This window comes from Spongiibacter pelagi, assembly GCF_014705705.1.
Lineage (GTDB): Bacteria > Pseudomonadota > Gammaproteobacteria > Pseudomonadales > Spongiibacteraceae > Spongiibacter > Spongiibacter pelagi.
In genome coordinates this window covers 1-57,671 of record NZ_JACXLD010000007.1, presented here as the reverse complement: position 1 = coordinate 57,671, position 57,671 = coordinate 1, and the positions used below count along the sequence as shown (strand labels likewise).

Here is a 57,671-nt window from a genome sequence, read left to right as displayed (position 1 = left end):
ATCAGGATTTTGTGAGCTGGGCGAATGAAGAGCATCATATTCCCGGCAGCGGTGAATATGAGGATTTACTAAGCGGCGATTTGGAATATGCCGAAATGCTAAGAGATAGAGACTAGAGCTTAAGCCAAGTCTAACGCTCAGCTAAAGCCGTAATTTTTTCAATAATGGCGATATTGGCTTCAGGAAACGCGAAATCATTTAACTGAGCCGCCTCCACCCAATTCAGCGGCTGACCTTCTCGCCCTTCCGGCTCACCGCAAAAATCACGTACCCACCATACATCTAACATCACCTGCTTATCGCCGTAATCGTGGGTAATTTCCATAAGTGGATTGCAGGCTTCTCGCACCGCAGTAATGCCCAGCTCTTCCTCAAGTTCACGTACCAAGGCATCGACAACCGATTCCTCAGCCTCAACTTTACCGCCGGGAAACTCCCAAAGACCGCCCTGATGTAGATGATCAGCCCGTTTGGCAATAAGAATTTCGCCCTCGGAGTTACAGATCACCCCGACGGCGACGTGGATACGATTCACAACTAACTCCGGTACTCGGCGTTGATTTTCACGTAGTCATAGGAGAAGTCGGTAGTCCAAACCGTTTCGGTAACATCACCACGGTTCAGATTGATGCTGATGGTAATTTCTTCTTGCTTCATGACCGCCGCACCGGCCGCCTCGGTATAGCTGGCCGCACGACCGCCTTTTTCAGCGATAAGCACATCATCCAAATGTACCGCTATCGCATCTACATTAAGCTGATCGACACCGGCACGGCCAATCGCCGCCAAAATACGTCCCCAGTTAGGATCACTGGCAAACAGTGCTGTTTTCACCAGCGGTGATTCGGCAACCGTGTAGGCCACTTTTAAGGCCTCTTCTACGCTATTTGCACCGGCAACCTTTACCGCCACAAACTTGGTCGCACCCTCGCCATCACGCACAATAGCATGAGCTAACTCAAGGAAGACGGCGTTAATTTCAGCTTGTAACAAGGCCCGCAATTCACTATCCGCTGTAACAATCACACCCGAAGTGCCACTGGCAATCAAGACGCAGGCATCATTGGTCGAGGTATCACCATCTACGGTAATGCGGTTGAATGACGCTTCAGCAGCTTCCGAGACAATTTCTTGCAGCAGGCTGGTATCAATTTGCGCATCACAGGCGACATAACCCAGCATGGTCGCCATATTGGGCTTAATCATGCCCGCGCCTTTGGAGATACCAGTAATGGTAATGCTCTGCCCCTGCCAGTCAATTTGGCGCGAAGTGGCTTTGGGGCGGGTATCGGTGGTCATAATACCGGTAGCCGCAGCTTCCCAGTTACCTTCCGAAAAATCAGCAAGAGCCTGCGGCAAAGCCGCTACAATTTTTTCTACTGGCAGCTTTTCGCCAATAACACCGGTTGAGAAGGGCAGTACTTGCTCGGCGGAGAAACCCGTCAACTCAGCCAATGCCACACAGCAGCTATTGGCATCAGCCATGCCGATCTCGCCAGTGCCCGCATTGGCATTGCCGGTATTAATCAGTAAATAACGGGGGGAGGTTTTGGCGAGGTGCTGTTTTGCCACGGTGACGGGCGCCGCACAGAACGCATTTTTAGTAAACACACCGGCAACCGTTGCGCTTTCCGCCAGTTCAAAAACCACCACATCTTTGCGGCCCGGCTTTTTAATTCCGGCGCTGGCGATACCAATACGAACGCCTTTAACTGGATGTAGCACAGCAGCTAGGGTACTTGGACCAACAGCCATATTTTCCTCAACAATAATCAGGAGACCCAATCAAAAAGGCTTGCGATGTTTCCAACGCAAGCCCCGAAATTTTATGCCAGTTTACCGTGGCATTGCTTATATTTTTTCCCGGAGCCGCAGGGGCAAGGTTCATTGCGCCCCACCTTACGCTCATCTCGAACAAAGGGCTCCGCAGGGGCTTCTTCTTGTGCCTCTCCGCCTTCGTCATCACTGAGCGCAGAGCTTTCAGCGTGCTGAAACTCCATCTTGCTGCGCGCAGCTTCTTCGCGGCGTTGCTGAGCCAGTGCTTCGGCATTTTCGTCTTGCTGCAATTGCAGGTGCGAAAGGAAACGTACCACTTCCAGCTTCAAGTTTTCCAACATGCTTTGGAACAACTCAAACGCCTCACGCTTATATTCTTGCTTGGGATTTTTCTGGGCAAAGGCGCGCAGATGAATACCGTGGCGCAGGTGATCCATAGTTGCCAGATGTTCTTTCCACAGGGTATCTAGCACCTGCAGCATAATATGGCGCTCAACCCGACGAATTTCGGGGCCAATTTGCTCACACTTGGCAGCATAGGCCTGCTCGACTTGCTCGGCGATTTTCTCGCGCAGCACATCTTCGTAGAGCTTCTTGTCTTCGGCCAACCACTGTTGCAACGGCAGTTTTACCGCAAAATCCGCATCCAAACGGCGCTCTAAACCTTCAATATCCCACAGCTCTTCCACACTTTGCGGTGGAATATATTCGCTGATAACGTCTTGCACCACATCGTTGCGAATGGTCTGCAACATACCGCTGATATCTTCAGATTCCATCAACTCATTGCGCTGTTGATACACAATCTGACGCTGGTCATTAGCAACATCATCGTATTCAAGCAACTGCTTACGAATATCGAAGTTGCGGCCTTCCACTTTGCGCTGCGCTTTTTCAATCGCATTCGACACCATGCGGTGCTCGATGGCTTCACCCTTCTCCAGACCCAGCGCCTGCATAATGCTGCGCACGCGGTCTGAGGCGAAGATCCGCATCAGGTTATCTTCCAGTGACAGATAAAAACGCGAAACACCGGGATCACCCTGGCGACCGGAACGACCGCGAAGCTGGTTATCGATACGGCGAGACTCGTGGCGCTCGGTACCAATAATATGCAGACCACCGGCGTCTAAAACTTGAGCATGACGCACTTTCCACGCTTCGCGCAGCTCATCGATTTGCGCCTGAGTTGGATTTTCCAACTCATTAATTTCCGCATCGACATTACCACCAAGCACAATATCCGTACCGCGACCGGCCATATTGGTTGCGATGGTGACGGTGCCGGGGCGGCCAGCCTGCGCAATGATTTCCGCTTCTTTTTCGTGGTATTTAGCGTTGAGCACATTGTGGGGAATTTTCGCTTTCTTAAAGCGACTGGCCATTTCCTCAGAGGTTTCGATAGAAGCCGTACCCACCAACACCGGCGCACCGCTGGCCATAACTTCTTTCACATCTGCCACGATGGCATCGTATTTTTCGTCTTTGCTCAGATACACCAAATCGTTTAAATCTTGGCGAGCATTGGGTTTATTGGTGGGAATAACCACCACATCCAAACCGTAGATATGTTTGAATTCAAAGGCTTCGGTGTCCGCTGTACCGGTCATACCGGCCAGTTTATTGAACAGACGGAAGTAATTCTGGAACGTGGTCGAAGCCAGCGTTTGGCTTTCCGCCTGAATAGCCACGCCTTCTTTAGCTTCAATCGCTTGGTGCAGGCCTTCAGAAAGGCGACGACCCGGCATGGTACGGCCGGTGTGTTCATCAATCAGTACCACCTGACCATTCTGCACGATGTACTCCACATTATTGTGGAACAACACATGGGCGCGCAGCGCCGAATTCACATGATGAAGCAGAGTCAAATTACCCGCCGCATACAGGCTGTCGCCCTCTTGCAACAAGCCGTTGTCGATAAACAAATCTTCAACAAGCTGGTGGCCTTCTTCGGTCAGCTCCACCGAGCGCATTTTTTCATCGACGATGTAATGACCGTCTTCCGGCTCTACACCCGCCTTGCGCTCTTCGCCGGTATCGGGCACCGCTTCCAGTTTTGGAATCAGGTTATTAATCAGCTTATATAGCGCCGAGCTGTCTTGAGCTGGGCCTGAGATAATCAATGGCGTACGTGCTTCATCGATAAGAATGGAGTCCACTTCATCGACAATGGCGAAGTTCAGTTGGCGCTGCAGGCGATCTTCCACCGCAAAGGCCATATTGTCGCGCAGATAGTCAAAACCAAATTCGTTATTGGTGCCGTAGGTGATATCGCAGGCATAGGCATCACGCTTATCTTCGCCGCTTTGACCTGAGTAGATGGTGCCGACTCGAAGGCGCAAAAATTCATACAGCGGCCGCATCCAGTTGGCGTCACGCTGTGCGAGGTAATCGTTCACGGTAACGACATACACGCCGTTGGCGCTGAGGGCGTTAAGGTAAACCGGCAGGGTTGCCATCAGGGTTTTACCTTCACCGGTCCGCATCTCGGCAATATTGCCTTCATGGATGGTAATACCACCAATGAGCTGCACGTCAAAGTGACGCATGCCCATCACCCGGCGGCTGGCCTCACGGGCGACAGCAAAGGCTTCAGCAAGAATTTGCTCAAGGGTCTCGCCCGCGGCAAGGCGCTGACGAAATTCATCGGTTTTAGCGGAAAGTTGCTCGTCGCTAAGTCCGCTTAACTGCTCCTCAAACCCGTTAATTTGCGCCACCATTTTGCGCATGCGTTTGAGTTCACGATCATTTTTACTGCCAAAAACTTTCTTGAAAGCTGCTGTAATCATAATTTTGTCGTTGCTATTACTGACTTATTGCCTCGGCCGGCAAATGTGAAAACACAAAAACCTCGCCAAATTACTACAGGCAAATGAATATCTGATGAATACTCGGTACTTAATATTCGGCACTAAATTCTATTCGGTACTAAACTCGGCACTACACTCGTCACCTAAACGCAGCAAAAAACGCGCAAAAGTGAGTAAGGGTGTGATGCGGGCCTTACCGCGCCCTGTTTGACGGGAAATCACAGGCATCACCTCGGCGATACCGGGGAGCAATATCGCATAGATGAGGCGCAAATGCCATGCTGAAAACCTTCCAACATGGCGACGGGAATCACAGAGGGGATAGAGAAATCAGGCGCTGGCCGCCGCATTGGTGTAGGTAATCGGCGCCGTGCTGGCATCTTCGAAGGTCACCCACTCCCATGCATCGGTCTGTTTAATCAGCTGACGCAGAGAGGCGTTATTGAGTCCGTGACCGGATTTATGTGCGCGGAATTCACCAATCAGGCTAGTACCAAGCAAATACAAATCGCCGATGGCATCTAGCACTTTGTGTTTGACGAACTCATCCTCGTAACGCAGGCCTTCTTCGTTGAGGATGCGGTATTCGTCCACCACAATCGCATTGTCGACACTGCCGCCACGAGCCAAACCCTTGGAGCGCAGGTATTCAATTTCATGCATAAAGCCAAAGGTACGAGCGCGGCTTACTTCTTTAACAAAAGAGGTACTGGAGAAGTCGAGTTCGGCATGACCGGTGCGGTCTTTGAAAACCGGATGATCAAAGTCGATAGTAAAAGAGACTTTAAAGCCGTCAAAGGGGAGAAAGCTTGCGACTTTATCGCCATCTTCTACTGTCACCGGGCGCTTGATACGGATGAATTTCTTCGGCGCGTCCTGTTCCTCAATGCCCGCAGACTGAATAAGGAATACAAAAGGGCCCGCACTGCCATCCATAATTGGCACCTCGGATGAGCTGAGTTCAACAATTGCATTGTCGATACCCAAACCTGCCATGGCAGAAAGCAGGTGCTCGACGGTTGAAACTCGAACATCTCCATTTACCAAGGTCGTGGAAAGCGTTGTATCTCCCACGTTCTCGGCATGGGCATGAATTTCCACTACGGGATTGAGATCCGTGCGACGAAAAATGACACCGGTGTCTACCGGAGCAGGCTTTAGGGTGAGAAAGACTTTCTCACCGCTGTGAAGCCCGATCCCGGTTGCCCGGATGGTATTGCGCAAGGTTCTCTGTTTAATCATGCCTGTTCACTCTTTTCATTTGCCAATTCTGGCCTGTTACTCGCTGTTTAGCTGCTGTCTTTGCCTCATTCCATGAGCTATTCCGCCACTGCCTATCCCCGATTTTTCAGGGGAGAGCCAGCCACTCGGCATAAGAATGACTTATACCGTATTGCTTGCCGACCTTGGCGCGACCGCTACGCTGGGCGTTTGCGGCTCACCACAGACAACAGTTGTAGCGAATCAGTCCGCTTGGCGACGCAGGAAAGCTGGAATGTCCAGATATTCCATATCGCGGCTGTCCACCGGTCCTGGCAGTTCTTCTTTGGCAACTGCAGACTGGCTATTGCTGCGCATCACTGTTGGGCGATCCAGACCGCGGTAGTTATTACCCGCCGCTTTGCTAACCTGCTCTGCCTTTTTGTTTTCAACTACGGTGAGAGGAACTTCAACCGCACCGCCGTCTAAACCAGTGGCAACAACCGTTACGCGAAGTTCGCCAGCCATTTCTGGGTCGATAACCGTACCAACAACCACGGTGGCGTCATCGGAAGCAATTTCACGGATAGTATCGCCAACATCGCTGAATTCGCCAAGGGATAGGTCCAAACCTGCGGTAATATTGACCAAAATCCCCCGTGCACCTTCCAGGTTCACATCTTCCAGCAAGGGGCTGCGAATTGCGGCTTCAGCAGCTTCAATCGCCCGGTTTTCACCGGTTGCGACACCACTACCCATCATCGCCATACCCATTTCAGACATCACTGTGCGCACGTCGGCAAAGTCGACGTTAATCATGCCCGGACGGATAATCAGATCTGCAATACCTTGAACCGCACCCAGCAGAACATCATTGGCTGCTTTGAACGCCTCCAGCAGGCTGGTGTTTTTACCCAGCACTGGCAGCAGCTTCTCGTTTGGAATGGTGATCAGTGAGTCAACGTGTTGACGCAGCTCACGCATACCCTGCTCGGCAACGGCCATGCGCTTTTTACCCTCGAAAGGGAAAGGCTTGGTCACTACGGCCACGGTCAAGATACCCATTTCCTTAGCCACTTCAGCCACAACCGGCGCACCACCCGTACCGGTACCACCACCCATACCTGCGGTGATGAACACCATATCGGCACCTTCCAGTGACTCGGCAATGCGGTCGCGATCTTCCATTGCGGCTTCACGGCCCACCATTGGGTTGGCACCTGCACCCAGCCCTTTGGTGATATTGGTACCCAACTGCAGAACGGTCTTCGACATCACGTCGGTCAGCGCTTGGGCATCGGTGTTGGCGCAAATAAAATCAACGCCGTCGACATCGTTGGCAATCATGTGTTTGACCGCGTTACCGCCGCCACCACCGACACCAACCACCTTGATTACTGCGTTTTGTGGAACATTGTCTACAAGTTCAAACATGGCTTTTCTCCCTTTTTGCGAATCCGCCGTGCTGCCAACACAGCGGGGTTTTACTACTTTGTTAATGCCTCTTCTGAGGCGAAATCATTGACGGACGTTTTAAAAACTGAATCGACCACCCTTAAAAATTGTTTTGCACCCACTGCTTCAGTCGGCTTAAGAAGCCGTCTTGGCTGACCCGACGACTGCCACCGCCAGTTTCTTTCTGGTGCTCTAATCCGTACTGCAACAGGCCAACACTGGTGGCATAAATCGGGTTGCGCACAATATCGGTCAAGCCAGACACATCTTGCGGCGAACCCAAACGCACCGGCATGTGGAAAATCTCTTCGGCCAGTTCAACCACGCCTTCCATCTTCGAGGTACCGCCGGTCAGCACGATGCCCGCCGCACACAATTCTTCGTAACCACTGCGGCGCAGCTCGGCCTGAATCAAGGTGAAGAGCTCGTCGTAGCGCGGCTCCACTACCTCGGCCAAGGCCTGACGCGACAGCTCACGTGGCGGACGCTCGCCCACACTGGGCACCTTGATGGTTTCCCCCTCACCGGCAAGCTGAGTTAGCGCGCAGGCGTATTTAATTTTGATCTCTTCGGCATATTGGGTTGGCGTACGCAGCGCCATAGCAATGTCGTTTGTTACCTGATCACCCGCAATCGGAATTACGCCGGTATGACGAATCGCTCCGTTAGTGAAAATCGCAATATCGGTAGTACCGCCACCGATATCGACCATGCACACGCCCAACTCTTTTTCATCTTCAGTCAGCACCGAATAACTGGATGCCAACTGCTCCAGAATCACGTCATCCACGTCTAGGCCACAGCGGCGAATACATTTTTCAATGTTCTGCACGGCATTTACTGCGCAGGTCACCAAATGCACCTTGGCTTCAAGCCGCACGCCAGACATACCCAGCGGCTCTTTAATGCCTTCTTGCTCGTCAATTACAAATTCCTGCGGCAGGATATGCAGAACTTTTTGATCGGCCGGAATCGCCACCGCCTGCGCAGCATCGATCACTCGATCTAAATCCAGTTGATACACTTCGCGATCGCGGATCGCGACAATACCGTGGGAATTCAGGCTGCGGATGTGGTTACCAGCAATGCCGACATAGACGCTGTGAATTTCACAGCCGGCCATCAATTCAGCCTCTTCCACTGCCCGCTGAATGGAGTGCACGGTGGACTCAATATTGACCACCACGCCCTTCTTCAACCCCCGTGAGGGATGTGAGCCAATACCGACAATGTCGATCTTGCCGTCTTCATTGCAGACACCGACAATCGCCACCACTTTCGAGGTGCCAATATCGAGGCCGACAATCATTTTTCCCTCATTTGCATTTGCCATGTTTTCACCCCCGGCGCGGCGGTGTACCCCGCTTGCCGTTGCTCTCCGTTAATCTATCCGCGCTGACTCAAAGCCAGCGATTGCGTTAATTTTTTCTTGCGCGGTTCATCCAACCAAGCCACCGCAAGTCCATTGATATAGCGACTATCAATACGCGCAATGCGATCAAACTCCGGCGCCAATTCCCGGCGATATACCAAGGCAAAACGGCGCAGCTTTTCCAATAATTGATCGCGACCGAGTACCAGTTCGACGCCCTCGTTTAAGCTCAATATCCAGCTGCCCTGCGAAGTCATCTTTAAGCGCTCAAGGCGCAAATTTTCCTGCCCCAGCAACTGGCTCATTAATCTGAACTGACGCATCACCTCGATAGCGCTGCCTTCTGGGCCCTGCAAATGCGGCAAGTCACCGCCATCAAACACGCCCGGCGGGGTAAATACCTCTGCCCGATGATTCAGCAACTGCGATTCGCCCCATATGGCGATTGGCCGCTGCTCAACAATGGTTACCTTCAGCTCCCAAGGCCATTGGCGTTGCAGATCGGCCCGAAAAACCCAAGGCTCCTCTTGTAACTCTGCGCGGATCGCATCCAAATCCAGATTCAAATAACCGACCGACAAAAAAGGCGTCACTTTCTTAACTAAGACATCACGGTTCACGTGCTGTAAATCACCGGCAAACACCACGCGCTCAACGGCGATAGCATTAATACGGTCATTCAGCGCCAGCGCGCCATAGGCCAAAGCCAACACACCGCTGAGCAGTACCATGCGCAGCGCCAAACCCCGCCAAGCCACCCGCGATTCACCACGCGCAGATTTCCGCCGTTCAGGCTTGCTGCCCTCCGACTTTAGAAATCGATTTTGGCGCGGCTTAGCCATACTCAGTTTCCGCTCCGTTCCAAACTTGACGACAACACCCGCAACACCAACTGATCGAAATCCAGCCCAGCTTGTTTTGCTGCCATTGGCACTAAGCTGTGATCGGTCATACCGGGAATCGTGTTCACTTCCAGCAAATAAAAGTGGCCACTTTCTGACTGCATCACATCAACACGCCCCCAATCGCGACAGCCAACGGCTTCAAACGCGGCTAAGGCGAGTTGTTGGATTTCGCGCTCTTTCGCTTCACTCAAACCCGACGGACAGTGATAGCGGGTGTCATTGGAAATATATTTGGCATTGAAATCGTAGAACGAGGCATCGGTTTCCAAACGAATCGCTGGCAGCGCTTCACCATTGAGAATCGCCACCGTAAATTCCGCACCAGTGACCCACTGCTCTGCAAAAACTCGCCCGTAGTCTTTAGCAAGCTGCCAAGCTGTGCGTAATTCTTCCGCGTTATCTGCCCGCGACATACCGATGCTTGAACCTTCACAGGCCGGCTTCACAATGGCTTGGCCCAAAATATCACTGGTAGCCTGCCAATCACTGTCGGCGTGCAGCTCCATAAAATGCGGCGTGCTCAGCCCTTCACCCAACCACAAACGCTTGCAGCGCAGTTTGTCCATTGCCAGCGCCGAGGCCATAACCCCAGAACCGGTGTAATTAACGCCCAAGCACTCCAGCGCGCCCTGTATTGTTCCGTCTTCACCGCCCGGCCCATGCAGCGCAATAAAGGCATTTTGATGGTCAGCTAATTTTTCCATCCAATTCGCATCAGCCGGATCAATAACGGTTACCGGAATTTCTTGTCTCTGCAGCGCCTCCAAAATGGCATTGCCACTCTTCAAGGAAATCTGCCGCTCAGAAGATTTACCGCCAAACAACAGCGCCAAAGGCCCGTTAAGTTTTTGACGAATAGTTTCAGCATTCCAACTCATTACGAATGCCACTCCTTCTTGGCAAGTTCCTGCGCTAGGGCACCAATATTTCCCGCGCCTTGCGTGAGCACGATATCGCCGTCCTTAACTACTGATTTCAAACTGGTAAATGCCTCGTTCGCCGCACCGACAAATACTGGCTCCAGTGCGCCCTGCAAACGAATACTGCGACAAATATTGCGGCTGTCCGCTCCCGGAATGGGCTCTTCACCGGCGGAGTACACGTCTAATAACAGCAGGCTATCCACCGTCGCCAGCACTTTTACAAAGTCCTCATAAAGGTCTTTGGTGCGGGTATAGCGGTGAGGCTGATAAAGCATCACTAAACGCCGATCTGGCCAGGCCTGACGCACCGCGGCAATGGTCGCTGCCACCTCGGTTGGATGATGCCCGTAGTCATCCACCAACATAAAACTGCCTTGCTCCAAGGCAATTTCGCCGTAGCGCTGAAAACGGCGGCCGACACCTTGAAAACCTTCAATGCCGCGACAAATGGCGTCATCGGCCAAGCCCTCATCGCTGGCAACAGCAATGGCTGCAGTGGCATTCAATACATTGTGCACACCGGGTTGATTGATGCGTAACTCAAGTACTGAACCATCCGGGCGACGCACACTAAACTCGCTTTGCAGACCTTTCTTTTCAACCGACAAAATGCGGAAGTCGGCATCTTCGGCAAAGCCATAACTCAGAATCTGGCGACCAACTTCAGGCAATAACTCACGCACAACCGGATCATCAATACACATCACTGCCACGCCATAAAAAGGCAGGTTGTGCAAAAATTCGATAAACGTTTGTTTCAGCCGGCTAAAATCACCGCCATACGTGCTCATATGGTCGGCTTCGATATTCGTTACCACCGACACCATCGGCTGCAGATGCAAAAATGACGCGTCACTCTCATCGGCCTCGGCCACTAGGTAACGGCTCTCGCCAAGAGCAGCATTGGTTCCCGCGCTATTAACCAAACCACCAATAACAAAGGTCGGGTCGAGTCCCGCCTCGGCAAATATAGAGGTAATCAAGCTGGTAGTCGTGGTTTTACCGTGGGTTCCTGCCACTGCAATACCGTGGCGATAACGCATCAACTCAGCCAGCATTTCAGCACGACGCACAACGGGAATACGCTGCTCACGGGCCGCTAATAACTCGGGATTGGCAGGATTGATTGCGGTTGAAACTACAACCACATCTGCACCTTCTACCAACACGCCATCGTGACCAAAGCTGACCTTGGCGCCCAATTTCTGCAAGCGCGCAGTGCTTGGTGATGCTTTTAAATCTGAACCGGAAATGCGATAGCCAAGGTTCAACAACACCTCGGCAATACCGCACATACCAGCACCGCCGATACCGACAAAATGAATGCGATTAACCCGACGCATTTCAGGCACAACAAAGGGGTGTTTAATCGACATGACGCTCCCCCTCGGCTTGTTTTTTGTTCACAGTCTTTCCAAATGCTTTTTTATCAAACTTCATACAGAAATCAGCGGCGACATGGGCCGCATCGGTCTTGGCCAACGCTCTAGCGGATTGCGCCATTTGCAATAAACCAGCGCGGTCGTTTGACCATTGCTCCAGCACTTGGTTTAAGCTCTCTGCACTAAAATCTTTTTGATCAATTATTTTTCCGGCGCCACCGTCAACAAACCATTGCGCATTGGCGCGTTGGTGGTCATCAATCGCGTGCGGCAGTGGAATCAGAATGGCTGGCACCCCAGCGGCAGCAAGTTCAGCTACGGTGAGCGCACCGGCGCGACAAACCACTACATCTGCCCACGCATAGGCAGCCGCCATATCATCAATGAACGCCTCACAGCGAACAGCAATGCCTTGTTGCGCATATTGCTCAGACAAGACTTCCGCGTGAGCGGCGCCAGTTTGATGCCACAACTCTGGTCGCTGGCCTTCGGCTAGATCGCGCCACAACTGCAACACCACATCGTTAATCGGTTTAGCGCCGAGGCTGCCACCGAGAATCAAAACGCGAAGCGCTCCCTGCCGCCCGGCAAAACGCTCTGCAGGCGCAGGTAATTCAGCAATTTCCTGACGAACCGGATTACCGATATAGCGGTTGCGCTTGCCTCCCAAACCAATGGGATAACCGGTCAGGCTAAATCGAGCAAATTTTGCTAGCAGACGATTGGTAGTACCGGCCACCGCATTTTGTTCTTGGATTAACAGCGGGCAGCCAATCAGCGCTGCAGCCAAACCGCCGGGCCCAGAGGCGTAACCACCTAGGCCAATCACACAGAAAGGGCGCAAACGCATAATCAAGCCCAAGGCACTGAATACAGACAGGCTCGCCTTGGCTACCGCAAGCAATCTAAACAGCGGATTCTTACCGCGAATTCCCTGCATATTTAGGCAGTGCAGTGGATAACCGGCAGCGGGCACCAAACGCGCCTCAATACCGCGATCAGTTCCCAGCCAATGCACTTCGACACCGCGTTCTTGCAGTTCCTTGGCAACCGACAGGGCGGGAAAAACATGGCCGCCCGTTCCACCCGCCATCACAATCACACGCTTAATGGCCATGCGACACCTCCTTGTCAGCCTGCTGCGACTCCAAGGCAACACGCCCGACCAGACCAATCATCGCCACACAAACAATCAAGCTGGAGCCGCCGTAACTAAAGAACGGCAAAGTCAGTCCCTTAGTGGGCAACAGGCCAATATTCACACCCATATTGATGAAGGCCTGCCCAGCAATCATCACCGCCACGCCATAACAAATTAAGCCGTGGAACTGCATGCCTTTACATTCCGCGCTGCGGCCTATTTTCAAAACACGACCAATCAACGCGACAAACAATCCCAACACCACCAAGGTGCCGATAAAGCCAAACTCTTCCGCAAAAATAGCGAAGACAAAGTCGGTGTGTGATTCAGGCAAATAAAACAGCTTCTGCACGCTATTTCCAAAACCCACGCCGGTCATTTCACCGCGACCAAAAGCGATTAAGGACTGGGTTAGCTGATAACCACTGTTAAATTGATCCGCCCACGGGTCGGTAAACGCCGCCCACCGTTTCATGCGGTAAGGCTCAAAAACTACCAGCGCGACGGCTGCGGCCAAGCAACCGAGAACCACAAACAAAAACTGACCGAGTTTAACGCCACCCAAAAACAGCATCACAAAGGCCGTTCCCGCCGTTACCACGGTGGCACCAAAATCCGGTTCCATCATCAGCAGCAAGGTCAACATAAACAGCAGCACAATCGGCTTAATAAAGCCCGACCAACGCTGGCGCACCTCGTCGCTGCGCCGCACCAAATAACCGCCGAGATAAAAGATCACACTCAGCTTCACAAATTCTGATACTTGCAGGTTTAACGGCCCGAGATTTAACCAGCGGCGACTACCGTTAACCTCCCGGCCAATACCGGGCACCAATACCAAGGCCAGCGACAAGAAACCCAACAATAACCACAACCAACTCGTACGCTGCCAGAAACTCACCGGCGTGCTGTACATAATCAGCCCTGCGATTGATGCGAGGCAGAAATGCAGGAGATAACGCTTGGCGAAAAACAAACTGTCGCCATAACGCTTATCAGCAAAATCAACCGAGGCCGACACCATTGCCAGAAAACCAACAATCAACAACGCAATCAGCAGTAACTGTAAATAGCGATCGGCTTGCTGTAATTCTTGCCAGCGATTTTGCAGCGTCGTGGCCATCATTGCGCCACCTCCTGCGTTTCAGACTTGTTCGCCAGCGCATTAACAGCCTGCTCAAACTGATTTCCACGATCGACGTAGCCATTGAACATATCAAAGCTGGCACAGGCCGGAGACAACAACACCAACTCGCCGGGCTTGGCAAAGGCCGCTGCGGTACTTACCGCTTCGCTCATATTTTCACAGCGCAATGAAGGCAAGCGAGTCGCTAATAGTTTTTCAATTTCTTCCGCCGCTTCGCCAATCAAGACCGCCGCACTGCAGTAGCGCAACATGGCATCGACTAATGGCCGTAAATCAGCGCCTTTGGCTTGGCCACCGGCAATCAACACGATTTTTCCGCGCTCAGCCAGGCCTTCTAATGCTGCAATTGCCGCACCCGCATTGGTGCCTTTGGAGTCATTAAACCAACTTACCCCGTTGATCTCGGCCACATAGGCACAGCGATGCTGCAAGCCCGGAAACTCGCGCAGTGCTTCTAGCATTGCGTCTATATCAAGACCAACTGCACTGCCCAGTGCCAATGCCGCCATCGCGTTAGCCATATTATGACGACCCGCAATTTTTAGTTCGTTAACGGCCAGCAAGGGCTTTCTTACCAGAGCAATTGAGGTCTGACCATTTTCATTCACAAGACCAAAACGACGGAAATCAGACTTACCCAAGCTGAAGTACCAACGCTCTACATCTTCAGGAATAAGAGGGTTACTGAGCGGTTCGTCCGCATTAATCACCACTTTTTCGCAGTTTCTGAAAATGCGATGTTTGGCCTGATGGTAATTAACCATGCTGCCGTGATGATCCAGATGATCCGCACTGACATTCAATACTGTTGCCACCGTAGCTTTAAGCGCATGACTCCGCTCAAGCTGGAAGGATGAAAGCTCAAGCACATAAAGCTCTACGGCATCATCGAGCAAATCCAACATCGGCGTACCGAGATTGCCACCCACGGCCACTTTCAAACCTGCACGCTCTGCCATCTCGCCCACTAAGGTAGTGACCGTGCTCTTGCCATTGGAACCTGTAATGGCAATAACCGGCGCGTTTACTGCCTCGGCAAAGCAGTCCAGATCACCGGAGATAATCGCACCCGCTTGCGCGGCAGCAGCAATCGCAGGCTGACTTAAAGGAATGCCTGGATTAACAAACAATTCCTGCTCGCCAATAAATTGCTCGAGGGAAAACTCGCCCAAGGCAATAGACACATTGGGGAATTCCGCTTGTATTTCCGCCAGTCCCGGTGGTGCGCTGCGACTGTCCGCCAGCGAAAAAGGCAAGCCACGAGCAGCCAAATAGCGGGCGACAGAGAGTCCGGTGACCCCCAGTCCCACTACGGTGCGACGGTGACTAGTAGCAATAGTGCTCACGTATCTGCCTTTTCTCTATTTCCGGTGCGCTAATGCGCTCTTTATCTCAATTTCAGCGTTGCCAAACCGAACAACACCAGCATTACGGTGATAATCCAAAACCGCACAATCACGCGCGGCTCGGGCCAGCCCTTTAATTCAAAATGGTGGTGGATTGGCGCCATTCTAAAAATACGCCGCCCCGTTAATTTGAATGACGCCACCTGCAAAATGACCGACACCGTTTCCAAGACGAAAATGCCGCCCATAATGAAAAATACGATTTCGTGACGGGTAATCACTGCGATCGTGCCGAGCGTGGCGCCGAGAGCAAGCGCGCCAACGTCCCCCATAAAAACCTGCGCGGGATAAGTGTTAAACCACAGAAATCCCAAACCGGCGCCGGCCAATGCGCCGCAAATAACGATTAATTCGCCGACCCCAGCGACATAGGGAATATGTAGATATTCAGCAAATTTCACGTGTCCAACGAGGTAGGCGATAAGACCCAGCGCCGCACCAACCATCACCGTTGGCAGAATCGCCAAGCCATCCAAACCGTCTGTCAGGTTGACCGCATTGCTCGCACCCACAATCACAAAGTAGGTCAGCAGAATGAAAAACGGCCCCATCTGCCAAGCCAGATTTTTGAAGAAAGGAAAATACAGCGTGGTATCTACCGGGCTAGCAGAGTTGATATACAAATAAATCGCCGCACCAAAACCAGCAACGCTTTGCCAGAAGTATTTCCAGCGTGCGGGCAAGCCACGCGAATTGCGTTCAATGACCTTGCGGTAATCATCAACCCAACCCACGGCGCCAAAAATAAAGGTCACGATTAACACAACCCAAACATAGCTGTTGCGCAGGTCCGCCCAAAGCAAAGTACTGGAGAAAATGGCCACCAAAATCAGCGCGCCGCCCATGGTTGGCGTACCGGACTTACTCAAATGCGACTGCGGCCCGTCGTTACGCACGGCCTGGCCAATTTGGTGGAAATTCAATTTTCGAATCATCCACGGCCCAACCATTAGCGAAATAGCCAATGCGGTTAACACCCCGAGAATGCCGCGAAAACTCAAATACTGGAACACGCCAAAAGCGCTGACGTACTGACTTAAATATTCGGCCAAAAACAGCAGCATCTTAGTTGACTCCCCCAGAGCGGGCCTTTAAAGAGGCCTCAATTTCGTTTACGACCCTATCCATCGCCGAGCTTCTTGAGCCTTTGATCAAAATGGTGTCGTTTTCTTTGGTTTGTTTAATCAGGTCCTGCGTCAATTCAGCCTTATCGACAAACGCCACAGCCCGCTCCGCGCTTTTATCGAAAGCCGCCGCCATAAGCTCGGCATAGGCACCACACACAAGCAGTAGGTCAATGCCCGCCTCGCTTGCATACTTGGCAACATCAACATGCATTGCTTGTGCATCAGCGCCCAGCTCAGCCATTGCCCCAAGCACTAAGACTTTTCGCCCCACACTTGTCGCCAACACATCGATCGCTGCTTTTACCGAGCCGGGATTAGCGTTGTAACTGTCATCAATAAGCGTCACACCAGAAATGGTTTGGCGGTAAAGACGGCCGGAGACTGATTTCAGCGAAGCCAAACCCGTGACCACATGATCCAAATTTGCGCCCACTGCCATCGCCGCCGCCGTAGCTGCAAGTGCATTAGCGACCATATGTTTGCCAGACAAGGGCAAGCTAACAAAGCGATCGCCCTGCTCGGTATGCAGGAGAAATTCACTACCGCCATTCGCTTTTGGCGTGATTTCGCTCGCCCAAACATCGGCCGTTTTTTCGATCGAGAACAATTTCTGCGAACAATGGCTGGCCATGTTTTGCCAAAGCGCAGCGTATTGATCGTCGGCGTTAATTACCGCAACCCCACCAGCTTCAAGTGCGGTAAAAATCTCGCCCTTGGTACTAGCCACGCCATCCAGCGAACCGAAACCTGCAATATGTGCGGGCTGCGCATTGGTTAAAATGGCAACCTTGGGTTTAACAAATTGGCAGAGGTAGGCGATATCACCCGCTTTGGCGGCACCCATTTCAATCACCGCAAACTGATGCTGTGAATCAAGCTCCAACAAGCTCAGCGGCACGCCAATTTCATTATTTAAATTTCCACGAGTGGCATACACCGAACCCGCTTCAGCTAGAATCGCCGCCACCATTTCTTTGGTAGAAGTTTTTCCACTACTACCGGTCAAACCAACTAAGCCGCCGTTAAAATTCCCACGATTCAATCCCGCAATTTGGCCAAGCGCTAACTGAGTGTCGTCAACGACAACCTCCGGCAAAACACCTTCAGAATGCGCTACTACCGAGGCAATAGCTCCAGCCTCTTTCGCAGTGGAAAGAAAATCATGGCCGTCGAAGTTTTCCCCAGCCAAAGCGATAAACAGGCTGCCCGAGGAAAGTTTGCGGGTGTCAGTACCAACGCGATCAAATGCGAGCTGTGCATCACCGACCACAGAACCGCCCGTGACCTGCGCAACATCGTGCAAGGTTAGCGATGCAATCATTGGCCACCTCCTTGCTGACGAAGGTGAATGGCGCGCTGCACATGAGCGACATCACTAAAAGGGGTGCGCTGGCCATTGATCTCTTGATAATTCTCATGGCCCTTACCAGCAACCAACACCACATCACCCGGCAGCGCGTTGACTACTGCGATTTCGATGGCCGCGGCGCGGTCAAGAATCTGCTGCAGCTCACCAGCGGTACTCGTTCCTTTAGCAATGTCAGCAATAATGTCGCTCGGATTTTCACTGCGAGGATTATCACTGGTCAGAATAATTTGGTCGGCAAGCTCACTGGCGACTGCGCCCATAATGGGTCGCTTGCCCTGATCTCGATCGCCGCCACAACCAAAAACACAACACAACTTGTTACGCGTCATCGACCGCAGTGCAGATAAGGCTTTGCTCAGCGCATCGTCGGTATGGGCGTAATCGACGACAACCAACACATCGTCATCTGTACGAAAACACTGCATACGACCGGGCACCGGCTCTAGCTCAGGCACCGCGCGCTCAACTTCCTCCGGCACAAACCCCTTGGCCAACAACACCGCACAACAGGCAGTAATATTGGCGAGATTAAAGTCGCCAATCAGCCCGGTAGAAAGGGTCATAACACCCCAAGGGCTGTGCAAACGTGCTCGACAACCCGAAGCCGTGCAGTCAACATCGCTTAAGTACACCGCCGCCTGTGGATCAGACAGACTAAAATCCACCATCTGCATCGCCGCACTTTGCGCAATTAATTCGCGACCAAAATCGTCGTCGCGATTTATCACGGCAAGGGGCAATTCTGACCAGCTAAACAACTTGGACTTAGCCTGCTTATAGGCATCCATACTGCCGTGATAATCAAGATGATCGCGGCTTAAATTAGTAAACACCGCCGCGTCAAAATGCAGGGCTTCAACCCGGTGCTGTACCAAGCCATGAGAAGAAACCTCCATGGCGGCCCATTTCGCCCCGGCGTCTCGCCATTCACTTAATTGACGCTGCACCATCAACGCACCAGGCGTTGTGTTTACTGACTGCGTTAAATCGCCAACCCGCCCACTACCAATCGTTCCCATTAACCCACATGGCTGACCGAGAAATTCCAAAAGCTGCGCCATCAACCAACTGCAACTGGTTTTTCCATTAGTACCGGTAATGCCAATAAGATTTAACTGCCGGGAAGGGTGATCGTAAAAGCGCCCGGCAATATCACTGACTTTTTCAGATAAGCATTCAACTTCAACCACTGGCAGAGACCAGTCATCTGCCGCACAGGGTGCATCGGCAATCACCGCAACCGCGCCCGCCTGTACCGAGCTGGCGATAAAATCACGGCCATCCAGCACTTCGCCATTGACCGCCAAAAACACATCACCGGGCTTCACACAGCGGCTATCCACTTCAATGCCATCAACCGGCAGGGCCGCCATATCAGGCGCCAATCCGGGCAGTAACTCGCCCAAGAGTTTTTGCTGAGCAATTGAGGAAGCTAAAGGCATCAGGCAGCCCCCCCGGGTGAAGTAGGTTCTTTACTTTCAGCGCGACTCGCGGTTTTGGTATTTTTAGTTTCAGTGCGCTCACCCAGATCATCCGGGCGAACATCCAATAGTCGCAAAGCATCGCCAACTACTTGGGAAAATACCGGCGCGGCTACCAAACCACCGTAGTAATCGCCCTGAGGCTCATCAATGGCCACTACCGCCACAACTCGCGGATTGCTGACCGGAGCAACACCAGCAAAAACAGAGACGTAGCGATCTTCCGCATAGCCACCGGCTTCAGCTTTGTGCGAAGTTCCGGTTTTTCCCGCCACCCGATAAGCCTCAACCTGCGCCCGAGTTGCCGTACCACCGCTCTGGGTTACGGTTTCCAACATGCCCAATACTTGGTGAGCAATATTGGCGTCTACGATTTGCTGACCCTTATTAGGCTCAACCCGCTGTCCAGTCTGAGCGCGAGCCAACAAGGAAACGGGCTTAAGCACGCCATCATTAGCAAACACAGAATACGCTTGTGCGAGCTGCAAATTGGTCACGGTCATGCCGTAACCAAAGGCCAATGTCGCCCGCTCGATGGGATGCCAGCTCTGATGATTATTCAACACGCCCGTGCTTTCGCCAGGAAAGCCCGAACCGGTACTGCGGCCCAAACCAAATCGCTGAAAAACCTGCCAAACGCCATCTTCTTCCAGAGATAGCGCGATTTTTGTAGTTCCGACTTGGCTGGATTTCTGCAGAATTTCAGCAATACTCAGCACACCGTAATCGCGGTGATCGCGCAACACTTTCGGCCCAACACGGATATAGCCGGGGCTGGTATCAATCTTGGTTTCTGAGGTATAGCGACCACTCTCCAATGCCGCCACCATGGTCAGTGGTTTCATTGTAGAGCCCGGCTCAAACATATCGATTATGGCGCGATTTCTCAGCGCATCCAAAGACAGCATGCGACGGTTATTTGGATTAAATGAGGGCTGATTGACCAGCGCCAATACCTCACCAGAGTCGCTATCTAGAATAACGAGAGAACCGGCCTTGGCGCCGGTTCGCTTTAATGCTGATTTTAACTCTCTGTAAGCTAGGTACTGCAGCCTCAGATCGATACTGAGGCGCAAATCCTTTCCGGGACTAGCGGCCTCTCCCGGATCGACATCTCGTATGGTATTGCCATACAGATCCTTGAGCACCGTTTTACTACCCGCCTCTCCACTTAACCAGTCATCATAAGCAAGCTCTAACCCCTCCTGCCCATGATCATCAATATTGGTAAACCCAACCAAATGCGCAGCAACCTCACCCGCCGGATAAAAACGACGATATTCGTGCTGCAAATGCACGCCAGGAATTTTTAATGCCAGTACTTTTTCTGCATCCGCCGGAGCAAGATGACGGCGCAGATACATAAATTGCGATTGCTTGTAGCGCTGTAGCTTTTGCGCAAGCTCAGCCTTAGGCATTTCAATGACACGCGCCAGTTCCGACCAACGCTCTTCTGCTTTTACCAGCTCTCTAGGATTCGCAAAAATAGACACAACCGGCGTGCTAACCGCCAGCGGTTCGCCATTGCGATCAGTAATCATGCCGCGATGGGCGGGAATTTTTTCACTGCGAATCGTGCGCGCATCGCCCTGCCCCTGCAGAAAGCGATAACCGCGATCCACATCCAGAACTTGCAAGCTAAGCGCCCGCCAAATAATCAACACCGCAAGCGCAGACAGGCCGGCCAGAACCACCCAAAAACGCCAGGCAGCAACATCCATTCCCACCACTTTGGCCTGCGTTGACGCAGAACCTTTGGCAGGCTTGGTGATTTTGTTGGCTGCTTTAGCTGCTCTGGCCATACACCGTTACCATATTTTCAACTTCTGGCACCTGCATATGCAGCTGCCCCTCTGACACCCGTTGAACCCGATCTGGAGAGGCCCAAGTGCTCTGCTCTAGCAAAAGCCGCCCCCAATTTTCCTCTAGTCGCCGCGCCTGCTTTTCCAGATTCTGCAATTCGGCAAACAATTGCCGAGAGCGGTGGGTGCTTTGCAATACACCTACTGCGGTCACCACCAACAAAACCAGACAAAAGGGAACCCAGAAACCACCCACCAGCAATGGCGAAGCAAACGACTCCCGATCAGCCCTTCCCGCACCGATCTTTCGAGCATTGACGCCTTGTCTCGCCTTGCGCTGTTCGCGCATGCCCCGCCCCCGCTAATGATTTTTTATCTTTCTAAACCTGTTTACTTAGCCCAATATCAGGCCAGCTTTTCTGCAACCCGCATCACCGCACTTCTCGCTCGCGGATTCGCGTCAACTTCTGCAACACTCGGCTTAAGCGCTTTACCGATAATTTTTAAGCGGCGATTTAAGCTCGCATCGGTCACCGGTAAATTAGCCGGCAACTTTTCCCCTTGAGCCTGCCGGCGCATAAAGCGCTTAACAATTCGATCTTCAAGTGAGTGAAAGCTGATCACCACCAAGCGTCCGCCGACGGCCAATTGATCAATCACTCGCTCTAGCAACACCTCGAGATCACTCAGCTCTTGGTTGATATAAATCCGAATCGCCTGAAAGCTTCGAGTTGCTGGATGTTTGTGCTTTTCCCAAGCGGGGTTGGCATCACTGACAATTTTTGCCAACTGCAGTGTTCGAGTAATGGGCTGCTCGGATCGAGCTTCAACAATCGCCCGCGCAATACGCTTGGCAAATCGTTCTTCACCAAACTCCTTCAACACCACCGCGATATCTTGCTCATCTGCCACGGCCAACCACTGTGCCGCACTTTGACCAGAGCCGGTGTCCATGCGCATATCCAGATCACCATCGCGCAAGAAGCTGAAACCTCGCTCCGCATCGTCAAGCTGCGGAGATGACACTCCCAAATCCAGCAATACACCCGTCAACGGCTCTGACCACTGAAAGGTTTGCAAGTGCGCTTCAAGTTCCGCAAAGCTGCCCTGAGCAATCACGAAGCGCGGATCGTCCGCCGCCAAGCCACAAGCCGCCTCAATGGCGCGCGGATCTTTATCGATTCCCATGACATGGGCCGCGGCATCCAATTGTGATAACAAATGCCGGGTATGGCCGCCGCGTCCAAAAGTGCCATCGACATACCAGCCGGACTTATCAGAAATCAGCGCTGCCACAGCCTCATCACGCAAGACAGTTAAATGCTGTTGCAAAGCGTTTTCTTGCTGCAAAACCTTATCTTGCAAAACAAGCACCCTATAGAGACAAAGACAGCACTTCTTCTGGCATTTCGTCGGTATCACCAACATCTTGCAGAATGTCGTTCCAGCCAGACTCACTCCAGAGCTCCAGCTTTTTACCCTGCCCAATCAACATCAGCTTTTTTTCGAGGCAGGCGTAATCGCGCAATGGTTGCGGTAACAACACACGACCATTGGCATCAAGTTCTAGGGGGGTGGCATAACCCAGCAGCAAACGCTGCATCAGTCGCGCTTTGCGATTGATATTGGGCAGAGCCTCAATCTTGGGCTGCAATTCCAGCCACTGGGGTTCGGGATAAACCAGCAGACAGCGCTCTTCAGTATGGGCAGTAATCACTAACTTACCGGCACACTCAGACACAAGGGCGTCACGGATCTTAGCCGGAATGGCCAACCGTCCCTTTGCATCCATTGTGATGGCGTGACTACCGAGAAACACTTTCCCCCACCCTCAGAGTTAAAAAATCCACGAGAAACCACAAAAAACCACTTTCCCCCACTGGATGCCACTATGTATTGCCACCCTGCCACTGTCAAGTTAAATTGCCCGCAAACCGCCGGGATTAGCGGCGATCTTGCGGCGAACGTCGAAGAAATCACAAAACAAAAAGCGAAAAGGGAAGTAAAATCAAAGGAATAGCAAGAACTCTTAAAGTAAAACCTTAAGAGACAAGAAGATTTGAAAGGGATTTTGGAGAAGAAGTAGAGAAAAAAGAGTCAGCCTATAAGCCGGGTTCTGTCGTGGACGACCATTCATCTGGGACCTGCGTCACCGCAAGCCTCAAGCAGCCTACCCGAATCCACTGCGGGTCGCAGCAAAGGATTCCTATTTGGCCTTGCTCCAAGCGGGGTTTACCATCGCCACAGACTGTTGCCAGCTGCGCGGTGCGCTCTTACCGCACCATTTCACCCTTACCACCCAAGATAAACTCGAGTTCGGCGGTATACTCTCTGTTGCACTTTCCGTAGGCTCTCGCCTCCCAGGCGTTACCTGGCGCTTTACCCTATGGAGCCCGGACTTTCCTCCCAGCAAAAGCCGAGCGGCCGTCCAGCTGACTCACTGTAAGAATAACCAGTAGTTTATCCAATAGCAAGCTAATTTATGCGCTTTTATTAGCTCAAAAAATCCAAGGCGTATTGGTAAAGCTGATTTTTCTTTAAGCCGGTAATTTTGGCCGCCAGGGAACTGGCCTGCTTTAACGGCAGTTCCTGCTTTAAAACCCGCAACACCTGAATCGCCTCAGCCGGCAATTCATCCGCAGCGGCCTGATACCCCGTCACCACCAACACACATTCTCCACGTTGCTGGTTGGCATCCGCCGCAACCCAGTCGCGCAATTCGGCAGCAGGCTTTCTTACCACGGTTTCAAAAAGCTTGGTCAACTCGCGAGCTAATACCACTCTGCGCTCCGGCCCTAGAATCTCAGCCAAATCCGTTAAAGACTCCAGCAATCGATGAGGCGCCTCATAAAACACCATTGTCCGCGGCTCTCGCGCCAACCCCTCCAACGTCGTGCGCCGCGCTTGCGCCTTGGCCGGTAAAAATCCTTCAAATGTAAATCGATCCGAAGGCAGTCCAGCCGCACTTAAGGCAGCAATCACCGCGCTCGCCCCGGGAATAGGCGAAACCTTAAAGCCCTGCTCAAGCGCTGCATCAACTAAGCGAAAACCAGGGTCTGAAATCAATGGCGTTCCCGCGTCAGAAATTAACGCTACGCTACCGCCTTCACGCAATACCGCCAAAAAACGCTCAATCGCATGCGCTTCATTGTGATCATGGCAGGCCATCATTTTGGTATTGATACCAAAATGGCGCATTAAAGGCAGGCTATGCCGCGTATCTTCCGCCGCAATCAATTGCACCGATTGTAGGACCTCAACAGCTCGCGGTACCATATCCCCCAAGTTACCCAAAGGGGTCGCCACGACGTAGAGTGTTGCCGGCGTTTCCAAAATTCAGCTCCCGAATATATTTGGCCGCTGCAGACTAACAACGGCATATAGATGATGACAAGATATTTACTACTTACAGCTCTCAGCACTCTGATTGTCGCCTGCTCTTCAACTCCTGAAACAGGTGAAGAAAAACCGCCAACGCAGCCCTATGAGATAAGCTCTCCCCAGGACTACCCAAGCTATAGTCACCGGGAAGAGTCTGACTATTTGGGATTTAATCCTGCCACAGCGAACTCTGCCGACATCCCTACCTGGCTGCAGCAAGCCATTACCGCCACGCCAACCGCCGCCGCTGAATTACGCTTGCGCGCCGCCGAAGTTTTATTGCGCGATGGCGAAGCAGCTCAGGCAGATACCGCCGTCAGCGAACTCACCCTGCCAGAGTTACTTCCGGAACACGCTCTAAGGCTAGCCATTGCTCAAGCACGTATTCTGCGCACTTATAGCAAATTTAGCGAAGCCCTTGGCGTTCTCGCCGACCCACTGCTAAACAACTATTTATTGAATGCGCCGGCGCCACTGCAAATTCTATTCAGCCACTTGCGCGCCAGTCTTTTTGCGATCGAAGGCAATCAGCTTGCGGCGATCCGTGAGCGGATTTATATGAATCCACTACTTAGCCCCACGCAAGCGGATGCCAATCGCGAACAGATCTGGCAATTACTACTACAGGTTCCGGCCACAGTATTAACCAACAATATCACCAGCGTTGCAGACAAGGATTATCTCGGCTGGCTGGAACTGGCCCTGATCGCCAAAAGCAATTCCGGCAATATTGACGCTCAGATCGAACGCAGAAATCAGTGGTTAGCACGCTGGCCCGGCCACCCTGCTCGACGCGGCAATACACTGCCCGGCGAACTTCACCAGCTCGATGAACTTGCCCTTGACCGCGCCCAGCAAATCGCACTGATATTACCGATGACCGGCAAACTCGCTCGCTATGGCAAAGCCGCTCGTGACGGCTATCTGGCAGCGAGTCTTGAAAGCAAGCAATCTGGCGCGCCCATACCGACACTGCGGGTATATGACGCCGAAAATAAGGATGTAAAACAACTTTATCAACAAGCACTGAACGATGGCGCCGAGCTGATTATTGGCCCCTTAAGTAAAACCAATTTAGCCGAGTTGGCACAGGCGTATCCCAATGCCATGCCGCGCCCCACCATTGCGCTGAACCGGCTTGAAACAGCACCTTACCCCCGCGGCCTTTATCAGCTAAGCCTAAGCCCCGAAGATGAGGCCCAACAAATTGCGGAAATTAGCCGAGAAAAAGGCTTAGAACGCGTATTAATTTTAAGCCCGGAAGGCGATTGGGGTAACAAAGTTGCCGATGCCTTTAGCGAACGTTGGCTGACGCTCGGCGGCCAAATTGTTCAGCGCAGCTCATTTAATGCGCGCGCCAACGACTATTCGAAGCAAATCAAATCCGCCCTGCAACTCAATCAGAGTGAAAATCGACTCAAGCGCCTGCGCCAGATTATTGGTCTAGGCGTTAAGTTTGAGCCCCACAGACGAGACGATGTTGATTTTATTTTTCTCGTTGCCCGCCCCAGCGAAGGCCGCGCTATCGTCCCCTTGTTTGCCTATCACTATGCTGGCGACTTACCCGTGTATGCGACATCGCATATCTACCCCGGCGCAGAAAACACGGTCAGAGATAGGGATATCAATAATGTGCTTTTCGTTGATATTCCCTGGGTGCTCAACACCCCTTCTGAGCTGCACAAAACAATCGTCGATGGCTTAGCCGACAGCGAAGACATGCAGCGCATGTATGCGCTGGGCGTGGACAGCTTTCGCCTGACCCTGCGCCTTAAACAATTACAACAACCCGGCAACCAGATTTTTGGCGAAACTGGCAGATTAAGCCTAAATGAAAACCGGCAGATTTTGCGGCATCTCAGCCCTGCAAAAATGGCTGCAGGTAAAGCGGTATTAAACGATGCCAACTCGCCAACATCGCTGCCACAGGTGCAATGAAGAAATCGGGCGAGCACCTCCAGATAGGAAATAATGCCGAGCAAGCCGCTGCCGCGTTATTAAGCGATAATGGCTATAAAATCGTTACTCGAAATTACCGTTGTCGATTTGGCGAGATCGACATCATCGCATTAAGTGGCAGTCACTTAGTCTTTATTGAAGTTCGACACCGCCGACCAAGCACATTTGGAACTGGCGCCGAAAGCGTCACTCCAAGTAAGCAGCGACGCATCATCGCCACCGCAAAACACTATTTAAGCAAGGGAAAATTCAGCACACTCCCCTGCAGGTTCGATATTATTAGCTCAAGTCCAACTGACAACGGTATGCTTGAGCTACAGTGGCTCAAAAACGCATTTCAACTGAATTAAGGCCAAACAGGATTTAAATGGAAGCCTCAGAACAGGTCGTCGAACTCTTTCACCGCCACATCGAAAGCTGCATGTACACTATGGAGTCCCTGTGCGAAGAGCTGGGCAAAGCCAGCCAATTAATTGTGGAGTGCATGCTTAATGAGCGCAAAATCATCTGTTGCGGCGAAGGCAGCCAAGCACTGATAGCCCAACACTTAAGCAGTAATCTGTTAAACCATTTTCAGCATGAACGACCCGCACTACCGGCAATGAATCTTTGCAGCGACGCAGCCAGCATGACGGCCATTGCGCTGCAATCTGGCTACAACGATATCTATGCCAATCAAATTCGCGCTCTGGGACAAGCCGGGGATTGCCTATTCCTTCCCTATCAAGGAAGCGGAAGCCCAATGATGCTGCGCTGCATCCAAGCCGCTCAAGAAAGGCAATTGCGCATTATTACTATGAGCAATTCGCCAGAGGGGAGCGCCAGCGCAATTTTACAACCGGAAGATATCGAGCTAGTTTTTCCTGTTAAAGACACAGCAAGACTCACTGAGATGCAACTGGTCGCCGTACATGCCATTTGCGAGCTCATCGACACACAACTATTCGGCCATATGACACCCGAGCAATGAAATACTATCTCCGATACCTGCTGGCCTGCGCGGCACTTACCTTTCTGAGCGGTTGCACTCAAATTCTTACCGCAACTGCAGACGGCCCCATTGTTGAAGACCCCGGCAGCCGCAGCTTGGGCAGTTATATCGACGATCAAATTATCGAAACCAAGGCCACTGTAAATATCCGCAAGACCGATCCCGACCTTGAAAACGCCCCCTTTAACGTTCACAGCCACAACGGCATCGTTCTACTCACCGGGCAAGTCAGCAGCCAAGTATTAAAAAACCAAGCCGGTGATGCCGCCAATAAATTGCGCAAGGTACGCAAAGTTCACAATGAACTAAGCGTAGGCCCCAAACCCAGCTTTTGGTCCGGCGTTGGTGATGGCTGGCTGGAAACCAAAGTGGACACCAAATTAACCTTTAGCAAAAGCCTCGATGCCTCACGCATTAAAGTGATCGCCGAAGATGGCGTCATTTATTTGATGGGAATTGTTTCTCAAGCGGAATCAGAACAGGCCGCCAAGATCGCCAGCCAGACCGATGGCGTTAAAAAGGTGGTACGCGTCTTTGAGTATTACTAAAAAGAAGTCAGCGAAATAATTCGTAAAAATAGAATTACTTCACCACTTTCAGGCTTGGCTTAGTCGGCTTAGCCCCAGAGGATTTACTGGAAGTCGATTTGTTGGGGCCAGAAGCCGGTGGTGGTGGCACATCATCATTGGGATCAAACAGCATGCCCTGACCATTCTCACGAGCATAGATACCCAAAACCGCGCCGATCGGCACACGAACATCTTGAGCCACGCCACCAAAGCGACCGCGAAAGCCCATTTCATCATTGCCAACATCAAGCCCGACAATCGCAGAGGGCGAGATATTCAATACAATCTGTCCGTCTTTGACATACTGCTGAGGCACCAGCACCCCCGGATACTCCGCATCTACCAAGATATAAGGCGTGCAGTCATTATCGACTACCCACTCATAAATGGCGCGGACCATATAAGGGCGACTGGAGCTCATCATAATGTACGGCCCCGGATTAGGCGACAGACGCTGCTTGAGTGCGAAGCTCACGCTCCTGCTCTGTAAGGCTCTCTTGGAAAGAGGGACGCTCAAACAGGCGCTGCATATAATCCAGCAGCGGCTTGGACTGACGAGTTTGCGGCAGGCTGATGCCCAACTGCGGCAAACGCCACAAAATCGGCGCCAAACAGCAATCTACCAGGGTAAATTCCTCATTCATGAAATAAGGCTTTTCACCAAAGATAGGCGCAATAGTCAGCAGGCTATCAGTCAGATCTTTACGCGCTTTTTCTGCCGCTTTAGCATCTTTGCCATCAATAATGGCATCAACCAAATGACACCAGTCACGCTCAATACGGTAAATAAACTGGCGGCTTTCACCGCGAGCAACTGGGTAAACCGGCAGCAGTGGTGGATGAGGAAAACGCTCGTCGAGGTATTCCATCATTACCTTAGATTCGTAAAGCGCCAGATCACGATCAACCAGTGTAGGTAGCGAATTGTAAGGATTAAGCTCACACACTTCCTCGGGCAAATCCAGTGGATCTGTGTCGATAATATCCACAGTTACACCCTTCTCGGCCAGTACGATGCGTACACGGTGGCTATAGTGACTAGCCGCATCAGAGAAGAAAGTCATGGTAGAACGCTTGGTTACAACGCCCATCAATACACCTCAAGCATTTATCAAAAACAACAAGCGGGCAGACTCCTTTCGGAAGCCGCCCGCTCTCAAATTTCGCGCAGAAAAATATTAGTGCACGTCTTTCCAGTATTCGCGGTTCAGCAAGTAAGCAAATACAAAGAAGATGGCAATAAACAACAGGACAAAGCCACCGATACGCTTACGCGCCGCCTGTGAAGGCTCACCCATATACTCTAGGAAATTGACCAGATCGTAGACAACCTTGTCGAACTCCTCCGGACTCAGGGCACCTTGAGGCTCATAAGTAAAACGGCCACAAGGGTTCAGGGCATGACCATCTTCGTCGTACAGAACGTCTTCACCGGTCAGCGGGTCGCGTAGTATACCACCATTTTCAGCATGCACCGGGCCCGGCGCGCAAACTGGCATACCCTGCAGCTCAGCCAAAACATGAGGCATACCCACATCTTTAAATACCCGGTTGTTCACACCGTAGGGGCGAGAATCATCGGTATAGAAATTACGCAGATAGGTATACAGCCACTCAGGGTCACGAGCGCGAGCCACCAGTGTCAGGTCTGGTGGCGCAGCACCAAACCAAACTTTGGCATCCGCCTTATCCATAGAGTTGTTCATCAGCGCACCGATTTTGGCTTGCTGGTCGAACTTCAAATACTGCTCAAACAAATCTTCAGGAATGTTCAGATCTGTAGCAACGCGCTGGTAGCGACCATACTGCAGAGAGTGACACCCCATGCAGTAGTTCATGTAGGTTGCTGCACCGCTTTGCAGTGAAGCCATATCGGTCACATCAGTTTCAATGTGGTCACATTCCATAGTGCCGCAATGAAACTCAGACTCAGCACCCGCCGCTTTCAGAGGCAAAATGGTGAGCAGCAGAACGACCACTAGCACCAACATGCTCTTCCAGAAACCCATACCGCCACTCGTTACCCGCGTCGGCTCAGGCTTGGTTTTCTCCATGCTGGTCCAGAATGGCATCAGCAGGAAGTAAGCGAAGTAGATCACCGAGCAAATACGCGCCAGCAGGGTGCGACCTTCAGTTGGTGCTTTCACACCCAGTACGCCCAGAATCAAGAACGAGGCTACGAAGATAATCAACGCCACTTTGCTAAACATACCGCGGTAGCGGATAGATTTAACCGGGCTGCGATCAAGCCAAGGCAACAAGAACAGGATTGCAACTGAAGCACCAAAGGCGATAAAGCCCAGCAACTTATCCGGTACCGCACGCAGCACTGAGTAGAATGGTGTGAAGTACCAAACTGGAGCGATGTGCGCCGGCGTCTTCAGGCCATCGGCAATTTCAAAGTTCGCAAACTCAAGGAAGTAACCCCCCATCTCTGGCATAAAGAAGATCACAGAGCAGAATACGAACAGGAATACACCAACCGCAGTCAGGTCATGCACAGTGTAGTAAGGGTGGAAGGCCACGCCATCAAGAGGAACGCCATTAGCATCTTTGTTCTTCTTGATTTCAACACCATCTGGGTTATTCGAACCCACTTCGTGCAGAGCAAGCAAGTGCAATACCACCAGTGCCAGCAGCACGATTGGCAGAGCAACAACGTGCAGCGCAAAGAAACGGTTCAAGGTAATACCAGAAATCAGGTAGTCACCGCGAATCCACTGCACAATGTCTTCGCCCACAACAGGGATTGCACCAAACAGCGAAATAATTACCTGCGCGCCCCAGTAAGACATTTGTCCCCATGGCAACACGTAACCTACGAAAGCTTCGGCCATCAACACGAGGAAGATGAACATGCCGAAAATCCAAATCAGCTCACGTGGCTTTTTGTATGATCCGTACAGCAGCGCGCGAAACATGTGCAGGTAAACCACCACAAAGAACGCCGATGCGCCGGTGGAGTGCATGTAGCGGATAATCCAGCCGTAGTCCACATCACGCATGATGTATTCAACCGAGCTAAATGCCGCTTCAGAGCTAGGGGTATAACTCATGGTCAGCCAGATACCGGTTAGTAGCTGATTAACCAGCACCAACAGCGACAGCACACCAAAGAAATACCAGAAATTGAAGTTTTTCGGCGCATAGTACTTACCCATGTGGGTATCCCACGCGCGCATAATTGGCAACCGAGCATCAACCCAGTCGCGCAGACCTACTAACATCTTAATCATTACGCAGCCCCCTGATCGACACCGATTACAAGAACGTTGTCACCCTCATAGGAATAAGGAGGAACAACCAAGTTAGTCGATGCCGGCGAGCCGCTGTAAACGCGACCAGACAGGTCAAAGCGCGAGCCGTGGCACGGACAGAAGAAGCCACCTACCCAAGCGGCGCCACCCAGATCGGGCACACCAACTTCTGGGCGGTGCTTAGGCGCACAGCCTAGGTGGGTACACAGACCAACCAGCACGAGGTATTCAGGGCGAATCGCACGCGTGATACCTTCAATATAGGCAGGCTGATCAGCCGTATTTGAGTCTGGATCTTTGAGGAATTTGGCAATGGTTGCCAATTCTTCGATTTGTTTCTGAGTCCGACGCAAGACATAAACCGGCTTGCCGCGCCACTCAACAACCACCATTTGACCCGGCTCCAGCTTACCGATATCCGCCTTTACTGGCGCACCGGCAGCTTTCGCTTTTGCACTCGGATTCCAAGAACCCACAAATGGCACTGCTACACCTACTGCACCAGCCGCACCAACCACAGACGTAGCTGCAGTCAAAAAGCGGCGGCGACCAGTATTCACACCGTCATTCGCCATGACGTCTCCCCCAATTACTCACACTCTGGTTTAGAAACCCGGTCACCCGCATTTCCTGATGGCGCAACTTAGGCACCTAAATTATAAAAGGCAGAAATATAATAACTTTGGCTGTTGGTGACAAGGAAGCGATGCGCTTTCGTCCATTTATTCTTATTTCTGTCTTAAAAAAAACGCCCACAAACAAGGCTTGCGGGCGTTTTCGGTTGTACTGACAATGCAGTCTCTCCCAGCCTGATGGCTGCAGCGAATTAACGCTTGGAGAATTGTGGCTTTCTACGCGCCTTGCGAAGACCAACCTTCTTACGCTCAACTTCACGAGCATCACGCGTCACATAACCAGCACGACGCAGATCACCACGCAGGGCTTCGTCGTATTGCATCAGCGCACGAGTAATACCGTGACGAATAGCACCGGCCTGACCGAAGCTGCCACCACCACTAACAGTGACTTTAACGTCGAACTTCTCGCCCATTTCAACCAACTCAAGTGGTTGACGAACGATCATACGAGCAACTTCACGTCCGAAGTATTCGTCAAGGCTGCGATTGTTAACAGAGATCTGACCACTACCAGCCTGCAAAAATACACGCGCAGAAGAGGTTTTTCGGCGACCAGTACCATAGTATTGAGTAACGGACATTTCGCTTACCTTAGATATTCAGTTCAGCTGGCTGTTGAGCAGCATGTGGATGCTCGGTGCCGGCGTAGACTTTGAGTTTCTTGAACATGGCGCGACCCAGTGGGTTGCGTGGCAGCATGCCGCGAACCGCACTCTGAATTACCCGCTCAGGCGCTTTATCAATGAGCTTTTCAAAGCTCATTGATTTCAAACCACCGGGATAACCCGTGTGGTGATGATACATTTTATCTGTAGTTTTGCTGCCAGTTACGCGAACTTTCTCAGCATTAACTACTACGATGTAGTCGCCGGTATCAACATGAGGTGTATACTCAGGCTTGTGCTTACCACGCAGGCGGTGCGCAATCTCACTGGCCAGACGACCCAATGTTTTATCGGCGGCGTCAACCACGAACCACTCGTGAGTTACTGCTTCTGGTTTTGCACTAAAGGTTTTCATTTTCTTGCCTTTGGGAACCGTACCGATCAAAGAGCGCGAATTCTACAGACGCACCAAACCTTTTTCAAGCGAAAATTCGGCTTTTTATAATTCAAACCAAAACCCTTACGGGCGATGCTCTGTAGCAAGGTAACTCTCTGATTGCATTTCTAAAAGTCGACTGCAAGTTCGCTCAAATTCGAACTCCAACCGACCACCCGAATAAAGTGACTCCAGCTCAACCTCTGCTGAAATCACCAATTTAACGTTGCGATCATAAAACTCATCGATCAAATTGATGAACCGCCGAGCTTGATCATCCCGCCCCGCCCCTAACTGGGGTACATTGCTCAGGACGACCGCATGGAAGATACGCGCCAACTCAATGTAATCATACTGACTGCGCGGCCCGTCACAGAGCTCAGCAAAATCAAACCAAGCCACATCATCGGCCACATAGCGCGCCATTATCCCGCGCCCTTCGATATCCAGACGCAAATCATGCTGCGGCTCTTCGGGCGCCAAACGACGGAAACTATCCATCAAACTGACTTCCGCCGCCGGATCGAGAGGCGAGTGATAAAGCTCGGCCTGCTCAAGCGTGCGCAGGCGGTAATCCACACCCCCATCGACATTCACCACTTCAGTGTGCTTTTTCAGCAGCGCAATAGCCGGCAGAAAGCGCGCTCGCTGCAAGCCGTCTTTATATAGGCCATCTGGCACAATATTCGAGGTTGCCACCAGAACCACGCCACGCTCAAACAAACGCTGAAACAAGCCAGCAAGAATCATCGCGTCGGTAATATCGGTGACGAAAAATTCATCAAAGCAGATCACCCGCGCCTCTTCAGCTATCCGATCCGCCACCAAAATCAGCGGATTCTTCTCTCCCGCCAGCGCTTTAAGGTCTTTATGGACTCGCTGCATAAAGCGGTGAAAGTGCGCCCGCATTTTATTTTCAAAGGGCAGCGTGTCAAAAAAGGTATCCATGAGATAGGTTTTACCACGCCCAACGCCACCCCAAAAATACAGCCCCCGAATTAAAACAGGCTCGGGTTTACGCCCGAACAAGCCGCCGACTTTTGCCTTAAAGCCCGAGGGCGCTAACGTCGGCGCAGCACAAAGCTCATCGAACAGGCGTTGCAAGCATTCGACCGCATGCTGCTGGGCGGAATCATGGGAAAAGTCCGGCTTTTCCAAGTCGCGCTGATAGCGCTGAAGTGGTGTTGGCATAACGATGGATAGCGGGCGATTGAAGAGGTTGGCAACTTTACCGACTGTGCCAGTTATTTTCAATTTTACTACGCTGCCGACTCAGCGTCCGCAAATTAAAAACAATCGACAGAAAATTGCACCCCAAGGGATGCGATTCCAGCGCTCACGGTTTTATACTGTGAATACTGACAAAGGAGTAATACACGTGTACGAACTGGGGACTTTGATTTCTTTTGCCGCAGGCAGCCTTATTGCTGGCTTGATTCTGGGCTATTTTGTTCTAACCAAGCTGAAGCCAGAGCAACAAAGTCGCGCTGCGCTCGAAAAACAAATCAATGAAATGCACAAGCAACAACTGGATTACCAAACCCAAGTCAGCGGCCATTTTGACCGCACCGCAGAATTGCTGAATGACTTGGCGGAAAGCTACCGCAATGTTCACAACCACATTGCCAAAGGCGCGCAGGATTTACACGGCACCGGCATCAGCCCCCTACAGCCGCTCCCCGAAGGCCGCCCCGTTCTGGAAAGCAAACCGGGCAAAACCCAACACTCACAGCAGCCGCTGGACTATGCGCCCCGCCAACCCGGCAGCCCCGGCGCACTGCACGAAGAATTCGGCTTAGAGAAAAATCACAAACCCAAAGAAGAAGCCGAGCCGCCCGCACCGCCAGTAATGTAAATCAGGCAGGATTGTCGATATCGACAAACACATGCTCAAGGCCCAAGCTCTCCGCTAGGGCCTGAGCCAATGCCTGAACACCGTAGCGTTCCGTGGCATGATGCCCTGCCGCAATGTAATGCACCCCCTGCTCGCGCGCACTGAGAATTGTAGGCTCAGACACCTCGCCACTCAGATACGCATCCACCCCCAATCTTGCCGCTTTATCAATATAAGATTGAGCCGCGCCGGTACACCAAGCTATACGCGAAATTGGCTTGTCGCCCACCGCCTCTAGCAATGGCACCCTTCCCAGCTTTTCCGCTACAACTTGGGCAAATTCCTGAGCGGGCATTGGCGTGGACAAAGTCCCGACATTACCCACCGGGTTTTTCGACGAATCCATACCGCCCTCAATATTAATGCCCAGCAAGCGGGCAAGCTGAGCGTTATTTCCCAGCTCAGGGTGAGCATCCAAGGGCAAATGGTAGGCCACCAAATTGATATTATGCTCAATCAATAGACCCAGGCGGCGGCGCTTCATCCCTGTCAACACTGGGTTCTCACCACGCCAGAAATAACCGTGATGCACTAAAATCAGATCGGCCTGCATCTCGATAGCCGCCTCTATTAATGCCTGAGACGCCGTCACCCCCGACACAATTTTTCGAATCTCTGAGCGCCCCTCAACCTGTAATCCATTGGGGCAATAATCATCAAACAACTCCGGTTTCATCATCGCATTGGCGGATGCCAGAAATTCCGAGAGCGCAACTCCTGCAAGCTTGTTATCAGGCAAACCTTGATCCTCTTAAATTCGATTTCGATGTAAATCGTGATAGTCTAGCCGCTCTTTTTCAAGCGCTAGATGACCGACAAGCCCCGCAGCCCAACTTGCAGCCCAAGCCATATCAGGAACAACCGGTGAACCTCTCCAGTCATAAATTGCTTTCTTTTATCTGGCCAGCGCTGTGCGGGGTGTTACTGGGTCTGTGTATTCTTTTTTATAAGCAGATTGGCGACAACGGCGATTATAGCCAAGCCGTAGAGCGAGCGGCTCCCTCAGTGGTGAATATCTACACCACCAAAATTGTTGAGCAACAACACCCCCTCGCTAGCGACCCTTTTTTCCGTCATTTTTTTAGTCGAGGCAATGGCAGTCGCCAGCAATTGAGCCGCAGCCTTGGCTCGGGCGTAATCGTTAGCGACGACGGCTTTATTCTCACCAACTACCACGTTATCCAAGGCGCTAATGAAATTTTGGTGATGCTGCACGATGGCCGGCAAGCGCTCGCCACCATTGTCGGCAGCGATGCCGATACCGATCTTGCCGTTTTGAAAGTCAGCCTCGAAAAACTCAACCCCATCGAGGTAACCAACCCGGATCGCATCAAAGTTGGCAACCCTGTGCTAGCTATCGGCAACCCCTATGGCTTTGGCCAAACCGTCACCCAAGGCATTGTCAGCGCCACCGGACGCTACGGCTTAGGTATCAGCCAATTTGAAAACTTCATTCAAACAGATGCCGCAATTAACCCCGGCAATTCGGGCGGCGCACTCATTGATATTCAAGGACGGCTGCTCGGCATCAATACTGTTATTTACACTCAAACTGGCGGCGCTACCGGTATTGGCTTGGCCATTCCCAGCGATCTTGCACTGCGCACGATGTCTGACCTTATCCAGTATGGACGTCCGGTTAGAGGCTGGCTGGGAATAGAGGTTAGACCCCTCTTCAACGGCGAAAATGGCGTGATGGTAACCGGCGTTGCCAATAACAGCCCCGCCAGTGCAGCTGGCGTGAAGAGCGGCGATATACTGGTAGAAATAAACGGCGAAGCGGTGGGCGATGGCCACGAAGGCATGAAGCTGATCGCCTTCACCCGCCCCGGCGAAAAAGTGACACTGAGCCTGTTTCGCAACCAAGAAAAACTCAAGGTAGAAACCGAGGTCAGCGTCTACCCCGGCTTGATTACCCGCTCTTAAATTACCATTCTATTTTGAACCCAGAATAGCCTCGAGCGCTTCTAACAATTTGCTATTCTGTTGCGAAGTACCAATGGTAATTCGCAGAAATTGCGCAATACGCTCACTCATAAAATGGCGCACAATGACTTTGCGCTCTCGCAGAGCCGCCGCCAGTTCACCCGCATCGCGCTCGGCATGACGACAAAAAACAAAATTGGCCGCCGAAGGCAAAACCTCAAAGCCCATCGCGCTTAAACGATCGACCAAGGCTTCACGCTCACGAATGACATCATCTCGGCACTGCTGAAAATAACCATCGTCTTCAAAAGCGGCAACGGCACCAGCTTGGGCCAGCTTATCGAGCGGATAGGAATTAAAACTGTTTTTAACCCGCTCAAGCGCCTCAATCAGCTCTGGATGCCCCAACGCCAAACCCACCCGCATACCCGCCAAGGAACGGGATTTACTCAAGGTTTGCACCACCAACAGATTGTCATAGCGGTCGATTAATTTTGCCGCCGACTCACCGCCAAAATCGATATACGCCTCATCGACCACGACGACCGTCTCAGTATTTACTTTCAGCAGTCGTTCAATTTCATCTAAAGACAACAAGCACCCTGTCGGAGCATTCGGGTTGGGGAAAATAATACCGCCGTTCAAACCATCGTATTTTTCCACCCGGATTTTGAATTGCTCATCCAGTGGCACGGTTTCGAATGCTTGCCGATAAAGACCGCAGTAAACCGGGTAAAAGCTGTAGGTGATATCTGGAAATAATAGCGGCCGTTCAGGATTAAACAGCGCCTGAAAAGTATGGGCCAGCACTTCATCAGAGCCATTGCCAACAAACACGCAATCCGGCGTCAAATTATAGTAATTGGCAATGGTCGCCTTAAGGGCAGAGGCGTCCGGATCTGGGTACAAACGCAAACCTTCGCCGGTGGCCGCCGAGATCGCCGCCAAAACCTTAGGCGAAGGCGGAAACGGATTTTCATTGGTATTGAGTTTGACCAAATCCTGAATTTTGGGTTGCTCGCCAGGCACATAGGGCACAAGCTTTTTAATCAGCGGATTCCAAAATCGACTCATGATTTAGCGTCTACTCCAAGACGGTATTCCGCGCTGACCGCGTGAGCGACCAACGATTCACCACGCGCCAGAACCGAGGCGACTTGCGCCAAGTTCTGCGCACCCGCAGGTGAACAATTAATTAATGATGAGCGCTTCTGAAAATCATACACACCTAGTGGTGAGGAGAAACGCGCCGTGCCCGAGGTTGGCAACACATGGTTTGGCCCTGCGCAGTAATCGCCCAGCGCTTCCGGAGTGTGACGACCCAAAAAGATGGCACCGGCGTGACGGATCTGCGGCAAATATTGCTCCGGCTCTTCAACCGACAACTCCAAATGCTCAGGCGCAATCCGATTAATCAGCTCAATCGCCTCAGCCATATCCGCAACGTCAATCAAGGCACCACGACCAGAGAGCGACTTGCGAATAATCTCCGAACGCGGCATATCCGCAAGCAAACGCTCGATGCTAGCTTCTACTCGATCAAGATAGGCCGCATCGGGGCACAACAAAATCGACTGCGCATCTTCATCGTGCTCAGCCTGCGAGAACAGATCCATGGCGATCCAATCAGGATCAGTCAGACCATCGCAGACCACTAAAATCTCCGAGGGACCGGCAATCATATCCAGCCCAACGCGACCGAACACTTGCTGCTTGGCCGTGGCCACATAGATATTGCCGGGGCCAACAATTTTGTCGACCCGAGGAATGGTTTCGGTGCCAAACGCCAGTGCGGCAACAGCCTGCGCGCCACCAATGGTAAACACTCGATCAACGCCAGCAATCGCCGCCGCCGCCAATACCATTTCATTAAGCTCTCCGCCGGGAGTCGGGGAAACCATAATTAACTCTGGCACCCCGGCAACTTTTGCGGGAATGGCATTCATTAGAACAGAAGAAGGATAGGTCGCCTTGCCACCGGGCACATACAAACCCACCCGATCCATTGGCCGAATTTGCTGACCGAGCACTGTGCCGTCTGCCTCGGTGTAAGACCACGACTCCTGACGCTGATGCTGGTGATAATCGCGAACTCGCTGGGCAGCCACTTCCAGCGCCTGCCGCTGGGCTTGATCGATATTATCCAACGCAGCCAACAAGCGAGATTGTGGAATCTCCAGCTCAGCCGCAACATTGATATTCAAGCGATCAAAGGCAGCACAATACTCAAGTAAGGCCGCATCGCCACGCTGTTTTATAGCCGCAATAACTTCAGACACTGTCTGCACGACTGCGGGATTAGAAACCGAATCCCAAGCCAGCAAAGCATCCAGCTGGACAGAAAAATCCGCCGCACCTGAATTCAAACGGCGCATTAATGCCTCAGCCATTCGCCACCTCGGCCACCTGACGTGAGGCCACGGCCGCCTCAAGGCGCTCAATAATGCCCTGCACCTCACGGTGTTTGCGCTTCATGGCCGCTTTATTAACCACCACGCGTGAGCTCACCTCAGCAATCATATCGCGCGGCTCCATGCCATTGGCGCGCAAGGTATTACCGGTGTCGACAATATCCACGATCAAGTCAGCGAGATTCATCAGCGGCGCCAACTCCATTGCACCATAGAGTTTGATTAGCTCTACCTGAATACCGCGCTCGGCAAAGTGCCGCCGGGCCACATTCACGAATTTGGTCGCGACCCGCACGCGCCCCTGAGGCAGAGGCTCATCTTTACGCCCCGCCGTCATCAATTTACAGCGCGCAATATTGAGATCCAGCGGCTCGTACATATCCTCAGAGCCCAGCTCCAACAGCATATCCTTGCCAGCAATACCAATATCTGCCGAACCCAACTTAACGTAGGTGGGCACATCGGTGCCGCGAATCACAATCAAATTAATATGGGCATGATTAGTCGGGAAAATCAGCTTGCGGCTGCTGGAAATATCTTCCAGCGGCTCAATACCCGCTTCCGCCAACAGCGGTAGGGTCTCTTTCAAAATACGCCCCTTGGTCAGGGCAATAGTAATGGGTTGTTCCACAAGCTTACTCCCAGCGGCTATGCGCTGAATTCATTATTCCTTAACGCGACGGATTACCGCGCCCAAGGCCAACATCTTTTCTTCAATACATTCATAACCGCGATCAATATGGTAAATCCGGTCAATCAGTGTCTCACCATCGGCAACGAGACCCGCAATAACCAAACTCGCCGATGCCCGCAGGTCACTGGCCATGACCGGCGCGCCTTTTAGGCGCTCAATTCCAGTGATGATGACAGTATTGCCTTCCACACTGATCTTGGCGCCCATGCGCACCATTTCATGAGCTTGAATCAGACGGTTTTCAAAAATGGTTTCCGTAACCCGGCCGGTTCCCTCTGCCACCGCATTTAGCGCCGTAAATTGCGCCTGCATATCGGTGGGAAACCCAGGGTAAGGCATGGTTTTAACATTAACGGCGCGAGGACGCTTGCCGTGCATATCCAAACTAATCCAGCCTTCACCAACTTGAATATCCGCGCCGGCTTCTTCAAGTTTAACCAGAATGGCTTCCATGGCATGGGCATCAATATCATGCATTTTGATCTGCCCGCGTGACGCCGCCGCAGCCACAAGGTAGGTACCCGCTTCAATGCGGTCTGGCATTACCGTGTAATCACAGGCGCCCAGCTTTTCAACGCCATCAATGGTAATGGTGGCGGTGCCATGCCCCTGAATTTTGGCGCCCATGGCAATCAGCATATTGGCCAGATCGACAATCTCGGGTTCGCGCGCCGCATTCTCAAGCACCGTGCGCCCCTCGGCCAAACACGCCGCCATCAGCACATTTTCTGTGCCGCCAACGGTGACCATATCAAACAGAATGTGCGCGCCTTTCAGGCGACCGCTAGGCACATGGGCAGAAATATAACCGCCATCTATTTCAATCACCGCGCCCATGGCTTCCAGCCCGCGCAGGTGTTGATCAACGGGTCGGCTACCGATGGCACAACCACCTGGGAAAGACACCCGCGCCGAACCAAAGTGTGCCAACAGCGGGCCCAGCACCAAAATTGAGGCGCGCATGGTTTTCACCAGCTCATAGGGCGCTGTGGTATTGCTGGTAGTGGCCCCGTTAATTTCGAGGCAATGCTGCTCGTCCAGCATCAGTTCCGTGCCCATGCTGCGCAATAACGCAATCATGGTCGTAATATCTTGCAGATGAGGCAATTTGCGAATTTTGACTGGCTCGCTGGCCAGCAGCGCCGCCGCCAAAATGGGCAATGCCGCGTTCTTCGATCCGGAAACCCGAATCTCGCCGCGAAGAGGACCTCCGCCGCGTATTAACAATTTATCCATTTATGCCTCAGCCACGGTCAGGGCTTTGATATTCACAGCGTGCACGCTGCCATCGCGAATCATGTCATTTAACGCGGCATACACCATCTGTTGACGCTTTACCGGGCGCAAGCCTTCAAAAACATCGCTGACAACTTTGACATCAAAATGACTTCCATCGCCGCCAACCTCAATAGTGGCGTCGGTAAAATGTGCTTTCAGTTGTTCGCTAATTTGTTCTTGCATGCCAATTCCGGGAATCAATCGATGAATAAGCGCCGAATTGTACGGAATTCAAGGCTTGGGCGCGACAGCTTGGTGAAAAAAGCCCAGACAAATATGGGAAGAAAATAGCGCCCGCAAAATGCGAGCGCCATCAAATTTATAAAGGGGGGCGATTACTCTGCCGAAGCTTGCTGCTCCATGACTTCTTGTGGGGTTACCGTCCAATTCTCGATAACTTTGTCGATATCACCACCTTCAGTTTTGGCCGCAGCGAGAAATTGGTTTTGATAAATCTGCCCTAAGTTCAAGCCTTCAATAATAACATTGCGCAACTTCCACTCTCCGCCCTTGCCCTGACTGAGGCTGTAGACAATTTCGTAGGGCTTGCTGCGTTCGCCATAAATATACTGGCGCACACTTACCGTGCCCTTCAATTGCTCTGGCTTGGCGTCTTTAAATGACACCTCAGTCGCCTTACCACCTTCAGTCACAATCAGCTCGGGCTGGACTTCAATGCGGTTACCATTAAATGCCAGCAAACCTTTTGAATAGGTATTGATCAGGCCATCACGAAAGGTATCGGTAAACTTAAACACGCGATCACGGAAAGCTTTGCGCTCTTCTTCCGTTTGCAATTGGCGATAGGCGGTGCTGCTGCCGTAATCACCCATCACACCGCGAGCAAAACTCTGAAAATCCACCACTTCATTCATGATTCGCAGAATTTCGCGGGTGAAGCGCGGCTCATCCTCATCGATGTAGCCCTTGGCCTCCTCAATAACTTGCAGCAACTCCTGGGTAGTATCGGCAACGACCTGATAAGGCCCCTTAGCGACATTCGCACTGGCTAGCGATGCCCCCAACAGCACAGAGAACAGTACAAAACACCACTTTTTAAACATTGCTTATCACCTTAGTCCGTTCTAATTGGTTGCCAGCGTGTCTAACAATGAGCTTCGGCGCCAGCATTTTCATTTGTCATTCTTTGACCCGATTCTAGCGCAGAGGACTTCATGGTCCGAGCACATCAAACCTGTTAATTTTTCACAATCGAACATATCATAGCGAAAATTAATACCAGCTTAAGGACACACTCGGTAATGCCTTCGCTTAGAGAATCGGCACAGCGCGCTATTACTCAGGAACGAGACGCAGTCAGCGCCCTTTTAACAAAAATTGATGCCAGCTTCGATCAAGCTTGCGAACTGATTTTAAACTGCCAAGGCCGCGTAGTGGTCACCGGCATGGGCAAATCTGGCCACATTGGCAATAAAATTGCCGCTACCCTTGCCAGCACCGGCACTCCCGCCTTTTTTGTACACCCCGGCGAAGCCAGCCACGGTGATATGGGCATGATTACCGCAGGCGACGTCGTCATTGCCCTATCCAACTCAGGCAGTACTGGCGAACTCGTTACCATTCTACCGCTGTTGAAATTACTCGCTGTACCCGTGATTGCCATGACCGGCAACCCCGCGTCAGAACTGGCTACCGGCGCCGATGTACACCTCGATGTTGGCGTTGAACAGGAAGCCTGCCCGCTAAATTTAGCGCCGACTTCCAGCACCACTGTTGCGCTAGTCATGGGCGACGCCTTGGCAATCGCCCTATTGGAAGCACGTGGTTTTACCGCCGATGATTTTGCGTTTTCTCACCCCGGCGGCGCACTGGGCCGACGCCTATTGTTGAAAATTGACAGCATTATGCACACCGGCGATGAAATCCCGGTGGTCAGCAATAATTGCCTAATGAAAGAAGCCTTGCTGGAAATGAGCCAGAAAGCGCTGGGCATGACCACGGTTGTTGATGCCGATGGCAAACTTTGCGGCATTTTTACTGACGGCGACCTGCGTCGGGCAATTGACCGCAGCATTGATATTCACAGCGCACCAATTCAAGAAGTGATGACCCAAAACTGCCGCACCATTTCCCCCGGCACTATGGCCGCCGAGGCTTTGCGCATTATGGAAGACAATAAAATTACGGTACTGGTCGCCACCGATGAACAAGGCCGCCCAGCAGGAGTCATACATACTCACGACTTGCTAAAAGCGGGCGTGGCATAACGCGCTCTGAACAAAAACAACAATTTCATTACACAAAAACATTATTGGCAATGAACAGCATTATTGAAAAAGCCCGCCAGATCACCCTACTGGCCATGGATGTCGATGGCGTACTCACCGACGGCAGCCTCTACTTCGGCAATAGCGGCGAAGAACTCAAAGCCTTCTCCATTCTCGACGGACTCGGCATTAAATTATTGCGCGACGCAGGCATTACCCCGGCCATTATCACCGGCCGCAGCTCCAAATTACTGGAACGCCGCGCCGCAGAATTGAAAATCGAGTTAATTTATCAAGGCCGCGAAGATAAAGGCACGGCGCTAGAAGAGCTACGCCAAGACCAGGGGCTCGATTACAAGCAAATCGCCTATGTTGGCGATGACTTGCCCGACCTCGCCGCTGTTCGTGCCGCCGGTTTAGGCATCACCGTAGCCAATGGCCACTACTTTGTCGCCCAGCACGCAGACTGGACAACCCGTGCCAGCGGCGGCAATGGCGCCATTCGCGAGATTTGCGAGTTCATTCTAAAATCCCAAGGTTTGCTTGAATCCGCGCTGGAGCAATACCTGTAAATGAGCCACCCGTTTCGCATCAACCTGACCTCGGTTATTTCCGTGATCACCGCGATTATCGGTACGGTAATCTATCTGACCCAATTCAGCGAAAGCGGTAAATTAAGTCTCGTTCCCTCCGTAGAAAACCAGCGGAATATCGACTCCGAACTGCGCGGCCTTGAAGGTGTAAAATTCCGTGAAGACGGACAGATTGCCTATAGCTGGAAGGCCGAGCGCGCCCAGCGGTTTTTAGACAGCGGCCAAATCCAACTTAAGCAACCCTCCTACCTTGGCAGTGTCGGCCAGCGCCCGTGGACAGCCGATGCCGATATCGGCGAACTGAGCCGCAATGGCGAACAGCTCGACTTACAAGGCGCAGTATTAGTTCGAGATCTGATTCGCGAAGCGGAAATTCAGACAGAAACCCTGCGCATCGATCTGGAAACCAACTTCGTTACCACCCAGAGCCCAATGATCCTAAAACTACCCAATGGCTACACCGAATCGGTTGGCATGAATGCCAATCTGGTCGCCGAAAAAGTAGAACTGCTCAGCCAAATCCGGGGGCATTATGAACCTTAAATCGCTCCTGTTTATTAGCGCATTGGCCTACGCCAATCTTGTTTCTGCCCTGCCCGACGACCGCAGCCAAGCGATTAACCTCAGCTCTGACAGCGCCAGTTACGAAAGCAATCAAGGCACCTATACCGGCAATGTAGAAATGAGCCAAGGCAGCCTAAAGATCAAAGCCGACAAACTCACTATTGTTGAGTCTGAGCGCAAGGTGGATACAGTGATCGCCGAAGGCGCACCCGCGAGCTTTGAACAGCAAACTAATGCCAGCGAAGGCGTAGTTACCGCGAGCGCCAACCGCATTGAATACCGCATCGACAATGAAGAAATCCTGTTGTTAAACAATGCCGAAATCAGCCATCAAGGCTCGCGCATAAGCGGCGATCGGATTTTTTATAATGGCCGCAAACAAACGGTAGTTGCAGATGGCGGCAATACTGAGCAAGAAACCCGGGTGAAGATGATTCTTCAACCCCAAGCGGCGCCTGAAACTAAGCCCTCTACAATTAAACCCGGTTCAGAGCCTGCCACGAAAAAGGAAATTCGATAATGCCGGTATTACAAGCCAGCAATCTCGCCAAATCCTACAAGGGCCGGCAAGTAATCAAAGACGTTTCAATCTCCATTCGCAGTGGCGAAATCGTCGGTCTGCTAGGCCCAAATGGCGCCGGCAAAACCACCTGCTTTTATATGATTGTCGGCATCGTCAACGCCGATCGCGGCAAGATCATGCTAGACGACCAAGACCTGACTGCCATGTCGATTCAGGGTCGCGCCCGCCGAGGAGTCGGCTATTTACCTCAGGAAGCGTCTGTATTTAGAAAGCTCAGCGTGGCCAACAATATCATGGCGATCCTAGAAACCCGCCGCGACCTGAACCGCAAGCAGCGCAAGGAAAAACTCGAGTCACTGCTCGAAGAATTCCACATTACCCATATCCGCGACTCCCAAGGTATGGCCCTGTCTGGCGGGGAGCGACGCCGGGTAGAAATTGCCCGCGCACTGGCCACCGAACCCAGCTTTATTCTGCTCGACGAGCCTTTTGCCGGCGTTGACCCCATTTCTGTTGCCGATATTCAGCATATTATCCGCCACCTGCAAAACCGTGGGATTGGCGTATTAATCACCGACCACAACGTCCGTGAAACGCTAGATATCTGCGAAAAAGCCTACATCGTGGGCGAAGGCCGAATTGTTGCCGAAGGGAACGCCGAACAAGTTCTGAACAACCAAGTTGTTCGAGATATTTATCTGGGTGAGAAATTTTCACTTTGATCAAAAAATCGGCACAGCACTTGCTTAATTCGCCCTTGCAGCGACTGTTTTTGCAGACTACACTCTGAGTTAAAAGAAAGCCCTATTTTTATACGTGGGCTTTGTCACCCGCTAACGGTTTGCTGAGTTTAGAAGCCATCTATGAAACAATCGCTACAGCTAAAAGTCGGTCAGCAATTGACCATGACCCCCCAGCTGCAACAGGCGATTCGACTACTTCAACTCTCTACCCTCGACCTTCAGCAAGAAATTCAAGCCGCATTGGATTCCAACCCCCTGCTGGAAGTCAGTGATGACAACGACGCCGAGCCAGAAACAGCAAAACGCGACGAAGACTCTCACTCCCAAGAAGAATCACACGCTCACAAAGAGAGCAGCAAAAGCAGCTCAGAGAGCGCCGACAGCGAGCCCTCACCGCGTAGCGATGAAGATAGCGACTGGGCTGAGCGCAACGACATTCCCGAAGACCTCCCTGTAGACACCCAATGGGACGACGTCTTCCAAACCAGCAGCAGTGTCGGCGGTAGCCTCAGCGGCGATGACAGCGATTTTGGCAATGAATTTCGCCACAGCAGCTCCGACTCACTGCAAGACCATCTGCGCTGGCAACTCAATCTCAGCCGTCTATCTGAAATCGACACCCATATTGCCGACGCCATTATCGATGCCATTGATGAAAAAGGCCGCTTAACGCAGTCACCAGAAGAACTGGTTGAAGCGTTTAACGATGAAAACATCGAAATTGAAGAGGTCAATGCGGTTCTACACCTGATTCAGCAATTCGATCCTCCGGGCGTAGGCGGTCAGAATTTACAAGAATGCCTGCTGATTCAGTTGCGACAACTCGACCAAAAACTGCCCTATGTCAAAGAAGCGCAAGCCGTTGTCCGCGACTATATGCCTATGCTGGGCAACCGGGATTACGCGCAAATTATGCGCAAGTGCAAACTGAAAGAAGATGACCTGAAAGCGGTTTTACAGGTGATTCAATCGCTCAACCCTACTCCCGGCGATATGATTACCGACAGCGACACCGAGTACGTGGTACCCGATGTGTTTGTCACTAAAAAAGAAGGTCGCTGGCTGGTTGAGCTAAACCCAGACATCGCCCCCAAAATACAAATAAACGCCAGCTATGCCGCACTAGCCAAAGGCACCAGCAAAAGCAGTGACACCGACTATATTCGCGATAATCTGCAAGAAGCTCGCTGGTTTATCAAAAGCCTACAAAGCCGCAACGAAACACTAATGAAGGTCGCTAGCAAAATAGTGGAATATCAGCGCGGATTTTTGGAACATGGTGAAGAAGCCATGAAACCGCTGGTGCTGCACGATATTGCCGAAGCCATCGGCATGCATGAGTCGACCATTTCACGGGTCACCACCCAAAAATACATGCATACCCCGCGCGGTATTTTCGAGCTGAAATTCTTTTTCTCCAGCCATGTTTCAACCGATACTGGCGGAGAGTGTTCATCCACGGCAATTCGTGCGTTAATCAAAAAACTGGTTGCCGCCGAAAACCCGCGCAAACCCTTGAGTGATAGCAAAATTGCCACCCTGTTGGCAGATCAAGGCATTCAAGTGGCCAGGCGCACCATTGCCAAATACAGAGAATCACTGGTCATTCCTCCCTCCAATGAGAGGAAGCGGCTGGTTTAGCTGCCACGCCGTGAGGCGCCGCTTGTTTTGTTAATAAGGAGCAAGATATGCAGATTACTGTCAGTGGCCATCACGTCGAAGTTACCGAACCACTTCGCGACTACGTCAACAACAAGCTTGCCAAACTCCAACGTCACTTCGACAATATCACCAACGCTGACGTCACCCTGACTGTTGATAAACTGATCCAAAAAGCGGAAGCCAATGTCCACGTTGCCGGCGCAGACCTATTTGCCACCTGCGAATCCGACGATATGTACGCCGCTATCGACAGCATGACGGACAAGCTCGATCGTCAACTTATCAAACACAAGGAAAAAGTATTGGGCCGTTAAGGCCCTTTTCTTTCAATCATGAACTTCACCTCCATCCTCAGCCCCCTACGCACGCAACAGGGGGCCGCTGTAAGCAGCAAAAAGCGGCTGTTGGAGCTGGTAGCAGAAATCACCAGCTCCGCCGACAGCCGTTTTAATTCTGATGAACTGTTCAACCAGCTACTGGCCCGCGAACGTCTAGGCAGTACTGGTCTTGGCAAAGGCGTGGCCATTCCGCACTGCCGCAGTAGCCAATGCGACAGTATTACCGGCGTTCTAATCAGCCTAGAAAAAGGCATTGATTTTGAAGCCATTGACGATCAAGTGGTGGATCTTGTGTTCGCCCTCATCGTGCCCGAACAAGCTCACGGCGAACACCTAAAAGTCCTCGCTGCCCTGGCCGAGGCCTTTGAAAACGCCAGTTTCCGTAACGAATTACGCAAAGCCGAAGACGATCAAGGCCTGTATGAAGTGGCTATCAAGGGGCTAGAGTGAAACTTATTATCCTCAGTGGACGATCCGGCGCGGGAAAAAGTACCGCCCTCAACCAACTTGAGGACGAGGGCTATTACGCCATCGACAATCTACCGGTTTCACTTCTGCCGGCACTGGTCAGCGAGCTTTCTCGCAGTAAGCTGAAAGTACACAAGCGGGTTGCCGTTTGTATCGATGCTCGCAATTCCGCTACCGAGCTGAATCAATTCTCCGGCATGCTGGAAAGTCTCAAAAAAAGCGCCGAGCTGAAGATTATTTTTCTCGACGCCAATGACAATGAACTGATTAAACGCTTCAGTGAAACTCGGCGCCGACATCCGCTAAGCAATAACTCGCTGCCCCTATCTGACGCGATCCGACTCGAACAACAACTGCTTGACCCCATTGCTGCCGAAGCCGCCTTTGTTATCGACAGCAGCTCAATGACCGTTCACGAATTACGCGATGTGATTCGTGACCGACTCATGGGCCAAGATGGCAACTCACTTGCCGTGCAGTTGAAATCCTTTGGCTTCAAGCGCGGCCTGCCTATTGATGCCGATCAGGTATTTGATTTGCGCATGCTACCCAATCCACATTGGGAGCCTAGCTTAAGAAAATTAGACGGCCGCGACCCCGCTATTCAGGATTTTTTATCCGACCACCCAATGGTGGAAGCTATGCACGGCGATATTCTCCATTTTCTGCAACAATGGATTCCTAAAATAGAAGGCTCTAACCGCAGCTATTTTACTGTTGCCATTGGCTGCACCGGCGGACAACATCGTTCGGTATATATGGTGGAGCGCTTGGCCAAGTCGCTGGCAGAAACCGTTCCACAGCTACAGGTCAGGCACCGGGAGCTATAACGGCAAGCATCAAAAATACGCGGCACAGAAAACACGCTATAACAACAAGCTAAACCAATAGGAAACCCACCCGGCATGGTTGAAACCACCATCACCGTTATCAACAAACTTGGCCTCCACGCCCGTGCAGCCTCAAAGTTTGTCACCACCGCCAGCGCCTTTGCCGCCAGCACCACCGTTAGCAAAGACGGCCGCTCGGTCGACGGTAAAAGCATCATGTCGATTATGATGCTGGCAGCCAGCCAGGGCTCGCAATTGCATATTGCTTGCGAAGGGGAAGACGAAAACCTAGCGCTAGATGCCATCACCGCGTTGATCAACGATTATTTCGGCGAAGGCGAATAATCCACTCAATCCCGCCGTTTTCTATTTGTCGTTCCCCTGAGTTTCAAGGATAATTTCACCACCCTAAATCCGACCTAGAAGGCATCATGGCGCAGTCTGCAGAACACATTACGCCCAAGAGCCACCTCGAGATTCTCAACGAGGCGCTAGGCAGTGGGGCAACCATGCAGATCCGGCGGATGCTTAACGGCCTTCCCGCCGCCGATGCCGCTCACCTGATCGACTCCAGTCCGCCGAATATTCGAGCCGTTTTGTGGCAACTGGTTGATAGCGAAAACGAAGGTGACATCATTCAGTACCTCAGCGACGAGGTACAGGCACAGTTCCTGCGGCAAATGGACGCCGAGGAAGTTGCCGCCATCACCGAAGGTCTGGAAGCGGACGATGTTGCCGACATTCTGCAACAACTGCCCGACCGTGTTATCCGCGAAGTTCTGGATAGCATGGACCATCAGGATCGTATTCGGGTAGAGCATATTCTTACCTACGACGAGTACAGTGCCGGTGGTCTGATGAACACCGACACCATTACCGTGCGGCCGAATATTACGCTGGACGTTGTACTGCGCTATTTGCGCCGCCATGAAGAACTGCCCGCGATGACGGATAGTCTGCTGGTCGTAAACCGCAACGACCAATTTATCGGCGCCTTACCGCTGCGTAAACTATTGGTTTCCGACCCCAGTGTGACGGTTCGGGAAATCATGGATACCGATGTCGAACCAATCCCGGCGAATATGTCGCAACGTGATGTGGCCAATTTGTTCGAACGCCACGACTGGGTATCAGCACCGGTTATTGATGAAAACCAAACCCTGCTGGGTCGCATCACCATCGATGACGTGGTTGATGTTATTCGTGAAGAGTCCGACCACTCACTGATGAGTATGGCCGGTCTGGACGAAGACGAAGACACCTTCGCCTCAGTTCGCAGCACCATACCCCGCCGCGCAATTTGGCTAGGCATAAACTTGCTTACGGCCTTTATTGCCTCAGGTGTGATTAATCTCTTTGAGGCCACTATCGAAAAAGTGGTCGCCCTCGCCGTACTGATGCCCATTGTCGCCAGCATGGGCGGCGTTGCCGGCACTCAAACCCTCACGGTAGTTATTCGCGGCATGGCCATGGGCCAAATTCAACGCAATAACAGCCGCTGGCTGATCAATCGTGAAATGTTGGTTGGCGCCATCAATGGCCTGATATGGGCTGGCATTGTTGCACTGGCCGCAGGGCTATGGTTCCAAGACCCTGTGATTGGCGGCGTTATCGCCGCCGCACTCGTCATCAATTTGGTTACTGCCGGATTGGCGGGGGCCGTGCTACCACTGGTTCTCAAGAGCCTCAAAATAGATCCGGCACTGGCGGGTGGCGTAGTATTAACCACGGTTACCGATGTTGTCGGCTTCATGTCCTTTCTCGGGCTGGCCACCTACTTTTACGCCTGAGCTCACCAAGCCAATTTATATAGAGAAACACATTGAACGACCAATACGATTTTGATGGCCAACAAGAGCCGCCCAGCAAAACCGCCCGCAAAAAAGAAATGCTGGCGCTACAGGAGCTGGGCAATAAATTACTCGACTTCAGCAAGGTTGAGCTAGATAAGCTGCAGCTCGACGCTACACTCCGCGAAGCCCTCGATACCGCAAGAAGAATCAAAAGCCGGGAAGGTCTGCGCCGACAAATGCAGTTTATCGGCAAGCTAATGCGTCAAACCGACACCAGCGCCATTGAACAGGCCATTGAAGAAAAGGAACAGGGTAAGAAAGAGCTAACCCGCCGTTTTCACGCCCTTGAAAACCTGCGCGACCTACTGGTCGAAAAAGGCACCGCAGGCATGGAGTTGGTTATCGAACAATTCCCAGATATTGACCGTCAGCACCTGCGCAATCTACTGATGCAGGCCGACAAAGAACGCAAAAACAATAAGCCCCCAGCGGCCAGCCGCAAGCTTTTTAAATACCTGCGCGAACTGGATGAACAGCAACCGGGCACGGACATTTAATCGTCTCCGGAACGCTCCTCGATCTCCAGTTTCACTTTTGCCCGCAACTCAAATGCTCGCACAATCACATAGGCAATCAGCGCAAAAATAAAGAACACCAGCAGCATCCAAGCAATCGATTGCAGAGATTCAACAATAGTGCGGTAAATCTCCAACACCCAGCGGTCGGCATTCAACACCGGCGGCGTGAAATGTTCATTCGGCGCCATTAAAAAATTTTCTAAATAATGGATGCGCACACCGCCGGAGATCCCCACTACATAGATGGCAAATTTCAGGTACTTGGTCCAAGCAAAGGCGATATCGCTGGCGACAATCCGCTCGAGAATCCCATCAATCGGCTTGGCAAACACTCTGGCCACAATAAAACAGACCAGCAAAGACACCAGAAAGGTAATACCCAATAAAGATAAAAACATAGCGCGCTCCATCTAGCTAAGTGGGTTCAGAAGAACATATTCTGCGGGCATAAAAAAGCCCCCTTTCCCAAAGAAAAGAGGGCTGATAAAACACAGAAGCGATTACAAACTCAGTACTTTCTCGCCACGGGCAATACCCGAAACACCGCTACGCACCACTTCCATAATCGCAACTTCGCCAACCGCCTCTAAGAACGAGTCCAGCTTGTCGGCCGCACCGGTGATCTGAATGGTGTAAACACTGGGACCCACATCCACGATCTGACCACGGAAGATATCAGTACAGCGCTTGATCTCAGCACGCTGAGCACCGGTTGCACGCACTTTCACCAACATCAGTTCGCGCTCAATATGCGCACCCTCTGACAAATCGACCAGCTTCACCACATCAACCAAACGGTTAAGGTGCTTGGTGATTTGCTCGATCTTGTGATCATCACCAATTGTGGTCAGGGTCAGGCGCGACAAAGTTTTGTCTTCAGTAGGCGCTACGTTCAGCGTTTCAATATTGTAGCCACGCTGTGAAAACAGACCAACAACCCGTGACAATGCGCCGGGCTCATTTTCCAATAGAACAGAAATAATACGACGCATTAGGTACGCTCCGTTTTGCTCAGCCACATGTCGCGCATGCTGCCGTTAGGGGCAACCTGCATGGGATAGACGTGCTCATGGGGATCAACCTGAATATCCATAAAGACCAGCTCGTCCTTGCGGGCGAACACTTCTTTCATAGCGTCTTCAAGGTCACTGAGTTTAGTTACCTTCACGCCGTGATGATGGTAAGCCTCAGCCAACTTGATAAAGTCTGGCAGTGAGTCTTCATACACGCTCTGCGAGTAACGACCTTCGTACTGCATGTCTTGCCACTGCTTAACCATACCCAGATAGCCGTTGTACAAGTTCAGAATTTTCACCGGAATTTTGTACTGCGCACAGGTCGACAACTCCTGAATATTCATCTGGATACTGCCTTCGCCGGTCACACAGGCAACGTCTGCATCTGGGAACGCGAGTTTTACGCCCATCGCCGCTGGCAAACCAAAACCCATAGTGCCCAGACCGCCGGAATTGATCCAACGACGCGGCTTGTCAAACTTGTAATACTGCGCGGCAAACATCTGGTGCTGACCTACGTCAGAAGTTACAAAGGCTTCGCCCTTGGTCACTTTGCACAGCGTTTCAATAACTTGCTGCGGCTTGATGAAATCCGTGGTCACATCGTAACGGGGCGCCGTCCACAGGCCGTGGTTATCGCGCCACTCATCAATTTGCTCCCACCAAACTTTCAAGGCTTTTTGATCTGGCAATTCCGGCTGCGCCTGACGCAACTCACGAACCACGGCAATCAAATCAGCCAATACCGAATCTACCGGCCCAACAATAGGCACATCGGCATTGATGGTTTTTGAGATCGATGCCGGATCAATATCAATGTGAATGATTTTGGCACCGGGGCAGAATTTGCTGGTGGTATTGGTCACGCGGTCATCAAAGCGCGCACCTACCGCCAGAATTACATCTGAGTGGTGCATGGCATTATTAGCTTCATAGAAACCGTGCATACCCAACATACCCAGATACTGACGATCGCTGGCAGGATAGCCACCCAAACCCATCAGGGTGTTGGTTACCGGGAAATTCAGCTCCTGCGCCAGCTCAGTCAACTGAGGCGCGGCATTACCCTGAATAACCCCACCACCGCTATAAATAACGGGGCGACGAGCGGCTAGCAGCAATTGGGCCGCTTTCTTAATTTGCCCAGAATGACCGCGGCTGGCCGGAGTGTATGAGCGGATTTTGACCTTCTTGGGGTACTCGTACTCGTACTTGTCGTGAGGATTGGTTAAATCCTTCGGCAAGTCGATCACCACAGGGCCCGGACGACCGCTGGCGGCAATATAAAACGCCTTGCGGATCATCTCTGGAATCTGTTCGGTTTTGGTCACCTGGAAGCTGTGCTTCACGATAGGACGACAAATACCCAACATATCGGTTTCTTGGAAAGCGTCTTCGCCAATCAAATGGCTCTGTACCTGACCAGACAGCACCACCATTGGAATCGAATCCATATAGGCGGTAGCAATACCGGTAATGGCATTGGTGGCGCCGGGACCAGACGTTACCAGCACCACACCGGGCTTGCCGGTCGCACGTGCGTAACCGTCTGCAGCGTGGGTCGCCGCCTGTTCGTGGCGCACCAAAATATGGGGCACCTTACACTTATTAAACAATGCATCGTAAATATGCAGAACCGCACCACCGGGATAGCCGAAGATGAATTCAACACCTTCGTCTTCCAGTGCGCGAGCGATCATTTCGCCGCCTGATAACAACTCCACTGAGAGTTCCTCGCTGTATCGAAATCTAAAAACAACAACACACCGACCCAAGGGCCAGTGCAAAAAAGATAAATTCTTAAGTGTCGAAACACATACCTCCGAAAGCCATTTACACTGCACTAAGTCAGACGCAAAAAGCGCTTTCGGGCGAATCGCCGTTTGCTGCCGCAGCAGCTTTTTTGTGCTTCGCCGGATAACGCGAAGCGGGCAATCTCGCAACACAGGTCATGTGTCTGCAGAGGAATGGAACCGGCTAAAACCGGCAACACAACACGAATAGTTGCGCTCTGTGCTAGATAACTGCAGGTAAGCAGTGAGAAGACAGCCATTTTGCCCCAAATCCAAAGGACTAGGGACAGGCTGCACATTTTTTAATCTGGGGGCAAAAAAGTCAAGTCAAACAGGGCATTAAGTCAGCAATTCGAAAACAAAAAACCAGATCACAAATTCATTTACCCACTTTTGTCCGCCGTAAAAATTCTGCCATACTTAAGGATAACCTTTTGGCCAGCCAAACCGGATGACACCGCATGACTCAATTTCGCCCTCTTCTGATTGCTTGCGCGAGCTTGTTAATTACGGGCACCGCACTGGCAGATTCCGACGGCTACTACCGCTGGCAAGATGAAAGCGGCGGCTTACACTACTCACAAAAGCCACCTGTTGGCCGAAACTACGAATTTATCAAAGATAATTTCAGCAAAGCGCGTAGCACTCGTACTCAAGTTGAAGTTGAAGCCGACTCAGCGCCAACAGCAAACAACAACCTAATCCCAGCGCCGACCAATGAGTCTGGCATGCAGGCCATGCCTCCCAAAGACCCCGAGCGTTGCGCCCAAGCCAAACGCAATCTTCAAACCTTAAACAGCGAAGGCGTACGCATTCGCACCACCGATGAAAATGGCCAATCACGTTTTCTCAACGCCGAAGAAATTGAAGAACAGCGCGAACGCGCTAAAGCAGCACAAGGCGTATTTTGCGAGTAGATGTGTAAAGTAAGACTAAGGGATTCGGATTTAAACCGAATCCCAGCCCTTGTAATGCTGCTCAAAGCGCGCCTTACCGGATTTCAAAAACGCCTCAAAATCCCACTCAAACGCCTCCAAAACATGCACATACTCAGGGCGGATAACGTAAGTCTGAGCCGCAATCGCACTGCCATCTGCGAGCATCACTTGCACCTGCTGACGATCGTACATCTCACCCTCAAAAGCATCGAGACGTTGCCAGCCAGCACCACTCACATTGCGGATAATTGCACCCGGCACACTCTCACCTTCTAATGCAATCATGCCCGGATACTCCTCGCCCTTAATCGCACGGCGAACAAAGCCCTCCAACCGCGCCGGCTCACACAGAAGCGGCTCGCCAGCCACCTCTGAGACAATGTCTTCACACATCAGCGAACCGTAGGCAAACAGGTGCATATTTTTACTCACTAAAGGAAGAAAATTTCGGCGAAAAAAAACCCGCTGAATCAGCGGGTCTTTTAATAATGGCGGAGAAGGAGAACGTCGCAAACAGTAATGCATAAGACTGACTGGACAAAAACATTACATAAACCCCCTTTATTTGCAGAGTATTGTAATTCCAAATAGTACAATACATCCAGTGAGAACTTTCGAATCCACAAAAATTGACGGTCTTATTGACGGTCTGCCGTTCTGGCTCCCATCAACAATGCAACGGACGCCTTTCATATGCCACTTACTGCAACAGCCATTAAAAACGCAAAACCAACAGACAAAGATCAGAAGCTGTACGACCAAGGCGGTCTGTATTTAATGGTTCGGAAATCAGGTACTAAAACCTGGAAGTATGGCTACTGGGGGGCCAATGGCAAACAGGGCACCTATACCATAGGCGACTATCCAGAAATCAGCTTGCAGGAGGCTAGGGAGGCCCACTTAAAGGCGAGGAGACTTGTAGGCGAAGGGATTAACCCTACTGAAGGAAAACGCCAGCAAGCAGCCAAACTAGCCATTCAAGAAAAGCGATTTAGTGACTATTGCAAGGAATGGATAGCAAAGCAGAATTATGCGCGCTCTACGCTTGGCGACTTGGAACAACGGCTAGAAAAGAATATATATTCTGGCTTAGATAAGCGTCCCGTGGATAGCTATTCAACCAGAGACTTACTAGACATTCTTACACCTGTAGCGCAGCGGGGAGCAAAAGAAACCGCCAAGCGCATGGCTGGCATCATGCGCCAAGTGTTTAACGACCTTCTACTATTGGGCCTAATCGACAATAACCCCGCCCAAGGTCTAGCTGAATTACTGCCTAAACCAGACCATCGACAGAAATCCAACTTTGGCCATATCACGGATAAAGTTGACCTGAAAAATCTACTGACCCAGATTCATAACCCCAGCCCAAGGCAAAGCCCGATTACCACTGCAGCACTCAAACTCATGCCTTTACTCTTTCTACGGCCATACAATATCCGGCACATGAAATGGGACTACATCGACTTTGACACTGCAATGCTCACCATCCCAGCCGAGGAAATGAAGTCTAACCGCGAGTTGAAAGTACCACTTGCCGTTCAGGCTATTGCCATTCTTCAGGAGGTACGGGAAATGAATAAACCCGGCCCATATGTATTTATTACCAGTCACGGGCACGGCAAACCAATGAGTGAAAACACCACCACCGCCGCAATCAAAAGACTAATCAATCCAAATACAAATGAAACTTATGGCACCGGGTTCATGACCAGTCACGGATTCCGTCATACCGCCAGCACCTTTCTCAATGAAATGGGCTATTCACCTGATGCCGTCGAGCTTCAGCTGGCCCACACGAATAAAGACAGAGTCCGAGCCACTTACAACAAGGCTCAGCTCTTAGATGAGCGAATCCGCATGATGCAGGAATGGGCGGACTATCTGGAAAATCTGAGAAAAACCTAAGCCGCCCAATACCAGAATAAATAAGAATTATCCGAACTATCGGACACAAATATTCACCCCCACCAAAACGCAAATTTCTTCAGATAAATTTTTTTTACTGGTTCAGCATGACTCCTAAGCCCAAGTTGGACTGATTGGGCCTAATGATCAAATTGTTGAATAAGGAGGCATTATGCCTGTGAAAGCCAGTAGTCATACTGAAGTGAATGACCATGATTCCATCTGTTGAATTGCATCCAAAACTGACCCACTGAGGATGCGGATAATTTCTTGGACTTATTTATGTCACTAACCCCAAACTTTCACGGTACTCGATGGGGCTGAGATAACCAAGAGACATTTTGATCCGCTTTTCGTTGTA

General features: G+C 51.7%; 60 protein-coding genes and 1 other RNA gene (1 of these 61 running past the window's edge). 21 read left to right on the top strand and 40 right to left on the bottom strand.

Features of this window, described 5'->3' with window-relative positions; genetic code table 11:
• Positions 1-116 carry the 3' portion of a DNA gyrase inhibitor YacG gene (locus tag IB286_RS12125; protein ID WP_190765908.1) on the top strand. It extends 109 nt beyond the left edge of the window, so 116 of the gene's 225 nt are visible here — the last part of the coding sequence; its start codon lies beyond the left edge, outside the window; it ends in the stop codon at positions 114-116.
• 14 nt (positions 117-130) lie between these two features.
• Here IB286_RS12125 and mutT read toward each other — a convergent pair whose 3' ends face one another.
• From mutT to rsmI, 21 genes are all read right to left on the bottom strand, one after another.
• Positions 131-535: an 8-oxo-dGTP diphosphatase MutT gene (gene mutT, locus IB286_RS12120; RefSeq protein WP_190765906.1), complete on the bottom strand. Its 405-nt coding sequence runs from the start codon at positions 533-535 to the stop codon at positions 131-133.
• A 2-nt stretch (positions 536-537) separates the two neighbouring features.
• Entirely contained in the window at positions 538-1,755 is a 1,218-nt protein-coding gene (gene argJ / locus IB286_RS12115) for a bifunctional glutamate N-acetyltransferase/amino-acid acetyltransferase ArgJ (RefSeq protein ID WP_190765904.1), read from the bottom strand.
• A 71-nt stretch (positions 1,756-1,826) separates the two neighbouring features.
• A complete protein-coding gene (gene secA, locus IB286_RS12110; RefSeq protein ID WP_190765901.1) occupies positions 1,827-4,565 on the bottom strand; it encodes a preprotein translocase subunit SecA in 2,739 nt (912 codons plus the stop codon).
• A 351-nt stretch (positions 4,566-4,916) separates the two neighbouring features.
• Entirely contained in the window at positions 4,917-5,828 is a 912-nt protein-coding gene (lpxC, locus tag IB286_RS12105) for a UDP-3-O-acyl-N-acetylglucosamine deacetylase (RefSeq protein ID WP_190765899.1), read from the bottom strand.
• Between the two features lie 222 nt (positions 5,829-6,050).
• Positions 6,051-7,220: a cell division protein FtsZ gene (ftsZ, locus tag IB286_RS12100; protein WP_190765897.1), complete on the bottom strand. Its 1,170-nt coding sequence runs from the start codon at positions 7,218-7,220 to the stop codon at positions 6,051-6,053.
• A 121-nt stretch (positions 7,221-7,341) separates the two neighbouring features.
• On the bottom strand, positions 7,342-8,574 hold the full coding sequence (gene ftsA / locus IB286_RS12095) for a cell division protein FtsA (protein ID WP_190765895.1): 1,233 nt from the start codon (positions 8,572-8,574) through the stop codon (positions 7,342-7,344).
• 53 nt (positions 8,575-8,627) lie between these two features.
• Positions 8,628-9,455, bottom strand: a complete 828-nt coding sequence (locus IB286_RS12090) for a cell division protein FtsQ/DivIB (protein ID WP_190765893.1) — start codon at positions 9,453-9,455, stop codon at positions 8,628-8,630.
• Positions 9,456-9,457: 2 nt separating this feature from the next.
• Positions 9,458-10,396 carry a D-alanine--D-alanine ligase gene (locus tag IB286_RS12085; protein WP_190765891.1) on the bottom strand — a complete coding sequence of 313 codons (939 nt, stop codon included), beginning with the start codon at positions 10,394-10,396 and terminating at the stop codon, positions 9,458-9,460.
• On the bottom strand, positions 10,396-11,817 hold the full coding sequence (gene murC / locus IB286_RS12080) for a UDP-N-acetylmuramate--L-alanine ligase (RefSeq protein ID WP_190765889.1): 1,422 nt from the start codon (positions 11,815-11,817) through the stop codon (positions 10,396-10,398). Before murC ends, IB286_RS12085 begins: the two co-directional genes overlap by 1 nt.
• Positions 11,807-12,940: an undecaprenyldiphospho-muramoylpentapeptide beta-N-acetylglucosaminyltransferase gene (gene murG, locus IB286_RS12075; protein WP_190765887.1), complete on the bottom strand. Its 1,134-nt coding sequence runs from the start codon at positions 12,938-12,940 to the stop codon at positions 11,807-11,809. Before murG ends, murC begins: the two co-directional genes overlap by 11 nt.
• On the bottom strand, positions 12,930-14,090 hold the full coding sequence (gene ftsW / locus IB286_RS12070; protein WP_223826359.1) for a putative lipid II flippase FtsW: 1,161 nt from the start codon (positions 14,088-14,090) through the stop codon (positions 12,930-12,932). The genes murG and ftsW overlap by 11 nt, the downstream gene beginning before the upstream one ends.
• Positions 14,087-15,457 (bottom strand): UDP-N-acetylmuramoyl-L-alanine--D-glutamate ligase, encoded by a 1,371-nt coding sequence (gene murD, locus IB286_RS12065; protein WP_190765885.1) that lies wholly within the window; start codon positions 15,455-15,457, stop codon positions 14,087-14,089. The genes ftsW and murD overlap by 4 nt, the downstream gene beginning before the upstream one ends.
• Before the next feature lie 41 nt (positions 15,458-15,498).
• Positions 15,499-16,581, bottom strand: a complete 1,083-nt coding sequence (mraY, locus tag IB286_RS12060; protein ID WP_190765883.1) for a phospho-N-acetylmuramoyl-pentapeptide-transferase — start codon at positions 16,579-16,581, stop codon at positions 15,499-15,501.
• 1 nt (position 16,582) lies between these two features.
• On the bottom strand, positions 16,583-17,965 hold the full coding sequence (locus IB286_RS12055) for a UDP-N-acetylmuramoyl-tripeptide--D-alanyl-D-alanine ligase (RefSeq protein WP_190765881.1): 1,383 nt from the start codon (positions 17,963-17,965) through the stop codon (positions 16,583-16,585).
• Positions 17,962-19,455 carry a UDP-N-acetylmuramoyl-L-alanyl-D-glutamate--2,6-diaminopimelate ligase gene (locus tag IB286_RS12050; protein ID WP_223826358.1) on the bottom strand — a complete coding sequence of 498 codons (1,494 nt, stop codon included), beginning with the start codon at positions 19,453-19,455 and terminating at the stop codon, positions 17,962-17,964. Before IB286_RS12050 ends, IB286_RS12055 begins: the two co-directional genes overlap by 4 nt.
• Positions 19,455-21,215 (bottom strand): peptidoglycan D,D-transpeptidase FtsI family protein, encoded by a 1,761-nt coding sequence (locus tag IB286_RS12045; RefSeq protein WP_190766131.1) that lies wholly within the window; start codon positions 21,213-21,215, stop codon positions 19,455-19,457. The genes IB286_RS12050 and IB286_RS12045 overlap by 1 nt, the downstream gene beginning before the upstream one ends.
• Positions 21,216-21,279: 64 nt before the next feature.
• Positions 21,280-21,645: a cell division protein FtsL gene (gene ftsL, locus IB286_RS12040; RefSeq protein ID WP_190765879.1), complete on the bottom strand. Its 366-nt coding sequence runs from the start codon at positions 21,643-21,645 to the stop codon at positions 21,280-21,282.
• A 56-nt stretch (positions 21,646-21,701) separates the two neighbouring features.
• Positions 21,702-22,661 (bottom strand): 16S rRNA (cytosine(1402)-N(4))-methyltransferase RsmH, encoded by a 960-nt coding sequence (gene rsmH / locus IB286_RS12035; RefSeq protein ID WP_398285121.1) that lies wholly within the window; start codon positions 22,659-22,661, stop codon positions 21,702-21,704.
• A gap of 10 nt (positions 22,662-22,671) precedes the next feature.
• Positions 22,672-23,115 (bottom strand): division/cell wall cluster transcriptional repressor MraZ, encoded by a 444-nt coding sequence (gene mraZ, locus IB286_RS12030; RefSeq protein WP_190765877.1) that lies wholly within the window; start codon positions 23,113-23,115, stop codon positions 22,672-22,674.
• 270 nt (positions 23,116-23,385) lie between these two features.
• Positions 23,386-23,736: RNase P RNA component class A (gene rnpB, locus IB286_RS12025), an RNA gene on the bottom strand.
• Positions 23,737-23,789: 53 nt separating this feature from the next.
• Positions 23,790-24,629: a 16S rRNA (cytidine(1402)-2'-O)-methyltransferase gene (rsmI, locus tag IB286_RS12020; protein ID WP_190765874.1), complete on the bottom strand. Its 840-nt coding sequence runs from the start codon at positions 24,627-24,629 to the stop codon at positions 23,790-23,792.
• 51 nt (positions 24,630-24,680) lie between these two features.
• Here rsmI and IB286_RS12015 point away from each other — a divergent pair, with 51 nt between their 5' ends.
• From IB286_RS12015 to IB286_RS12000, 4 genes are read left to right on the top strand one after another with little or no spacing between them, the layout of a single operon-like run.
• Positions 24,681-26,615 carry a penicillin-binding protein activator gene (locus IB286_RS12015; RefSeq protein WP_190765873.1) on the top strand — a complete coding sequence of 645 codons (1,935 nt, stop codon included), beginning with the start codon at positions 24,681-24,683 and terminating at the stop codon, positions 26,613-26,615.
• Positions 26,612-26,986 (top strand): YraN family protein, encoded by a 375-nt coding sequence (locus IB286_RS12010; protein ID WP_190765871.1) that lies wholly within the window; start codon positions 26,612-26,614, stop codon positions 26,984-26,986. The genes IB286_RS12015 and IB286_RS12010 overlap by 4 nt, the downstream gene beginning before the upstream one ends.
• Before the next feature lie 17 nt (positions 26,987-27,003).
• Positions 27,004-27,606 carry a D-sedoheptulose-7-phosphate isomerase gene (locus IB286_RS12005; RefSeq protein WP_190765869.1) on the top strand — a complete coding sequence of 201 codons (603 nt, stop codon included), beginning with the start codon at positions 27,004-27,006 and terminating at the stop codon, positions 27,604-27,606.
• On the top strand, positions 27,603-28,175 hold the full coding sequence (locus IB286_RS12000) for a BON domain-containing protein (protein ID WP_190765867.1): 573 nt from the start codon (positions 27,603-27,605) through the stop codon (positions 28,173-28,175). The genes IB286_RS12005 and IB286_RS12000 overlap by 4 nt, the downstream gene beginning before the upstream one ends.
• Before the next feature lie 34 nt (positions 28,176-28,209).
• On the opposite strand, the gene IB286_RS11995 is transcribed toward IB286_RS12000, so the two are convergent.
• The 7 genes from IB286_RS11995 to zapE form a co-directional block, all read right to left on the bottom strand.
• Positions 28,210-28,617: a ClpXP protease specificity-enhancing factor gene (locus IB286_RS11995; protein WP_190766127.1), complete on the bottom strand. Its 408-nt coding sequence runs from the start codon at positions 28,615-28,617 to the stop codon at positions 28,210-28,212.
• A 19-nt stretch (positions 28,618-28,636) separates the two neighbouring features.
• A complete protein-coding gene (gene sspA, locus IB286_RS11990) occupies positions 28,637-29,287 on the bottom strand; it encodes a stringent starvation protein SspA (RefSeq protein WP_190765865.1) in 651 nt (216 codons plus the stop codon).
• An 87-nt stretch (positions 29,288-29,374) separates the two neighbouring features.
• On the bottom strand, positions 29,375-31,432 hold the full coding sequence (locus tag IB286_RS11985) for a ubiquinol-cytochrome c reductase (protein WP_190765863.1): 2,058 nt from the start codon (positions 31,430-31,432) through the stop codon (positions 29,375-29,377).
• Positions 31,432-32,028, bottom strand: a complete 597-nt coding sequence (petA, locus tag IB286_RS11980) for a ubiquinol-cytochrome c reductase iron-sulfur subunit (RefSeq protein WP_190765861.1) — start codon at positions 32,026-32,028, stop codon at positions 31,432-31,434. The genes IB286_RS11985 and petA overlap by 1 nt, the downstream gene beginning before the upstream one ends.
• 251 nt (positions 32,029-32,279) lie before the next feature.
• Positions 32,280-32,672: a 30S ribosomal protein S9 gene (gene rpsI, locus IB286_RS11975; RefSeq protein ID WP_190765860.1), complete on the bottom strand. Its 393-nt coding sequence runs from the start codon at positions 32,670-32,672 to the stop codon at positions 32,280-32,282.
• 10 nt (positions 32,673-32,682) lie between these two features.
• On the bottom strand, positions 32,683-33,111 hold the full coding sequence (gene rplM / locus IB286_RS11970) for a 50S ribosomal protein L13 (protein WP_190765858.1): 429 nt from the start codon (positions 33,109-33,111) through the stop codon (positions 32,683-32,685).
• A gap of 105 nt (positions 33,112-33,216) precedes the next feature.
• Positions 33,217-34,323 carry a cell division protein ZapE gene (gene zapE, locus IB286_RS11965; RefSeq protein ID WP_190766125.1) on the bottom strand — a complete coding sequence of 369 codons (1,107 nt, stop codon included), beginning with the start codon at positions 34,321-34,323 and terminating at the stop codon, positions 33,217-33,219.
• A gap of 187 nt (positions 34,324-34,510) precedes the next feature.
• Here zapE and IB286_RS11960 point away from each other — a divergent pair, with 187 nt between their 5' ends.
• The gene (locus tag IB286_RS11960) at positions 34,511-34,987 is read left to right on the top strand and encodes a YhcB family protein (RefSeq protein WP_190765856.1); all 477 of its coding nucleotides are present in this window, start codon (positions 34,511-34,513) and stop codon (positions 34,985-34,987) included.
• 1 nt (position 34,988) lies between these two features.
• Here IB286_RS11960 and IB286_RS11955 read toward each other — a convergent pair whose 3' ends face one another.
• Positions 34,989-35,765 (bottom strand): Nif3-like dinuclear metal center hexameric protein, encoded by a 777-nt coding sequence (locus IB286_RS11955; protein WP_223826356.1) that lies wholly within the window; start codon positions 35,763-35,765, stop codon positions 34,989-34,991.
• Positions 35,766-35,890: 125 nt separating this feature from the next.
• Between IB286_RS11955 and IB286_RS11950 the strand changes: the two genes are divergently transcribed.
• Complete coding sequence (locus IB286_RS11950; RefSeq protein WP_317889755.1) at positions 35,891-36,952, top strand: trypsin-like peptidase domain-containing protein; 1,062 nt, start codon at positions 35,891-35,893, stop codon at positions 36,950-36,952.
• Positions 36,953-36,961: 9 nt separating this feature from the next.
• Here the strand turns inward: IB286_RS11950 and hisC are convergent, their stop codons facing one another.
• The 6 genes from hisC to IB286_RS11920 all read right to left on the bottom strand — a co-directional run bounded on the left by hisC (position 36,962) and on the right by IB286_RS11920 (position 42,399).
• On the bottom strand, positions 36,962-38,026 hold the full coding sequence (gene hisC, locus IB286_RS11945) for a histidinol-phosphate transaminase (RefSeq protein ID WP_190765852.1): 1,065 nt from the start codon (positions 38,024-38,026) through the stop codon (positions 36,962-36,964).
• Positions 38,023-39,342: a histidinol dehydrogenase gene (gene hisD, locus IB286_RS11940; RefSeq protein WP_190765850.1), complete on the bottom strand. Its 1,320-nt coding sequence runs from the start codon at positions 39,340-39,342 to the stop codon at positions 38,023-38,025. Before hisD ends, hisC begins: the two co-directional genes overlap by 4 nt.
• Positions 39,335-39,994 carry an ATP phosphoribosyltransferase gene (hisG, locus tag IB286_RS11935; protein WP_190765848.1) on the bottom strand — a complete coding sequence of 220 codons (660 nt, stop codon included), beginning with the start codon at positions 39,992-39,994 and terminating at the stop codon, positions 39,335-39,337. Before hisG ends, hisD begins: the two co-directional genes overlap by 8 nt.
• A gap of 33 nt (positions 39,995-40,027) precedes the next feature.
• Positions 40,028-41,293, bottom strand: coding sequence for a UDP-N-acetylglucosamine 1-carboxyvinyltransferase (murA, locus tag IB286_RS11930; RefSeq protein ID WP_190765846.1), 1,266 nt, complete (start codon positions 41,291-41,293; stop codon positions 40,028-40,030).
• On the bottom strand, positions 41,294-41,518 hold the full coding sequence (locus IB286_RS11925; RefSeq protein ID WP_190765845.1) for a BolA family protein: 225 nt from the start codon (positions 41,516-41,518) through the stop codon (positions 41,294-41,296). It abuts the gene before it with no gap.
• A gap of 152 nt (positions 41,519-41,670) precedes the next feature.
• On the bottom strand, positions 41,671-42,399 hold the full coding sequence (locus IB286_RS11920) for an MlaC/ttg2D family ABC transporter substrate-binding protein (RefSeq protein ID WP_190765843.1): 729 nt from the start codon (positions 42,397-42,399) through the stop codon (positions 41,671-41,673).
• 198 nt (positions 42,400-42,597) lie between these two features.
• Between IB286_RS11920 and IB286_RS11915 the strand changes: the two genes are divergently transcribed.
• From IB286_RS11915 to yjgA, 12 genes are all read left to right on the top strand, one after another.
• Entirely contained in the window at positions 42,598-43,563 is a 966-nt protein-coding gene (locus IB286_RS11915; RefSeq protein ID WP_190765841.1) for a KpsF/GutQ family sugar-phosphate isomerase, read from the top strand.
• A 50-nt stretch (positions 43,564-43,613) separates the two neighbouring features.
• Positions 43,614-44,135, top strand: coding sequence for a KdsC family phosphatase (locus IB286_RS11910; protein ID WP_190765839.1), 522 nt, complete (start codon positions 43,614-43,616; stop codon positions 44,133-44,135).
• On the top strand, positions 44,136-44,699 hold the full coding sequence (gene lptC, locus IB286_RS11905) for an LPS export ABC transporter periplasmic protein LptC (RefSeq protein WP_190765837.1): 564 nt from the start codon (positions 44,136-44,138) through the stop codon (positions 44,697-44,699).
• On the top strand, positions 44,689-45,240 hold the full coding sequence (lptA, locus tag IB286_RS11900; protein WP_190765835.1) for a lipopolysaccharide transport periplasmic protein LptA: 552 nt from the start codon (positions 44,689-44,691) through the stop codon (positions 45,238-45,240). Before lptC ends, lptA begins: the two co-directional genes overlap by 11 nt.
• Positions 45,240-45,965, top strand: a complete 726-nt coding sequence (lptB, locus tag IB286_RS11895; protein WP_190765833.1) for an LPS export ABC transporter ATP-binding protein — start codon at positions 45,240-45,242, stop codon at positions 45,963-45,965. The genes lptA and lptB overlap by 1 nt, the downstream gene beginning before the upstream one ends.
• A 141-nt stretch (positions 45,966-46,106) precedes the next feature.
• A complete protein-coding gene (locus IB286_RS11890) occupies positions 46,107-47,627 on the top strand; it encodes an RNA polymerase factor sigma-54 (RefSeq protein ID WP_190765831.1) in 1,521 nt (506 codons plus the stop codon).
• Between the two features lie 47 nt (positions 47,628-47,674).
• Entirely contained in the window at positions 47,675-47,962 is a 288-nt protein-coding gene (gene hpf, locus IB286_RS11885) for a ribosome hibernation-promoting factor, HPF/YfiA family (protein ID WP_190765829.1), read from the top strand.
• Positions 47,963-47,980: 18 nt separating this feature from the next.
• The gene (locus IB286_RS11880; RefSeq protein WP_190765827.1) at positions 47,981-48,436 is read left to right on the top strand and encodes a PTS sugar transporter subunit IIA; all 456 of its coding nucleotides are present in this window, start codon (positions 47,981-47,983) and stop codon (positions 48,434-48,436) included.
• A complete protein-coding gene (gene rapZ, locus IB286_RS11875) occupies positions 48,433-49,284 on the top strand; it encodes an RNase adapter RapZ (RefSeq protein WP_190765825.1) in 852 nt (283 codons plus the stop codon). Before IB286_RS11880 ends, rapZ begins: the two co-directional genes overlap by 4 nt.
• Before the next feature lie 75 nt (positions 49,285-49,359).
• Positions 49,360-49,629: an HPr family phosphocarrier protein gene (locus IB286_RS11870; protein WP_190765823.1), complete on the top strand. Its 270-nt coding sequence runs from the start codon at positions 49,360-49,362 to the stop codon at positions 49,627-49,629.
• Positions 49,630-49,715: 86 nt separating this feature from the next.
• Complete coding sequence (gene mgtE / locus IB286_RS11865) at positions 49,716-51,074, top strand: magnesium transporter (protein WP_190765821.1); 1,359 nt, start codon at positions 49,716-49,718, stop codon at positions 51,072-51,074.
• A 32-nt stretch (positions 51,075-51,106) separates the two neighbouring features.
• Positions 51,107-51,634, top strand: coding sequence for a ribosome biogenesis factor YjgA (gene yjgA / locus IB286_RS11860; protein WP_223826355.1), 528 nt, complete (start codon positions 51,107-51,109; stop codon positions 51,632-51,634).
• On the opposite strand, the gene IB286_RS11855 is transcribed toward yjgA, so the two are convergent.
• The 3 genes from IB286_RS11855 to IB286_RS11845 all read right to left on the bottom strand — a co-directional run bounded on the left by IB286_RS11855 (position 51,631) and on the right by IB286_RS11845 (position 54,395).
• Positions 51,631-52,053: a hypothetical protein gene (locus IB286_RS11855; protein WP_190765819.1), complete on the bottom strand. Its 423-nt coding sequence runs from the start codon at positions 52,051-52,053 to the stop codon at positions 51,631-51,633. The two genes, yjgA and IB286_RS11855, sit on opposite strands and share 4 nt — an antisense overlap.
• Before the next feature lie 102 nt (positions 52,054-52,155).
• Positions 52,156-52,647 carry an acetolactate synthase small subunit gene (gene ilvN / locus IB286_RS11850; RefSeq protein ID WP_190765817.1) on the bottom strand — a complete coding sequence of 164 codons (492 nt, stop codon included), beginning with the start codon at positions 52,645-52,647 and terminating at the stop codon, positions 52,156-52,158.
• Positions 52,647-54,395 (bottom strand): acetolactate synthase 3 large subunit, encoded by a 1,749-nt coding sequence (locus IB286_RS11845; protein WP_190765815.1) that lies wholly within the window; start codon positions 54,393-54,395, stop codon positions 52,647-52,649. The genes ilvN and IB286_RS11845 overlap by 1 nt, the downstream gene beginning before the upstream one ends.
• Before the next feature lie 530 nt (positions 54,396-54,925).
• Between IB286_RS11845 and IB286_RS11840 the strand changes: the two genes are divergently transcribed.
• Entirely contained in the window at positions 54,926-55,381 is a 456-nt protein-coding gene (locus tag IB286_RS11840; protein ID WP_190765813.1) for a DUF4124 domain-containing protein, read from the top strand.
• 30 nt (positions 55,382-55,411) lie between these two features.
• Here IB286_RS11840 and IB286_RS11835 read toward each other — a convergent pair whose 3' ends face one another.
• Positions 55,412-55,822 carry a gamma-glutamylcyclotransferase family protein gene (locus IB286_RS11835; protein WP_190765811.1) on the bottom strand — a complete coding sequence of 137 codons (411 nt, stop codon included), beginning with the start codon at positions 55,820-55,822 and terminating at the stop codon, positions 55,412-55,414.
• Positions 55,823-56,095: 273 nt separating this feature from the next.
• On the opposite strand from IB286_RS11835, the gene IB286_RS11830 reads away from it, so the two are divergent.
• On the top strand, positions 56,096-57,310 hold the full coding sequence (locus IB286_RS11830) for a tyrosine-type recombinase/integrase (RefSeq protein WP_190765808.1): 1,215 nt from the start codon (positions 56,096-56,098) through the stop codon (positions 57,308-57,310).
• Between the two features lie 280 nt (positions 57,311-57,590).
• Here IB286_RS11830 and IB286_RS15815 read toward each other — a convergent pair.
• Positions 57,591-57,671: IS3 family transposase (locus IB286_RS15815; protein WP_398285165.1), on the bottom strand; the 81-nt coding region annotated here is incomplete at its 5' end.

Coding starts and splice junctions, on each gene's coding strand:
- lptA (WP_190765835.1), top strand. CDS start 44,689: ATGAACCTTAAATCGCTCCTGTTTATTAGCGCATTGGCCTACGCCAAT.
- IB286_RS11870 (WP_190765823.1), top strand. CDS start 49,360: ATGGTTGAAACCACCATCACCGTTATCAACAAACTTGGCCTCCACGCC.
- petA (WP_190765861.1), bottom strand. CDS start 32,028: ATGGCGAATGACGGTGTGAATACTGGTCGCCGCCGCTTTTTGACTGCA.
- IB286_RS11855 (WP_190765819.1), bottom strand. CDS start 52,053: ATGTTTTTATCTTTATTGGGTATTACCTTTCTGGTGTCTTTGCTGGTC.
- IB286_RS12050 (WP_223826358.1), bottom strand. CDS start 19,455: ATGCCTTTAGCTTCCTCAATTGCTCAGCAAAAACTCTTGGGCGAGTTA.
- lpxC (WP_190765899.1), bottom strand. CDS start 5,828: ATGATTAAACAGAGAACCTTGCGCAATACCATCCGGGCAACCGGGATC.
- mraY (WP_190765883.1), bottom strand. CDS start 16,581: ATGCTGCTGTTTTTGGCCGAATATTTAAGTCAGTACGTCAGCGCTTTT.
- ftsA (WP_190765895.1), bottom strand. CDS start 8,574: ATGGCAAATGCAAATGAGGGAAAAATGATTGTCGGCCTCGATATTGGC.
- IB286_RS11910 (WP_190765839.1), top strand. CDS start 43,614: ATGAACAGCATTATTGAAAAAGCCCGCCAGATCACCCTACTGGCCATG.
- IB286_RS12045 (WP_190766131.1), bottom strand. CDS start 21,215: ATGGATGTTGCTGCCTGGCGTTTTTGGGTGGTTCTGGCCGGCCTGTCT.
- hpf (WP_190765829.1), top strand. CDS start 47,675: ATGCAGATTACTGTCAGTGGCCATCACGTCGAAGTTACCGAACCACTT.
- murG (WP_190765887.1), bottom strand. CDS start 12,940: ATGGCCATTAAGCGTGTGATTGTGATGGCGGGTGGAACGGGCGGCCAT.
- IB286_RS12000 (WP_190765867.1), top strand. CDS start 27,603: ATGAAATACTATCTCCGATACCTGCTGGCCTGCGCGGCACTTACCTTT.
- IB286_RS11890 (WP_190765831.1), top strand. CDS start 46,107: ATGAAACAATCGCTACAGCTAAAAGTCGGTCAGCAATTGACCATGACC.
- ftsW (WP_223826359.1), bottom strand. CDS start 14,090: ATGATGGCCACGACGCTGCAAAATCGCTGGCAAGAATTACAGCAAGCC.
- secA (WP_190765901.1), bottom strand. CDS start 4,565: ATGATTACAGCAGCTTTCAAGAAAGTTTTTGGCAGTAAAAATGATCGT.
- IB286_RS11985 (WP_190765863.1), bottom strand. CDS start 31,432: ATGATTAAGATGTTAGTAGGTCTGCGCGACTGGGTTGATGCTCGGTTG.
- sspA (WP_190765865.1), bottom strand. CDS start 29,287: ATGGGCGTTGTAACCAAGCGTTCTACCATGACTTTCTTCTCTGATGCG.
- IB286_RS11915 (WP_190765841.1), top strand. CDS start 42,598: ATGCCTTCGCTTAGAGAATCGGCACAGCGCGCTATTACTCAGGAACGA.
- IB286_RS12085 (WP_190765891.1), bottom strand. CDS start 10,396: ATGAGTTGGAATGCTGAAACTATTCGTCAAAAACTTAACGGGCCTTTG.
- ftsL (WP_190765879.1), bottom strand. CDS start 21,645: ATGCGCGAACAGCGCAAGGCGAGACAAGGCGTCAATGCTCGAAAGATC.
- IB286_RS11880 (WP_190765827.1), top strand. CDS start 47,981: ATGAACTTCACCTCCATCCTCAGCCCCCTACGCACGCAACAGGGGGCC.
- IB286_RS12015 (WP_190765873.1), top strand. CDS start 24,681: ATGATGACAAGATATTTACTACTTACAGCTCTCAGCACTCTGATTGTC.
- lptB (WP_190765833.1), top strand. CDS start 45,240: ATGCCGGTATTACAAGCCAGCAATCTCGCCAAATCCTACAAGGGCCGG.
- IB286_RS12090 (WP_190765893.1), bottom strand. CDS start 9,455: ATGGCTAAGCCGCGCCAAAATCGATTTCTAAAGTCGGAGGGCAGCAAG.
- murC (WP_190765889.1), bottom strand. CDS start 11,817: ATGTCGATTAAACACCCCTTTGTTGTGCCTGAAATGCGTCGGGTTAAT.
- IB286_RS12010 (WP_190765871.1), top strand. CDS start 26,612: ATGAAGAAATCGGGCGAGCACCTCCAGATAGGAAATAATGCCGAGCAA.
- argJ (WP_190765904.1), bottom strand. CDS start 1,755: ATGGCTGTTGGTCCAAGTACCCTAGCTGCTGTGCTACATCCAGTTAAA.
- IB286_RS11830 (WP_190765808.1), top strand. CDS start 56,096: ATGCCACTTACTGCAACAGCCATTAAAAACGCAAAACCAACAGACAAA.
- hisD (WP_190765850.1), bottom strand. CDS start 39,342: ATGGCTGAGGCATTAATGCGCCGTTTGAATTCAGGTGCGGCGGATTTT.
- IB286_RS12055 (WP_190765881.1), bottom strand. CDS start 17,965: ATGATTGCATCGCTAACCTTGCACGATGTTGCGCAGGTCACGGGCGGT.
- rplM (WP_190765858.1), bottom strand. CDS start 33,111: ATGAAAACCTTTAGTGCAAAACCAGAAGCAGTAACTCACGAGTGGTTC.
- zapE (WP_190766125.1), bottom strand. CDS start 34,323: ATGCCAACACCACTTCAGCGCTATCAGCGCGACTTGGAAAAGCCGGAC.
- hisC (WP_190765852.1), bottom strand. CDS start 38,026: ATGAGTCGATTTTGGAATCCGCTGATTAAAAAGCTTGTGCCCTATGTG.
- IB286_RS11835 (WP_190765811.1), bottom strand. CDS start 55,822: ATGCACCTGTTTGCCTACGGTTCGCTGATGTGTGAAGACATTGTCTCA.
- ftsZ (WP_190765897.1), bottom strand. CDS start 7,220: ATGTTTGAACTTGTAGACAATGTTCCACAAAACGCAGTAATCAAGGTG.
- IB286_RS11840 (WP_190765813.1), top strand. CDS start 54,926: ATGACTCAATTTCGCCCTCTTCTGATTGCTTGCGCGAGCTTGTTAATT.
- IB286_RS12005 (WP_190765869.1), top strand. CDS start 27,004: ATGGAAGCCTCAGAACAGGTCGTCGAACTCTTTCACCGCCACATCGAA.
- IB286_RS11920 (WP_190765843.1), bottom strand. CDS start 42,399: ATGTTTAAAAAGTGGTGTTTTGTACTGTTCTCTGTGCTGTTGGGGGCA.
- rpsI (WP_190765860.1), bottom strand. CDS start 32,672: ATGTCCGTTACTCAATACTATGGTACTGGTCGCCGAAAAACCTCTTCT.
- IB286_RS11925 (WP_190765845.1), bottom strand. CDS start 41,518: ATGCAAGAACAAATTAGCGAACAACTGAAAGCACATTTTACCGACGCC.
- IB286_RS11995 (WP_190766127.1), bottom strand. CDS start 28,617: ATGAGCTCCAGTCGCCCTTATATGGTCCGCGCCATTTATGAGTGGGTA.
- murA (WP_190765846.1), bottom strand. CDS start 41,293: ATGGATAAATTGTTAATACGCGGCGGAGGTCCTCTTCGCGGCGAGATT.
- lptC (WP_190765837.1), top strand. CDS start 44,136: ATGAGCCACCCGTTTCGCATCAACCTGACCTCGGTTATTTCCGTGATC.
- ilvN (WP_190765817.1), bottom strand. CDS start 52,647: ATGCGTCGTATTATTTCTGTTCTATTGGAAAATGAGCCCGGCGCATTG.
- mgtE (WP_190765821.1), top strand. CDS start 49,716: ATGGCGCAGTCTGCAGAACACATTACGCCCAAGAGCCACCTCGAGATT.